Source organism: Pseudomonas ulcerans, assembly GCF_036324125.1.
Classification (GTDB): Bacteria; Pseudomonadota; Gammaproteobacteria; order Pseudomonadales; family Pseudomonadaceae; genus Aquipseudomonas; species Aquipseudomonas ulcerans.
The window spans coordinates 1-55468 of record NZ_JAZDQN010000043.1 but is presented as its reverse complement, the minus strand read 5'-3'; the positions used below and the strand labels follow the sequence as shown (position 1 = coordinate 55468).

The window sequence follows — 55468 nt, the reverse complement described above, 5'->3', positions numbered from 1 at the left end:
CCCCCGCCCTTGGCCCCGCCCGGCCGTTAACTCTCCCCCCAGTTGGGGGGGGGGGCCCCCCGCCCTGGCGCCGGGTGATCCCACCGCCGTCATCGCGGGTGACCCCGCTCCTACAAGGTCCGTGCAAAGCCTTAGCGGATCAGTCCACCCAGCCCATCCAGAAGCCGCTGCAAAGCCCCCTGATTGGCCCGCATCACCGCCACCCCCGCCTCACCCATCCGCCGCGCATCCTGCGGCAACTCGATCAGCCGTCTCACCTCGGTCGCCAGCCCCTCGGCATCATCGACCTGCTCCAACGCCCCCGCCTCCCGCAGCATCGCGCTGATTTCCAGGAAGTTGAACACATGCGGTCCCATGATCACCGGCAAGGCCAGTGCCGCCGGCTCCAGCGGATTGTGCCCGCCGGTGGGCACCAGGCTGCCGCCGACGAAAGCGATATCCGCCAGGGCATAGAGGAACAGCAACTCGCCCATGGTGTCGCCGAGCAGCACGCGGGTCTGCCCATCCAGCGCCGCGCCGGACGAGCGCCGCACCGTGACGAACTGCTCGCTGCACAGCGCATGCACCGCGTCGAAACGCTCGGGATGACGCGGGACCAGGATCAGCAAGGCATCGCCATGGATCGCCAGCAATTGCTTGTGCGCAGCAAGGATCAGGGCGTCCTCGCCGTCATGGGTGCTGGCGGCGATCCATACCGGACGCTGCGTCGCGCCCCATTGCCCACGCAGCTCGCGGGCGCGGGGCAGCAGGTGCTCGTCCACCTTCAGGTCGAACTTGATCGAGCCGGTTACCTGCACACACTGAGGACGCGCGCCCAACTGGCGGAAGCGCTCGGCTTCGGTCTCGGTCTGCACCGCGAACAGGCTCATTTCCTCCAGCATCGGCCGGGTCAGGCCGGCAAAGCGCGCGTAGCCGCGAGCCGAGCGCGCGGACAGCCGGGCATTGGCCAGGGCCACCGGGATCCCGCGTTTCGCACACTGATGGATGTGGTTCGGCCACAGCTCGGTTTCCATGATGATCGCCAGCTTCGGCTGGGCGCGATCAAGGAAACGCGACGCCGCCCAAGGCAGGTCGTAGGGCAGGTAGCAGTGCTGGATGCGCGGCTCGTTGGCGAACATCGCGCGGATCCGCTCCGAACCGGTGGGGGTCATGCAGGTGACGGTGATCGGCAGCTGTGGATAACGTTGCAGCAGCGCGCGGATCATCGGCGCTGCGGCGATGCTCTCGCCCACCGACACCGCGTGCACCCAGATGCCGCCCGGGTCCAGCGGCGGCAGGCCGAAGGCGAAGCGCTCGCCGATGCGCTGGCGATACGCCGGCGCCTTGCGCCCGCGCAGGAACAGGCGTAGCGCGACCAGCGGCAGGCCCAGGTGGAATAGCAGGGTATAGAGGGTTCTGTTCATGGCGCGGGAGTTTACCCCATCTCCCGCAGGTGCACGGCAAAGCGCTCCGCCAGCCATTGCGCCGCCGGCCCCAGCGGCTCATCCCGGCGCCAGGCAAGCTCCACCACCAGCGCCGGGGGGCGCCATTCACAGTCCAGCTCGACCATGTGCTGCTGGTAGGTCGGGTACTGCACCACATGGCGCGGCAACCATGCCCAGCCCAGCCCGCGCTGCAACAGCTCGGCCATCACATAGAAGCTGTCCGCCCGCCACACCAGCGGGCTGGCCGGCTCGCCTCCGGCATAACCACTGTCCCGAGGATTGACCAGCAACTGCCGGTGTCGCGCCAGATCCTCGCAACTGACCCGCTCCAGCGCCGCCAGCGGATGCCCGGGCGGACACACCGTGACCATCTCGATGCTCCCCAGGACCCGGCGCTCCAGCGCATCCGGCACACGCTCGTGGTGAAACATCAGGCCCAGGTCCGCACGCCGCTCCACCAGTTGCCGCGCGACATCACCCTGGGCGCTGCTGGCCAGTTGCACTTCGAGCAACGGAAAGCGCTGCGACAGCTCGTCCAGGCTCTCGATCACCGGCGGATAGGGCATCGCCTCGTCCTGCGCCAAGCGCAGCCGCGGCTCCTGCCCGCGCATCAAGGCCGAGGCCCGGCCGTCGAGGCGTTCGCACTGGCGCAGTAACTCCCGGGCGTCTTCCAGCAGCGCCGTCCCCGCCTCGGTCAACTGCGGCTGCCGCCCGCTGCTGCGCTCGAACAGGGTCAGGCCCAGGTCGGTTTCCAGCAAGGCGATGGCATTGCTCACCGCCGACTGCGCACGCCCCTCGGCCCGTGCCACGGCAGAAAACGAGCGCCGTTCGGCCACTTCGACGAACAGGCGGACCTGCTCCAGACTCCATTGCGGTTGGACCATCGAACCTATCTCCCCAGCAGATAGGAAATGACTTTACCGCATCCGGCCAAGACCTAGAATGCGCGAGCCACCAGAGGAGTCCGAACCATGAATGCCTACGCCTATCTCACCATCGCCATCTGCGCCGAAGTCATCGCCACCGCCTCGATGAAAGCGGTCAAGGGCCTGAGCACACCGCTGCCGCTGGCCTTGATGATCTGCGGCTATGCTGTGGCCTTCTGGATGCTGACCCTGGTAGTGCGCAGCATTCCGGTGGGCATTGCCTACGCCATCTGGTCCGGACTGGGCATCGTGCTGATCAGCGTCGCGGCACTGGTCATCTACGACCAGAAGCTGGATGTGCCGGCCATGCTCGGCATGGCGATGATCGTCGGCGGGGTGGTGGTGATCCAGCTGTTCTCGAAAACCGCCGGGCATTGACGAGCTGTAACAGGCGTATACTTGCCCGCCTGTCCAGCTTGTCGAGGTAACTGCATGTCAACGGTCATTTCCACCGACGTCCTGATCGTCGGCGCGGGGGTCGCGGGTCTTTGGCTCAACGCCCGCCTGCGGCGCCTGGGTTATTCGACGGTCCTGGTGGAACGCGCCAGCGTCGGTGGCGGGCAGACCCTCAAGTCCCAGGGCATCATCCACGGCGGCGCCAAGTACGCGCTGCACGGTGCCCTGACCGGTGCCTCGGAAGCCATCGCCGACATGCCACGACGCTGGCGCGAGGCCCTGGCAGGCAGCGGCGAGCTGGACCTGTCCGGCGTGCGCCTGCTGTCCGAGGCCCACTATCTCTGGTCCCCCGGCACCCTCGCCGGCAACCTCACCAGCTTCTTCGCCAGCAAGGCCGTGCGCGGCCGCGTCGACCAGGTCAAGGGCGACCAGTTGCCGCCGGCCCTGCAGGACCGCGGCTTCAAGGGCAAGGTCTATCGCCTGGCTGAATTGGTGGTCGACGTGCCGAGCCTGCTGCAACGCCTGGCCGAACTGGGCGGTGACAGCCTGCTCGCCGGCGAGAAGATCGAACCGCTGCGCGAGGACGACGACCTCGTCGGCCTGCGCGTCGACGGCCGCGAGATCCGCGCCCAGCGCGTGGTGCTCAGTGCCGGTGCCGGCACCGCCGACCTGCTCGCCGACCTTGGCCTGAACCAGCCGGCCATGCAGCGCCGGCCGTTGCACATGGTCCTGGCCAAGGGGCCGAGCCTGAAACCGCTGTACGCCCACTGCCTGGGTGGCGGACCGAAACCGCGCATCACCGTGACCACCCACCCGGCCGCCGACGGCCAGTGGGTCTGGTACCTCGGCGGAGACATCGCCGAGGCCGATGGCGTCGCACGTGAGCCAGATGCGCAGATCGCCGCGGCTAAGAAGGAAGTCGCTAGCCTGCTGCCGTGGGTGGACCTTAGCCAGGTGCAATGGGCAACGCTGCGGGTCGACCGTGCGGAGCCGGCGCAATCCGGCCTGGTCCGCCCGGACAACGCCTTCCTCGCCGATCAGCAGCGCCTGCTGGTGGGCTGGCCGACCAAGCTGGCCCTGGCGCCGGACTTCGCCGACCGCGTGCTGCACGCCCTCGACCGCGACGGCATCAAGCCGGGCAACTGCCCCGCCCTGCCCGACCTGCCGAAACCACCACTGGCCCAACCGGAATGGGAGCGCCTGCTGCCATGACCCTGCCAACCCTGCACGACCTGCATCGCCCGCTGGGCAGCACCGGCCTGGTTGTTTCGCCGCTGGGCCTGGGCACCGTCAAGCTGGGCCGCGACCAAGGGGTGAAGTACCCCAACGGCTTCACCATCCCCGACGATGACGCCGCCCGCCTGCTGCTGGCCCAGGCCCGCGAGCTGGGCATCAACCTGATCGACACCGCCCCGGCCTACGGTCGCAGCGAAGAACGCCTCGGCCCGCTGCTGCGCGGCCAGCGCGAGCATTGGGTGATCGTCAGCAAGGTTGGCGAGGAATTCGATGACGGCCAGTCGCGCTTCGATTTCAGCGCCGCTCATACCCGTGCCTCGGTGGAGCGCAGCCTGAAACGCCTGGAAACAGATTGCATCGACCTGGTCCTGGTCCACTCCAATGGCGACGACCTGCGCATCCTTGAGCAGGAGGAGGTCTACCAGACCCTCGCCCTGCTCAAGCAGGAAGGCAAGATCCGCGGCTTCGGCTTCTCCGGCAAGACCGCCGAGGGCGGCCTGAAAGCCCTGGAACAGGGCGACTGCGCCATGGTCACCTACAATCTCGACGAGCAGGCCGAGCGCCCTGTCCTCGACTACGCCGCTGCCCACGGCAAGGCGATCCTGGTGAAGAAGGCCCTGGCCAGCGGCCATGTCTGCCTGAGCCCGGGCGTGGATCCGGTGAAGGCCAGCTTCGAGCTGCTGTTTGGCCATCCCGGGGTGAGCAGTGCTATTGTCGGGACCATCAACCCGCTGCACCTGGCCCACAACGTGGCGACCGTCGCCCGGGTGTTGCGCCAGCACTGAGCCGCCGCCGCGGCCGACCCCAACGCAAGAAGGAGCCGACATGCCGCGAACGCTGATCCGCAAGAACCCCAGCAACTTCAAGACCCTGCCCCTCCATGTCGAAGCCGGCCCGGAGGGCTTGAGCTACCAGAGCATCGGCCGGCCGCTGAACTTCGCCCAGACCCTGCAACGGCGCAAGGCCATCCAGTTGCCGGACAGCGAGCGCTTCGCCGTCGAGCTGGCCAACCTGGGCGTCTCGGTGCGCCTGACCCTGTGCTGGCAGCACCGCGACTATTGGGTGCTGGTGCGCCAGCGCCGACAGGACCGCGGCGACGTGGTGCTCAAGCTGATCTCCGGCTACGTGCCTGCCCAGGAGCTCAACCTGCCGCTGCACACGGCGGTGCAGGAAGTCGCCGAGGAATGCCTGCTGGAAACCCCGGAAGGCTGGCTCGGCGGACGCTTCAACGACACCTGGCTGCCGGCCCCCTATGCCGCCGCCCTGCACTACCGGGAAGCCCTGCCCTTCATCCTCACGCCGCATACCGGTGCGGCGCGTCCGGTGCGTTGTGGCAACCAGCAACTGATCGAGCGGCCGCGGGCCTATGTGCATCTGCCCACGGCCTCGCTGCAACTGATCTACGACCTGCGCCTGCAGGTGCCGAAGGAAGCCAAGTCGCTGAGCCTGTTCCATGTCGACGAGCGCCTCGAAGGCGACCAACTGGTGGCCCGGCTCAATCGCGCGCGGCCCGACCTGTACCTGATGCCGCTGGAGGATGGCCAGCCGTTACCCGAGCTGTACCAACTGAAGAAGGATCGCTTGGTGCCGGCCGGCACCCGTGGCCTGTACCTGGCCGAGAGCTTCGCCCGGCAGGAAGGCTGGGTGGTGAAGGACGAGCGGATTCGCTGGAAGGACTGGCTGCGCCAGCAGGGGTTGACGCCGAAGAAGCCGGACAGCGGCTTGCAGCGGTTGACGGGGAAAGCGAAGGAGTTGTTGCAGATGGCGCGGGGCGGGTTGAGCAAGTGAACCCTGTGGGCGCTGGCATGCCAGCACCCACAGGAGATATCAGTTCTTGCGGATCTTCTCGACGATCGCCGTGGTCGAGCTGTTTTCCACCAGACCCAGCACCTTCACCGTCCCGCCGTAGGCCTTGACGATATCGGCACCCACCACCTGGTCGATACCATAATCCCCGCCCTTGACCAGCACATCCGGCTTCAACTGGCTCAGCAGGTTTTCCGGGGTGCCCTCGGGGAAGCTGATCACCCAGTCCACCGCACCCAGACCGGCCAGTACCGCCATGCGCCGGTCGACGCTGTTGATCGGGCGGCCCGGGCCTTTCAGGCGGCTCACCGAGGCGTCGTCGTTCACCGCGACGATCAGGCGATCGCCCTGGGCCCGCGCCTGCTCCAGGTAGGTCACGTGACCGGCATGGAGAATGTCGAAGCAACCATTGGTGAAGACGATCTTTTCCTTGTGCGCGCGGGCATCGTCGATGGCCAGCAGCAACTGGTCGAGGCTGAGCACGCCGCGCTCGGAACCTTCCTCGCGCTGGATCGCCCGGCGTAGTTCCGGAGCGCTGATCGCCGCGGTACCCAGCTTGCCAACGACGATGCCGGCAGCCAGGTTGGCCAGGCCGACCGCGTGCGGCAGGTCCTCGCCGGCGGCGATGGCCGCTGCCAGGGTGGAAATCACCGTGTCGCCGGCACCGGTCACGTCGAACACTTCACGGGCACGGGCCGGCAGGTGCAGGGCCGGATGATCCGGACGCAGCAGGGTCATGCCGTGCTCGCCACGAGTGACCAGCAAAGCGCCCAGCTCCAGTTCACGCATCAGCTGGCCGCCCTTGGCCACCAGCTCGGCCTCGTCGGCGCAGCGGCCGACGATGGTCTCGAACTCGCTGAGGTTCGGGGTGATCAGGCTGGCGCCGCGGTAGATGGAGAAATCCTTGCCCTTGGGATCGGCCAGCACCGGGATGCCGCGCTCGCGAGCGGCCTGGATCAGGCTCTGGTGGTTGCGCAGCGCGCCCTTGCCGTAATCGGACAGGACCAGCACCTTGACCCCGTCCAGCAGGGTGTCGACTTCCGCGCCGAGGGACAGCGGGTCGGTGGCAAAGGGTTCTTCGAAATCGATGCGCAGCAGTTGCTGGTGACGGCTCATGACCCGCAGCTTGACGATGGTCGGCTGGTGCGCGATGCGCTGGAACACCGAGCGCACGCCCGCCGCCTGCAGGCTGTTGGCCAGGCTCTCTGCCGCTTCGTCCTGGCCGGTGACGCCGACCAGCGCGGCCGGCGCGCCCAGCGCGGCGATGTTCAAGGCCACGTTGGCCGCGCCGCCGGGACGGTCTTCGATCTGCTCGACCTTGACCACCGGCACCGGGGCCTCGGGCGAGATCCTGGAAGTACCGCCATGCCAGTAGCGGTCGAGCATGACATCGCCGACCACCAGTACCGGGGCTTGATCGAAACGCGGCATGGACAACTTCATGGAGAACCCATCAGACAGAATGAACAGGGGCGGGATATTAGCACAGGCGACGCATGTGCCAGATTACAGCGGAAAAGTCCGGGGACGCGAAGTCCCCGGACAGATGTATCAGGTGATGTCGGCCTTGCTTGGCTCGTCCAGGCCCATGGCGTGGAGCCGGGCGTAGTAGCCGTTGGCAGCGAGCAACTGGGCGTGGCTGCCACGCTCGACGATGCGCCCCTGATCCATCACCAGGATCAGGTCGGCCTTCTCGATGGTCGACAAGCGGTGAGCGATGACCAGGGTGGTACGACCCTTCATCACCTGGTCGAGGGCCGCCTGGATGTGTCGCTCGGACTCGGTGTCCAGTGCCGAGGTGGCCTCGTCGAGGATCAGCAGCGGCGCGTTCTTCAACAACGCACGGGCGATCGCCAGGCGCTGGCGCTGGCCACCGGACAACAGCACGCCATTCTCGCCGACCTCGGTATCGAAGCCCTGCGGCAGTTGCTCGATGAACTCCTTGGCGTAGGCATCGGCGGCCGCGGCCTCGATGTGCTCCCGCGGTGCGCCGGCCAGGTCGCCGTAGGCAATGTTGTTGGCCACGGTGTCGTTGAACAGGGTGACATGCTGGGTCACCTGGGCGATGTGCTTGCGCAGGTTGCGCAGGCGGTAATCCTCTACCTCGACACCATCCAGCAGGATCTCGCCTTGCTCGTGCTGGTAGAAACGCGGGATCAGGCCGGCCAGGGTCGACTTGCCGCTGCCGGAGCGACCGACCAGGGCAATCATCTGACCCGGCTCGGCGGTGAAGTTGATATCGCTGAGGACCGGGCGCTCGCTGCCCGGGTAGGTGAAGTTCAGGTTGCGCACTTCAAGGCGACCGTTGACGCGATCACGCTCGACGGTGCCGCTATCGACTTCGGGCTCGACGTCCAGTTGCTCGAAAATGCTTTCCGCGCCAGCCACGCCGCGCTGGATGGTCGAACTGACCTCGGAGAGCTGGCGAATCGGCTTGGGCAGCAGGCCCGCTGCGGTGATGTAGGCGACCAGGTCACCGGCAGTGGCCTCGCCACGCAGGAACAGGACGAGGAACATCAGCACCGCCATGGCGGTGTAGATCACCAGTTGCAGCATCGGGGTGTATACGGCCCCGGTCTTGGTCATGCGCAACTGCTTGTCGGTATTGCTCTGGCTGGCGTTGGCGAAACGCTCCTGCTCGTAGCGTTCGCCGCCGAAGCTGCGCACCACGCGGTAGCCCTGGATGGTCTCGGAGGCGACATGGGTCACGTCGCCCATCGCCACCTGGATCTTCTTGCTCTGCTTGCGGAATTTCTTGCTGGCGCTGCTCACCATGATCGCGATCAGCGGCAGGATCGCCAGCATTACCAAGGTCAGCTTCCAGTTCATCCACAGCAGGTAGACGAACAGGAACACCACGGTCAGGCCTTCGCGGATCACCACCTTGATGGCATCGGTGGCCGCGCCGGTGACCATAGTCACGTTGAACGTGATACGGGAGATCAGGTGGCCGGAGTTGTGATTGTCGAAGTAGCGGTTGGGCAGGACCAGCAGCTTGTTGAACAGCTCGACCCGCAGGTCGTGCACCAGGCCCAGGGAAACCTTGGCCAGGAAATAGTTGCCCAGATAGGAGCCGAGCCCCTGCCAGGCGGCGATCAGCACGATCAGCAGCGGCACGGCCTGGAGCAGTTGCAGGTCTTTCAGGTACGGCACTGTGGGGAACAGCACCGCTTCGGGATTGCTCAATCCATCGACGAAATACTTGAGGATGCCGGCCAGCATGGGCTGGGTAGAAGCGAAGATGACGAAGCCGACGATACTGACCAGGAAAGTGCCCAGGTAGGGCTTCACATAGCTCAGCAGACGGAAGTAGATCTTCAGGCTCGAAGGGCCGGACGAATCGGGAGCAGTCATGAGAGTCCGTCGTATGAAAAAGAGGCGGGATTGTAGCACAAGCGGTTTTTGCCACTTCGTGCTGGGGTAATATAGCCGGCTGGCTTTACACAGGAGTTTCGATGCAAGCGCTCGACCATGCCCGCTACCTCGCCCTGCGCGAAGGAGCGCACGTTCTGGAAGCCGATGGCACCGGCGACAAGGTGTTGCGCCTGCGCGACGGCTCGATGCTGAAACTGTTCCGGCGCAAGCGCCTGATCAGTTCCGCGGCCTGGTACCCCTATGCCCGGCGCTTCGCTGACAACTGCCGGACCCTCGCCGAGCGCGCCATTCCGTGCCCTAAGGTGCGCGAGGTCTATCGCATCGCCGAGATCGCCCGTGACGCGGTGCATTACGACCCGCTGCCCGGCAAGACCCTGCGCCAGTTGCTGGACGATCCACGCAGCGACGACTCGCTACGGCAACGCCTGGGCACCTTCATCGCTGAACTGCACGAGAAAGGCATCTACTTCCGCTCAGCCCACCTGGGCAACGTGGTCCTGACCCCGGAAGGCGAACTCGGACTGATCGACATCGCCGACATGCGCACCTACCACCGCCCGCTGCGCAAGACCCAGCGCCTGCGCAACTTCAAGCACATGCTGCGCTACAAGGAAGACCGGGCCTGGCTGCTCGGCCAGGGCAACGACGTGTTCGCCCGGGCATACCAGGCCGCCCAGACGCGCTGCACTGCCGCAGACCTCGCGACGGTCCTGGGCAAGGGCTGAAACGGAACGACCACCCGAAGGTGGTCGTCAGTTGCATCAGATCAGGGAGCGTCGCTTTTCCTGCACGACCCATCCCATCACCACGGCTGCGGGCAGCAGCACCAATGGCCAGAGCTCATCGGGGTTGCCCACCAGCTTGCTGCCATCGAAGTTGAGCATCACCAGGGCAGCTGCCAGGAACAGACCCCAAGGATCGCGATTGCGCCAGGCCATCAACAGCGTGGACGCCATCAGCACGAGGAACAGCACCAGCGAGACACCACCGGTATACAACCCCAGCGCCACGAACATATTGTGCGGATGCTGGATGGGCATGAAGCCCCCTAGCAACTGGGTGGTCTTGAATTCGACACCACAGCCCAGCAGCCAGCCGCAGTTGCGCCATTCGCCGGTCATGATCTGGAACAGCTCTACCCGGAACGAATCTCCGCGCGCCATCAGCCCAACGAACCAGGCCTGATCATGGATGATCCACAACGTCAGCCCTGCCCCGACGATGCCGACAGCCAGTCCGGCCAACCCGAGCTTCGGGAACTTCCAGATGGCGTGGAGCGCCCAAAGCCCGAACAGGAAGACCGCGCCGACCAGGGCGGTACGGGTCTGCAGGACGAAGGCAATGGCGAAAAGGCTCAACAGAACGGCTGCGGCGGCCTCAAGATAGCGGCGCTCCTTGAGCCACAGCGGGAACGCCAGAGCCAGCGCGCAGAGCAGCCAGATGCTGGTATAGATCACGTTCTGCAGCCGTGAGGGCAACAAAGCAACCCGCTCGCCGAGACCATACACTCCGGTCAGGTAGGCATAGGCTGCAAACCCGTAGATGTATACACACAGTATCCAGAACATCCCCCGGACGAACAGTCCGTTGCGCATCAGCTCCGGCTCGACCAGCGCCGCAACGACGAACACGAACAGAGCGACGTAGAGAATGTGCTTGTAGAACTGGCCGTCTCCGGCGATTGCCGCCGGCACCAGGAACCACGCAATGAATACCAGCCACGCCCAGGCCAGCGGCTGCTTGAGCAGGCCCGCACCACGCTCCTTGAGCAGGAACACCAGGCCCGGCAGCGCGATGAATGCATAGAAGATGTTGTTCGTCCATTTCGACGAATTCATCAGGATGTAGCTCAATAGAAATACGATCGTCGCCACGGCGAAGTAACGACGACTGGTTCTGCTTCCCACGATTGGCCTCACAAGAAAGTGCTGATCAAAAATCCAATGACGATGCCGACAGCAACGCTTCCCATGAGCTTGAAGCGATCCCTGCGTTTACGTCGAATCTTGTTGACGCGTTCCTGCGGCAACTCGACATGTTCACCGAAGCCGGTATGCAGCACGGCATCGTTTTCCAGAATGAGTGCGTAGCGATTTTCCGCCGCATAGGCCCGCGACAGGCTCTTCTCGCCAGAGTGCGCGGCATAGGGTGCATGCTGCTGGTAGTCCGCGAGGCGACGCAGTCCAGGGTTGAGGGAGAACCCCTGCCAGTCGGCCTTGTGCGAGCCCAGTTGATGGAACGCAATGCCCTGGAGCACTTGCCGCTCGTTGAGAAACACATACGGACTGTGTACCTGCAGATCATGGTTGAAGCTTCGCAGCCAGACCTGCAGCGCCTGCGGGTCGGCTTCGAGCAGGACCTGGGAGTCCTCGATGAAGCCAGGGCGATAGAACGCCCAGTCGTCTTCGCAGTGGAAAACCCAGGACGTCTTGATCTGCCCGTAGGCCGCATCGATGGAGCGCATCTGGCCCAGCTTGGGGTTGTTGACGATGAAGGTTGTGTGCTCGCGCCATGCGGCCGGGATGCAATCACGCACCGCCTCGTCGCCGGAATCTTCCGTGATGAAGACTTCACGGATCGGCGCAGTGTTGAAGCGATCGAAACTCTCGAGCGTGCGCTTCAACAGGTCGAACCGGCCACAGCTGGTCACCATCAAGGTGATCTGACTGTTTTCGCTGAAGACCATGGTTATCTTTCCTCGGTAAAAAACGATGAAGCGGCCTTACAGGCCTACCGCGCTGCGCAACCTTGCCCACCAGCCCGGCACGACATGCGGACGCAACGAGGGACGCATGGCCTCGACGATCGCGCGACCCAGGGCATCGAAGGTGAAATGCTGCTCCGCCAACTGCTGGCCATTGCGCGCGATGCTGTCGGCCAGTTCGGGCTGCTCGCGCAACTGCTGCAGTTTCCCGCGCAGTTCATCGATGTCGCGGTACAGCACGATGTTGTTCAGGTCTACGAAGCCCAGCGCGCGATTCTCTTCCTCGCCCTGGTCGTACGCCAGCAGCACGCAACCGCAGGCCATGGCCTCGAAGTTCTTGATCATGTATTCGCCCATGCCCACGTCGGCACTGACGAAGAAACGGATCCGGCTCAGGGTGGCGCGGTATTCCTCGCCGGACTTGGTGCGGGTGATCACCAGGTTTTCGACCTTGGCCAGGGATTCGAGCATTGCCTTGCGCCCCGAATAGGCGACGCTGCGCAAGCTGCCGACGAACGCCAGTTCGATGTCGCGCTCACTGCCCTCGTTGCTCAACAGAGCCTGGTCATAGCCCTTGGGTATGAACACCGCGTCGAAGCCCTCGTCACGCAGATGCCGGGTGACGACCGCGCCAGAGGTGATGACCCTCGCCCAGGGCAGCTTGCCGTAGTGCTCGCTGAACTTGCCGGTGTACTTGCACGGGATGTAGTTCTGGTACGCGTCATGTTCCAGGATCACCAGGTTCGGCAAGGTGCGGATGAAGCTGACCTGGCGTATTTCCTTCTTGAAGCGCAGGAAGAACAGGATGCGGTCGTACTGCTCGACCTTGACGTGCTCGCGGAAATAACCACGCAGGTTGTCCTGTTCGGCATCACTCAGCCAGCGGATGTCGCAGTCGCACCCAGCCGCGATACCGTCATAGAGACGGTCCAGGATTGCACGTTGGTCTTTCTGAACCAGAAAAAGGACTTTCACCGTTGCTCTCTCTTGTCGGCACACGTTTCTACCCAGAAGAGTTCGTGCCGACGAACTGCCTTGCGGAAAAATTCGTTCTCACCAAAGGCCGGCCATTTCCGGCCCGCCAGGTAACGCTGCAGCACTCGTCGCAGACGCCGCTTGAACGGCAGGCGAGGCTGCAGGTCGTGCATCATGCCCAACGACATGGCCTTTTGCCACTGAGTTTGTGTGGAGACTGTCCGCGCCCAGGGGCGCATCGCCGCGTCCCTGTCGAAATATGGCGGAAGCGCCACCCCGTTGCCGGCATCGCCCATTGGCCAGCGGTCGTTGTCATGCAGGTGATTGGCGTAGTGCAGGAGCACCTCAGGCTGCCACCGGGTCTGCGCCAGCGCCTCGATCACCGCGTCGCGGGCACAGACATGATCGGGATGCGGATCGAGCGTCGGCTCGGGCAACACGATGCTCGCCGGACGGATGCGCTCGATCAGCTCGCACAGGTCCTGGATCAGGTTATGCCATGACGGAGCACCATTGGCGTCGCTCGCCAGCACCACATTGTTGAAACGACGAAACGGGCGGGTATCCAGCAGGTCCGCTTCGCGGGAGCCGACGGCCTGATCCGGCTGCGCTTTCATCGCCGGCAATTGCAAGCAGAAATAGCCGAGTTGCACACAGCGCTCCTGTGGAACGCCAGCCCAGAGTGGCACGCTGAGGCTGTCCCAGGCACGCAACTGGCCCTTGAGACGAGCGGCGGAAACCGGGTCCAGGCCCATATCACGGTAGTGCTCGGCCTCGATTTCACCTGCGGTCAGGGTCACGATCCAGCTTTCCCGCGCTTCGGCATAGGTGGCAAAAGCGGCCAGCTCGGCATCGTCGGCATGTGGTGCTATCACCAGCAGCGGCCCGGCCAGATAGTCGGGATGGCGGCAGACGAACAGCTCGGCGTCGTGGTCCAGGCGGCAGAACTGCCCGGCCAGGCGCAGTCGCCCTTCACCCAAGGCCTGGGAATGACCAGTCAGGTTCAGGTAGCGAACGCCTGCCACGCCACGCTCGAAAGCCTGGCAATCGGCCTCGTCACCATGGATCTTCACGGCCGGGTCGAAAAAACGGCCCAGCCAGCCAGCGCGCAGGCGAATCTTGAGGATCAGGGTATCTTGCGCCTGTAGCCGACAGGTCCCAGGCACACTCACGCAGCCGTCGCGCAGCACCACGGCATGGCACTCATCGGCATCGAGCTGGTAGTCGTAGTCACTGGCCGGAGCGTAGAACAGGTGGTCGGCGAACCAGGCCTCATGCGCCGCCCAGGCTACGACAGCCAGTACCAGCGGTAACCACCAGGCCACCAGCACGCCAACCACAACCAGCAGCACCAGGCCGAACAACAGCCCGAGGCGCTTGTTGCGCCGATGGCGCTTGAGCAACTGCTGCTTGCGGTTCAAGACTGGAAGACCGGCACGGGGTGGCACCATCGATCCTTGTACTCGCGATCCGAACGGCCAAAGGAGAAACGCAATGTCTTGTTGCGCGCGCGGGCGTCTTCCCAGGCGCTCTGGGTGTTGAGGAAGCTGAGCACGCTGCCGGGGCTGAATTCACGGGTCTCGGGATCCACGCCGCCGTTGACGTACTCGACACTGATCCAGTCTGGCGCCTCGACCCTGTACACCAGTTGAATGGCAATCGGCGCGCCGTTGAGCAATATCACCGAACCGATCAACAGCGAACGCAGGCGCTCGATGACCTCGGCCATGCGCTCGGCACCCGTGGCGGCGAAACCCCAGCGACGCTGGAACAGATCGCAGTACATCGCGGCGATCTCGACGCTGGTGAAATCGGTGATCGGCCGCACCACCCCGCCCGCCTCTTCCAGCAGGCGCAGCTCACGCCGCTGGTTGTAGCGGAATTTCTTCGACAGGTCTTCAGGCTGGCGGGCCATGGCCAGCGACTCGGCCTGGGCCTTCAAGCCACTGAAGCGCCCCTGGTTGAGTTCGGACAGGTAGCGTGCGGCATGGCGCAATGGCGCCTGGGCACCGGCGGCGGCCGGCAGGATGATCTCGGCATTACCGAGGTCGAACAGGCCTTTCTTGCCCTTGCGCTTGAGCACATCCTTGGACAGGGCCAGGTAGCGCCCCCAGGTCGGGATCGCCGCCTTGATCTCGCCATCCTGTTGCCAGGCCAGGTAGCGCACGGGAATGTCAGCCATCTCCGCCAGTTGCGCGACCACCAGCGGGTGACTGGCGACGCTGCCACCAAAGCGCGCCCAGGCCTGTTCGTAGGTACGTGCGTCGATGACGGCCCAGCCTCGCTCGCGCCAGCCTTGGATAAGGTTGAGCATCAGGCCCCCGAGGTAAGCGCGACGACGTGGGGCAGGCGCCAGAACACCTCGCGCACCGCCTCGTCGGAAAAGCGCTGGCGCAAGCGTTCGAGCATGCGTGAGCGGCATTCTTCGAGCTGCGCTTCATCCATGCCAGCGAGCACTTGCAATGACTGCGCGAGTCCGACGGGATCCGCCAGCGGGAACAGCACGCCGACGCCTTCCACCACCTCAGGAGCGCCGCCACAGGCGGTCGCGGCGACAGGCACGCCAGCCACCATCGCCTCCAGCAGGACCATGCCGAACGGCTCGTGGTCCGAGCTCAGGGCGAAGGCGTCGAATGCAGTGAAATAACGACGGGCATCGGGCACCTGGCCGAGGAAGTCGACCTGCCCGGCAATGCCCAGCTCGGCCGCCAGGGCCTTGAGCGAAGGCCCCAGGCGGCCCTTGCCGAGAATCGCCAGGCGAGCGCCCGCCGGCAGGTTCGGCAACGCCTGGGCGAAACCGCGCAGCAGGGTGGCCTGGTCCTTGTCCGGATGCAGGCGACCGACGTTGCCGACGATCCACGCCTGCGGGTCCAGCTTCAGCGCAGCACGAGCCTCGCTGGCGGGCACCAGCTGGCCTTGCAGCGCTTCGATATCGATGCGGTTGTACAGTGTCTGGATACGCTCGGCCGGCCATTTCTTCAACGAGCGGCGCATATCGTCGCGTACCGCGTCGGACACGCCCAGCAGGCTCAGGCGTTTGCTGAAAAGATTCGCCAGCAGTTGGCGACTGCCGCGCTTGTAGTCATCGAACGCATGGTGCACGCCGATAACCGGCAGGCGCGTGCCCAGCAAGGCGATATAGACAGGCTTGAAACGATGAGCGATGCAGAAACTGAAGTCGCGCGCCGCAGCGATCTTGCGCAGCGCCCGGATCGCACCCAGCTTCAGGCCACGAATGGCACTGGAGCTGAATTCGAGGAACAGCACCTCGTCGCTGGCGCAGCCCTGCGCCACGCGCGGATCGGCCTTGCCAGTGAGGAATACCGTGGTGACCTGGTAGCCGCTGCCGGCGAACAGGCTGGCGTACTGACGGGCGCAGTCGAGAAAGGGCCCGTCATAGCCATGGCAGAACTGCAGGACGCGCTTGTCAGTCGAGCGTGTCATAGGCTTTCGCGCCGTCCTTCACCACCAGGATATCTTCCATGATCAGGTACTGGAGGTCGGAGCCGAAGAACATGTTCAGCGCATCGGTCGGCGAGCAGATCATCGGTTCGCCACGACGGTTCAGCGAGGTGTTCAGCGACACGCCGTTGCCGGTCAGGGCCTCCAGGGCCTTCATCATGTCGTAGTAGCGCGGGTTGTACTCGCGCTTGAGCACCTGGGCACGGGAGGTACCGTCCTCGTGGACCACTTCCGGCACGCGGGTCTTCCACTCTTCCGCCACTTCGAAGGTGAAGGTCATGAACGGCGCCGGGTGATCGACCTTGATCATCTGTGGGCCGACGGTGTCCAGCATGGACGGGCAGAAAGGCCTCCAGCGCTCGCGGAACTTGATCTGCTCGTTGATGCGGTTGGCCACGCCCGGCACGCTCGGGCAGCCGATGATGGAACGACCACCGAGGGCGCGCGGGCCGAACTCCATGCGGCCCTGGAACCAGGCCACCGGGTTGCCGTCGACCATGATCTGCGCGATGCGCTCAGGCATGTCGTCGATCTTGCGCCATGCAGGCTTGCTCGGATGGCGGGCGCAGGCGGCGATCACGTCTTCGTTGGAGTAGGACGGGCCGAGGTAGACGTGCTCCATCTTCTCCACCGGCACGCCGCGGGCGTGGGAGACGTAGGCCGCGGCACCGACCGCGGTACCCGCGTCGCCGGAGGCTGGCTGGACGAACAGCTCCTTCAGGTCCGGACGGGCGATGATCTTCTGGTTCAGCTTGACGTTCAGCGCACAGCCACCGGCGAAGGCCAGCTTGCCGGTCTCCTTGAGGACGTCGCCCAGGTAGTGGTCGATCATCTGCAGCGCCAGCTTCTCGAACAGCGCCTGCATGCTCGCGGCGTAGTGGATGTACGGCTCGTCGGCGATATCGCCTTCGCGCTTCGGACCCAGCCACTCGATCAGCTTCGGCGAGAAGTAGAAGCCCTTGCCCTTCTCTTTATAGCGACGCAGGCCGATGACGTTGGCGTACTCGGTGTTGATCACCAGTTCGCCGTTTTCGAAGCTGGCCAGGCGCGAGAAGTCGTACTTGCTGGCGTCGCCGTACGGCGCCATGCCCATGACCTTGAACTCGCCATCGAGCATCTCGAAGCCGAGGAACTCGGTGATCGCACCGTACAGGCCACCCAGCGAATCCGGATCGAAGAATTCCTTGATCTTGTGAATCTTGCCGTTCTCGCCGTAGCCGAAGAAGGTAGTGGCGTACTCGCCCTTGCCGTCGATCCCGAGGATCGCGGTCTTCTCCTTGAAGCCCGAGCAGTGGTAGGCACTGGAGGCGTGGGCCAGGTGGTGCTCGACCGGTTCGATCTTGATCTTCTTCGGATCGAAGCCCAGTTGCTCCAGGCACCAGACGATCTTCTTGCGGTAGCGCTTGTAGCGGCGGTTACCCATCAGGATCGCGTCGAGGGCGCGGTCCGGGGCATACCAGTAACGCTTGGCATAGTGCCAGCGGGCCTTGCCGAACAGGCTGATGGGGGCGAACGGGATCGCGACTACGTCGACATCGGATGGCTTGATGCCAGCCTGTTCGAGGCAGAACTTCGCCGATTCGTAGGGCATGCGGTTCTTTGCATGTTTGTCGCGCACGAAGCGCTCTTCTTCAGCGGCGGCGATCAGCTTGCCGTCGATGTACAGGGCCGCGGAAGGATCATGGCTAAGGGCGCCGGACAGGCCAAGAATCGTCAATGCCAAGGGTCGAGCCTCTTCATTCGGTAAAAATGCGCCCCGGCCTCATGGGCGGGCGGCGGCGAAAGGGCGGGATTATAACGCAAAGCGGGGGGGCATTTGGAGGGGCGGCATTGTGACCGATCTGCAGGGCCTCATCGCTGGCAAACCAGCTCCCACAGGGTCGGTGCGTGCAGTACCTGTGGGAGCTGGCTTGCCAGCGATGAGGCCCTCAAAGGCAGTAAAAAAGCCAGGTTCTACTCAGCGATCAACCAGTCCATCCGCCAGCTGCCGCCCGTCTGCCCCAGGCACTCGGCCAGCCACGGCAGGAACGCCCGCAGTTCCTCTTCCAGCCCCCACGGCGGGTTGGCGATGGCCAGGCCGGAGCCGTTCAGGCAATCCGGCGTGTCCTGCGGGTGTACATAGAGCTCTACCCGCAGCAGCTTCGGCGCGCCAGTGCTGGTCAGGTCCTGATAGAAACGCACCAGTTGGCGCTGGTCCTTGATCGGGTACCAGATCGCCGCGACGGTCTGGCGCATGCGACCGATCGCCTCCTTCATCGCGGTGGTGCAGCGCTTCAGTTCGTCGGGCTTTTCGAACGGCGGGTCGATCAGCATCACCGCACGCTTCTCCTGCACCGGCAACAGCGCCCGCGGCACGTGCCAGCCCTCGCCCAGGTGCACGGCGACCCGTGGATCCTTCTTCATGTTGTCCTTGAGCAGGCGCCCGTCCTCCGGGTGCTTCTCGTTGAGCAGCACGCGGTCCTGCTGGCGCGCCATGCGCCGTGCCAGCTCCGGCGAGCCCGGGTAGTAGCGCAGTTCGCCATCGGCATTCAGGCGCCGCACGATGCGCAGGTAGTCCGCAGTGATCTCCGGCAGGTCGTCGCGCCCCCAGAGCCGGCCGATGCCTTCGATCCACTCGCCGGTACGGGTCGCCTGGTCGCCCTGCAGGTCATACAGGCCGAGGCCGGCATGGGTGTCGATATAGGCGAACGGCTGCTCCTTGCGCGACATCAGCGCAATGAGGCGGGTCAGCACGATGTGCTTGAAGACGTCGGCATGGTTGCCGGCGTGGAAGGCGTGACGATAGTTCATGGCAACTCCTGAGCGGGCGGGAAGTTTACCCGTTCGGGCGGGCGACGTCAGGTTGCGCCCGCCGAAACGACAACGGCCCGCCTCTCGAAAAGAGGCGGGCCGCTTCAGGCGACGCTAACAGCCATTACTTGTTGGCGTGGTAGTCCGCGTCGGCTTTCTCGAAGCGCGCGACCATGCTGGACGACACGCGACCGGCCTTGCTCACCAGCACGATGGCGATGGTGGCGAAGATAAAGCCCGGGATGATCTCGTACAGGCTGGTGCCCGAGTAGTTCTTCCACAGGATCACGGTCAGGGCGCCGACCACGATACCGGCCAGCGCGCCATTGCGGGTCATGCCTTTCCACAGCACGGACAGCAGGACCACCGGACCGAAGGCGGCACCGAAGCCTGCCCAGGCGTAGGCCACCAGGCCCAGCACGCGGTTTTCCGGGTTGGCGGCCAGGGCGATGGCGATCAGGGCAACGGCCAGGACCATCAGGCGGCCGACCCACACCAGCTCACCCTGGGAGGCGTTCTTGCGCAGGAAGGTCTTGTAGAAGTCTTCGGTCAGGGCACTGGAGCAGACCAGCAGCTGGCAGCTCAGGGTGCTCATCACCGCAGCCAGGATGGCCGACAGCAGGACACCGGCGATCCACGGGTTGAAGAGGATCTTCGCCAGCTCGATGAACACGCGCTCGTGGTTCTCGGTCACGGGACCTGCCACTTCAGGGTGTGCCGAGAAGTAGGCGATGCCGAAGAAGCCCACGGCACAGGTACCGGCCAGGCACAGGATCATCCAGGTCATGGAGATGCGACGGGCCTTGGCGATCGACTTCACCGAATCGGCGGCCATGAAGCGCGCCAGGATGTGCGGCTGGCCGAAGTAGCCCAGGCCCCAGCCCATCAGCGAGATGATGCCGATGAAGCTGGCATTGCGGAACATGTTGAAGTTTTCGGGGTTCTGCGCCTCGATGGCGAGGAAGGTGGTGTCCACGCCACCGGTGGCCAGCAGCACGAAGATCGGCGTCAGCAGCAGGGCGAAGATCATCAGGCCGGCCTGCACGGTGTCGGTCCAGCTCACGGCCAGGAACCCGCCGACGAAGGTGTAGGCGATGGTCGCGGCAGCACCGGCCCACAGCGCGGTCTCGTAGGACATGCCGAAGGTGCTTTCGAACAGGCGGGCACCGGCGACGATGCCGGAAGCGCAATAGATGGTGAAGAACACCAGAATCACCACGGCGGAGATGATCCGCAGCAGGCCGCTCTGGTCTTCGAAGCGACTGGCGAAGTAATCCGGCAGGGTCAGTGCATCGCCGTTGTGCTCGGTCTGCACCCGCAGGCGTCCGGCAACGAACAGCCAGTTCAGGTAGGCACCGACGGTCAGGCCGATGGCGATCCAGGCTTCCGACAGACCGGACATGTAGATGGCGCCCGGCAGGCCCATCAGCAGCCAGCCGCTCATGTCGGAGGCACCGGCGGACAGTGCGGTTACCACGCTGCCGAGGCTGCGACCGCCAAGGATGTAGTCGGAAAGGTTCTTGGTGGAGCGATAGGCCATGAAGCCGATCAGCACCATTACGGCGATGTAGATCACGAAGGTGATCGTGATGGGATTGCTAGTCATGTATTGCGCCCTGGCGTTTGTTTTTATGTAGCGACAGCCTCAGACGAGGTTGCACCCAGGCGGCGGATGCTATGCAACAACGCAAACGGGGTGCAACCCTTTTTACAAAAGTAGTTGCACCTCGTCGGAAAAATTTCGTTCTAACGGCTTTTTGCTCCTTTTTGGCACAAGAACAGCGCTTTACAGAAGAAAAAGCACCATAAAAAGCCGTTTCCGTCGTGAGGCTTTTGTCATCCGGACGAGTTGCACCTCCGCCTGGAAAATTTTGGGTTGCACTAGGTTGCACCCGAAAACGCGCACAGCTAATCTTGGCGCCAGCTTAGCCACGGCCCAGTGGCAATAAAGAGGATAAGAAATGGCGACGACCACCCTTGGGGTCAAACTCGACGACCCGACCCGTGAGCGACTCAAAGCAGCTGCGCAGTCCATCGACCGCACGCCGCACTGGTTGATCAAGCAAGCGATCTTCAATTACCTGGAGAAGCTGGAGGGTGGCGCCACCCTGACCGAACTCAACGGTCAGCCCGGCAACCTGGCCGATGACGCGGGCGACGTGCAGCCCGACCACAGCCATCAATGCTTCCTCGAATTCGCCGAAAGCATCCTTCCACAGTCGGTCCTGCGCGCCGCCATCACCGCCGCCTATCGCCGCCCCGAGCAGGAAGTGGTGCCGATGCTGCTGGAGCAGGCGCGCCTGCCGGCCGCCCAGGCCGAAGCCACCAACAAGCTGGCCGCCGGCATCGCGGAAAAACTGCGCAACCAGAAGAGCGCCGGCGGTCGTGCCGGCATCGTCCAGGGCCTGCTGCAGGAATTCTCCCTGTCGTCCCAGGAAGGCGTGGCCCTTATGTGCCTGGCCGAAGCCCTGCTGCGCATCCCCGACAAGGGCACCCGCGACGCCCTGATCCGCGACAAGATCAGCACCGGCAACTGGCAGCCGCACCTGGGCAACAGCCCGTCGCTGTTCGTCAACGCCGCCACCTGGGGCCTCCTGTTGACCGGCAAGCTGGTCTCCACCCATAACGAATCCGGCCTCACCTCGTCCCTCAGCCGGATCATCGGCAAGAGTGGCGAGCCGATGATCCGCAAGGGCGTCGACATGGCCATGCGCCTGATGGGCGAGCAGTTCGTCACCGGCGAGACCATCGCCGAGGCCCTGGCCAACGCGAGCAAGTTCGAAGCCAAGGGCTTCCGCTATTCCTACGACATGCTCGGCGAAGCCGCGCTGACCGAGCACGACGCGCAGAAATACCTGGCGTCCTACGAGCAGGCCATCCACTCCATCGGCAAGGCCTCCCATGGCCGCGGCATCTATGAAGGCCCGGGCATCTCGATCAAGCTCTCCGCCCTGCACCCGCGCTACAGCCGCGCCCAGTACGAGCGCGTGATGGACGAGCTGTACCCGCGCCTGCTGTCGCTGACCCTGCTGGCCAAGCAGTACGACATCGGCCTGAACATCGACGCCGAGGAAGCCGACCGCCTGGAGCTGTCCCTCGACCTGCTCGAACGCCTGTGCTTCGAACCGCAACTGACCGGCTGGAACGGTATCGGCTTCGTCATCCAGGCCTACCAGAAGCGCTGCCCGCATGTGATCGACTACGTCATCGACCTGGCCCGCCGCAGCCGTCACCGCCTGATGATCCGCCTGGTGAAGGGCGCCTACTGGGACAGCGAGATCAAGCGCGCCCAGATCGAGGGCCTGGAAGGCTATCCGGTGTACACCCGCAAGGTGTACACCGACGTTTCCTACATCGCCTGCGCCCGCAAGCTGCTGTCGGTGCCGGAAGTCATCTACCCGCAGTTCGCCACCCACAACGCCCACACCCTGTCGGCCATCTACCAGATCGCCGGTCAGAACTATTACCCGGGCCAGTACGAATTCCAGTGCCTGCACGGCATGGGCGAGCCGCTGTACGAACAAGTCGTAGGCAAGGTCGCCGATGGCAAGCTGAACCGTCCGTGCCGCGTGTACGCCCCGGTCGGTACCCACGAGACCCTGCTGGCTTATCTGGTTCGCCGCCTGCTGGAAAACGGCGCGAACACCTCGTTCGTCAACCGCATCGCCGACCACTCGATCTCGATCCAAGAACTGGTCGCCGACCCGGTCGCCACCATCGAGCGCATGGCCACCCAGGAAGGCAGCGTCGGCCTGCCACACCCGCGCATCCCGATGCCGCGTGACCTGTATGGCAGCGAGCGGGCCAACTCGGCCGGCATCGACATGGCCAACGAACACCGCCTGGCCTCGCTGTCCTGCGCCCTGCTGGCCACCGCGCACACCGACTGGAAAGCCGCGCCGCTGCTCGGTTGCGCCGCCAGCCAGGAAGCCGCCGTGCCAGTCCTCAACCCGGCAGACCACCGCGATGTGGTCGGTCACGTCCAGGAAGCCACCGTCGGCGACGTCGACAACGCCATCCAGTGCGCGCTGAATGCCGCACCAATCTGGCAGGCCACCCCACCGGCCGAGCGCGCCGCGATCCTCGAACGCGCCGCCGACCTGATGGAAGCCGAGATCCAGCCGCTGATGGGCCTGCTGGTCCGCGAAGCGGGCAAGACCTACGCCAACGCCATCGCCGAGGTCCGCGAAGCCGTCGACTTCCTGCGCTACTACGCAGTGCAGGCACGCAACGACTTCAGCAACGACGCTCACCGCCCGCTGGGCCCGGTGGTGTGCATCAGCCCGTGGAACTTCCCGCTGGCGATCTTCAGCGGCCAGGTGGCTGCTGCCCTCGCCGCCGGCAACCCGGTACTGGCCAAGCCAGCCGAACAGACCCCGCTGGTCGCCGCCCAGGCCGTACGCCTGCTGCTCGAAGCCGGCATTCCGGAAGGCGTGGTGCAACTGCTGCCGGGCCGCGGTGAAACCGTCGGTGCCCGCCTGGTGGGCGACGAACGCGTCAAGGGCGTGATGTTCACCGGTTCCACCGAGGTCGCGCGCCTGCTGCAACGCAACATCGCCGGCCGCCTGGATGCCCAGGGCCGTCCGATCCCGCTGATCGCCGAAACCGGCGGCCAGAACGCCATGATCGTCGACTCCTCGGCGCTGACCGAACAGGTGGTGATCGACGTGGTGTCCTCCGCGTTCGACAGTGCCGGCCAGCGTTGCTCGGCCCTGCGCGTGCTGTGCCTGCAGGAAGACTCCGCCGACCGCGTCATCGAAATGCTCAAGGGGGCCATGGCCGAAAGCCGCCTGGGCAACCCGGAGCGCCTGTCCGTGGACATCGGCCCGGTGATCGACGCCGAAGCCAAGGCCGGCATCGAGAAACACATCCAGGGCATGCGCGAGAAAGGTCGCACGGTCTACCAGGTGGCCCTGGCCAACGGCGACGAGTGCAAGCGCGGCACCTTCGTCATGCCGACCCTGATCGAACTGGAAAGCTTCGACGAACTGAAGCGCGAGATCTTCGGCCCGGTACTCCACGTGGTGCGCTACAACCGCAAGGACCTGGACCAGTTGATCGAACAGATCAACGCCTCCGGCTATGGCCTGACCCTCGGCGTGCACACCCGCATCGACGAGACCATTGCCAAGGTCATCGACAATGCCCATGCCGGTAACGTCTACGTCAACCGCAACATCGTCGGTGCCGTGGTCGGCGTGCAGCCGTTCGGCGGCGAAGGCCTGTCCGGCACCGGGCCGAAGGCCGGCGGCCCGCTGTACCTGTACCGCCTGCTGTCGACCCGCCCGGCCGATGCCATCGAGCAATCGTTCCAGCGCAGCGACGCCGGCAGCGCCCCGGACAGCCGCCTGCGCGAAGCCCTGCTCAAGCCGCTGGAAGCCTTCAAGACCTGGGCCGCCAGCGCGCAGAACAACGAGCTGGTGCAGACCTGCGAACAGTTCGCCCGCCAGTCGCAGAGCGGTATCACCCGCCTGCTGGCCGGCCCGACCGGCGAGCGCAATAGCTACACCATCCTGCCGCGCGAGCACGTGCTGTGCCTGGCCGACAGCGAAGCCGACCTGCTCACCCAACTGGCTGCGGTCCTGGCCGTAGGCAGCTCGGCAGTGGTGCTGGACGGCGAGCCGGGCAAATCGGTGCGTTCGCGCCTGCCGAAGGAAGTACAGGCGCGGATCAAGCTGGTCAGCGACTGGAACAAGGAAGACGTGGCGTTCGACGCGGTCCTGCACCACGGCGACTCCGACCAGTTGCGCGGCATCTGCGAGCAGATCGCCAAGCGTCCGGGCGCGATCGTGGGTGTTCACGGCCTGTCCTCGGGTGAAACCGCGGTGGCGCTGGAGCGACTGGTGATCGAGCGAGCTCTGAGTGTGAACACAGCGGCAGCCGGTGGTAACGCGAGCCTGATGACTATCGGCTGATAGTCGGAAGGAAAAGAGGCGGGGCGGGTTTTGCGCACTCCAGATGGAGTGACGCGAAACCCGCCCCGTTTTTTTGCCGATCAAGCGCTGGCAATCAATACCGTTTTCAGTAAGCGAGCGACAACAACATCGCAACCAATACGAAGTACACCAGCCAGATGACAATACCCAGCCCCATCCAGCCTTTGTTGGCTCCGTTGAAATGCGCGTTCGTCTCTCCTTCCGGGTCCCCCTCGACTACGTTTACGGCACGTTGAATCTTGCACATGACCCAAAGCAGGGCGACCAGTTGCGCTATCGCCAGGATCATGCTTTGCAGATTCGTGAGGGCAATATCCTTCAACTCCATAGGCACGGGCATCAACATTGACGCACCGAAACTGGCAAGCAGAATGAGCCACATGGCCATAGCCAGGGATTTCGGTGACCACTCGTACTGGCTACCTGAGCCTTTCATGCCTTGGTCGATGCGACGGAGCAGCGGATACAGGAAAATGACGGGAATGATGCTGCGAAGTAACGGAATCATATGTTCTCCGGTGGCATCCCTGTAGGTAGCCCAATTCCGATAGAACCAATAAAAACCGTAGAGTCCCGTGGTCAGAATCGTCATATAGATCAGTTTGTTTACCGAAACCACATAGAACATTGGTTTGCGCAGTTCTTTTTGGTCGATGGCGGGGGTAATTGTGTCACTGGACATAAAGAGCTCCTAAAGTTAAAGGCCGCCATCAAACACCCACCGCCAAACAATTGATGTAAGAAAAGTCCCAGCCTAAAAGGGGATTCTTCGAATAGTTCCTAACATGCTCTATCAGAACTCAAGGCAATGCTCCCAGTACCAGCCACCCCAAGGTAATGAGCGATATCCATAGCCAGTTCCCCAGCGTGAGCCGCGCATTGCCCGCCCCTTCCGGGTCGCCTTCGCAAAAGTTGATGGCGCGTTGAATCCTGCCTTGAAACACATGAAACATCACGAGCGTTGCCAATACTGAAGGTGCGAACTCGGGAAGAGGCAGCATTACGATCCAGAGAAAATGCCCGGATATCATCATCAACAGCACCCCGAACGCCAACCACCACGGCGACCATCCATAGCTGCGCCCCGATGTACGGATTCGCCGGTCCACCCGATGCAACAACGAGTAGAGGAAAAGCTCGGGAACCACTATCCGAGGCAACAACATAATCTTTGCGCCGCAGGCATCGCGATAGAGATCCCAGTTACGAAAAGACCAGAAAAACCAGTAAAGGCCGGAGGTCAGCAGCGTCATGACGATCAACTTGGGCACCGCAACCACGAAGAACGCAGGCTGCGCCGAACGACAGGAGGAAGGATTACTTGTGGACATGATCTGGACCGCCGTGCTGGAGAGTCCCCATCAAACCGCACCCACAAGATTCAAGGCTGCCGGCTCACTCCCGACGCATAGCGCGAAAGATCCGACAACAGAGCAGAACCAGACTACAAAGCTGAACGAGCTTGAGACCTGATCCAATAGCCACCCTAAACTCCCTGCCCCACCCTTCTACCCCACCATCACCCAAACCTATTTCCCTGTGCACCCTCCCCCCGGCTGCCTAGACTCGCCCCATCCCGAATCAAAGGACCGCCGCCATGACCGAGACCCTGCTCAGCGCCCGCAACCTGGCGTTCGAACTCTATGAAGTGCTGGATGCCGAAGCCCTGACCCGCCGCGAGCGCTTTGCCGAGCACAGCCGCGAGACCTTCGACGCGGCGCTGTCCACCGCGCGCAGCATCGCCGAGAAGTACTTCGCCCCGCACAACCGCAAGGGCGACGAGAACGAACCGCGCTACGAGAATGGCGCGGCGGTCCTGATTCCCGAAGTGAAGCCCGCCGTGGACGCTTTCCTCGAAGCCGGCTTCCTCAACGCCAACCGCGATTTCGACGTCGGCGGCATGCAACTCCCGACCCTGCTGTCGCAAGCCTGCTTCGCCCACTTCCAGGCAGCCAACGCCGGCACCACGGCCTACCCGTTCCTGACTATGGGCGCGGCCAACCTGATCGAGAGTTTCGGCACCGAGGAACAGAAGCGCCTGTTCCTTCAGCCGATGATCGACGGCCGCTTCTTCGGCACCATGGCCCTGACCGAGCCCCACGCCGGCTCGTCCCTGGCGGATATCCGCACCCGCGCCGAACCCGCCGCCGACGGCAGCTACCGCCTGCGCGGGAACAAGATCTTCATTTCCGGCGGTGACCATCCGCTCTCGGAAAACATCGTGCACATGGTCCTGGCCAAGCTGCCGGACGCGCCGCCCGGGGTGAAGGGCATTTCCCTGTTCATCGTGCCCAAGGTCCTGGTCAATGCGGACGGCAGCCTGGGCGAGCGCAACGACGTGACCCTCGCCGGCCTGTTCCACAAGATGGGCTGGCGCGGCACCACCTCGACCGCGTTGAACTTCGGCGACAACGGCCATTGCGTCGGCTACCTGGTGGGCAAGCCGCACCAGGGCCTGGCGTGCATGTTCCAGATGATGAACGAGGCCCGCATCGGCGTCGGCATGGGCGCGGTGATGCTCGGCTACGCCGGCTACCTGTACTCCCTCGACTACGCCCGCCAGCGCCCGCAAGGTCGCCTGCCGGACAACAAGGATCCGTCCACCGCCGCCGTGCCGATCATTGCCCACAGCGATGTGAAGCGCATGCTCCTGGCGCAGAAAGCCTATGTCGAAGGCGCCTTCGACCTCGGCCTGTACGCCGCGCGCCTGGTCGACGACACCCAGACCGCCGAGCCCCCGGAAACCCGCCAGCAGGCCCACGAACTGCTCGACCTGCTCACCCCCATCGTCAAGTCCTGGCCTTCGGAGTTCTGCCTCAAGGCCAACGAGCTGGCGATCCAGATCCTTGGCGGCCACGGCTACACCCGCGAGTACCCGGTGGAGCAGTACTACCGCGACAACCGCCTGAACCCGATCCACGAAGGCACCCACGGCATCCAGTCCCTCGATCTGCTCGGGCGCAAGCTGGCGCAGAACGGCGGTGCCGGGCTCAAGCAACTGGTGCGCCTGATCGCCGGCACCTGCGAGCGGGCGCATCGGTTCTCCAGCCTGGACAACCTGCGCCAGCCACTGGAACAACTGCTGACCCGCCTGCAAGCCGTGACCCTCGGCCTGCTGGGCGACATGGCGAGCGGCAAGGTCAACGCCACCCTGGCCAACTCGGCGCTGTACATGAAAGCCTTCGGTCACTGCGTGATCGGCTGGCGCTGGCTGGAACAGGCGATCCGTGCGGAAGAAGGTCTGGCCCGCGCCAGCGAGGCAGATCGCGACTTCTATCGCGGCAAGCTGCAGGCGGCGAGATTCTTCCTCACCTGGGAAGTACCGGCCTGCCATAATGACATCACCTTGCTCGAAGCACGCGACGACACCTGCCCGGGCATGCACGAGGAGTGGTTCTGAACCAGGGCCACCGTCACCGGAGGCCCGTCCATGTTCGATTCCACCGCGTCGCTGCGCCAACGCTTCCAAGGCTTGCGCAGCGGCGGCGAGTTCTTCTCCCTGCGCCATGTGCGCCAGTCCCACCAGCACCTGTCGGTGCGCAAGAACATCGCCACGCCACCCAGCCTGGGCCGGGACGAAGGCGCCATGCTCACGGTACGGGTCAGCGGCGTCGAGGCCTATGCAGCCACCGCCGACCTGTCCGAGGCCGGCCTGCAACGCGCGCTGGACCGCGCCGAAGCCCTGGCCCGGCAGGTCGCCGCCTGTTCGCTGCTGGACCTGCGCGACCAGCCTATCGCCACCGCCCGCGCCGACTACTGCTCGCCCGATCTCGACCAGGCCTTTCCCTCCCTCGCCGACTGCTACGCGCTGCTCCAGCAGGAATCGGCCTCGGTGCCGCAGGATGAACGCCTGGTCAACTGGCAGGTCGACCTCGGCCTGCGCGAGGTCGAGCAGATCTACTTCAACAGCGCCGGCGCCGAGCTGCGCCGGGCCCAGCGCTTCGTCTTCCCCGGCCTGACCGTTACCGCCTTCGACAACGGCGACAGCCAGACCCGCACCTTCGGCAACGACAACTTCGGTCGCCAGGGTGGCCCCGGACTTATCCACAGCTGCGGGCTGGTCGGTGCCGGCCAGCGCATTGCCGACGAGGCCCTGCAACTGCTGCTGGCGCCCAATACCCCAAGCGGCGCACGCGACCTGCTGCTGATGCCGGACCAGATGATCCTGCAGATCCACGAATCCATCGGCCACCCGCTGGAAATGGACCGCATCCTCGGCGACGAGCGCAATTTCGCCGGCACCAGCTTCGTCAAGGCAGAGGATTTTGGCCATCTGCAATACGGCTCGAAGCTGCTCAACGTGACCTTCGACCCGACCATCCGCGAAGAACTGGCCAGCTACGGCCACGACGACGACGGCACCCCGGCGACCAAGCAGTTCCTGATCCGCGACGGCCTGCTGGAGCGCCCGCTGGGTGGCGCGCTGTCGCAGTTCCGCTCGGGCCTCGACGGGGTCGCCAACAGTCGCGCCTGCAGCTGGAACCGCGCGCCCATCGACCGCATGGCCAACCTCAACGTGGAGCCGGGCAACCAGTCGCTGGAACAACTGGTCGGCGGTATCGAGCACGGCATCCTCATGCGCACCAACCGCTCCTGGTCCATCGACGACGCACGCAACAAGTTCCAGTTCGGCTGCGAATGGGGCCAGCTGATCGAAGACGGTGAACTCAAGGGCGTGGTGAAGAACCCCAACTACCGCGGCATCTCCGCCAGTTTCTGGCGCAGCCTTAGCGCCGTCGGCGATGCCAGCACCTTCCAGGTCCTCGGCACGCCGAATTGCGGCAAGGGCGAACCGAACCAGGTGGTCCGCGTCGGGCATGCCTCGCCAGCCTGCGTGTTCAGCCAGATCGACGTATTCGGAGGAGATGCCTGATGGCCGCCGATTTCCTGCCCGGCTTCCAGGCCCTGGTCGCCTGGCTGCGCACCCACGTACGGGCGCCGGAACACTTCACCCTGAGCTTCGCCGGGGAAGACTCGCAGTTCGTTCGCTTCAATCACGCCAAGGTGCGTCAGGCCGGGGAGGTCCGGCAGTCCAGCGTCACCCTGCGCCTGATCGCCGACGGCCGCCAGGCCGACCTGAGCCTGACCCTGAGCAACGATGCCGCCACCGACCGGCAACGCCTGGGCGAAGCACTGGAGCAGTTGCGCCAGACCTTGCCGCTGATCCCTGCCGATCCCTACCTGCTGCTCAATGACAGCGTCTGGACCAGCGAGCGTCGCCAGGACCAGCCCTTGCCGGACTTCGCCCGGGTGCTGGAGCAGATCGAGGCAGGCGCTGGCGACCTGGACCTGGTCGGCTTCTATGTCGCCGGCCCCGTATGCCGGGGCTTCGCCAGTTCCTTCGGTGCGTTTGGCTGGCACCACGCGAACAGCTTCGGCTTCGACTGGAGCCTGTTCCACGCCAACGGCCAGGCGGTGAAGACCAACTACGGCGGCCAGGTGTGGGACGACCGGCAGTTCGCCGCGCGCCTGGCCCAGGCCCGCGAACAGCTCGGCTACCTCGGGCGGCCGCTCAAGGTCCTGGCGCCCGGTCAGTACCGCGCCTACATCGCCCCGGGAGCGATGGACGAGATCGTCGACCTGCTCGGCTGGGGTGGTTTCTCGACCCAGGCCATCGCCAACAAGCACAGCCCGCTGCAGCGCCTGCATGCCGGCGAAGCGACGCTGAGCCCGCTGGTGAGCTTCAGCGAACAGGTCAGCGGCTCGATCTGCCCGGCGTTTTCCGGCGAGGGTTATCCCCGGGACGATGTCACCCTGATCGAGGCGGGTGCGCTCCGGGACAGCCTGACCAGCGCGCGCAGCGCCGCAGAGTTCCAGTGCCAGGCCAACGGTGCCGAATCCTGGGAGGCGCCCACCGCGCTGAGCATGGCCGGCGGCGACCTGGAGCTGGACCAGGTGCTGGCGCGGCTGGGTACCGGCCTGTACATCAGCAACCTCTGGTACCTGAACTACTCCGACCAGCCCGCGGCGCGGATGACCGGGCTGACCCGCTTCGCCACCTTCTGGGTAGAAGACGGCAAGATCCAGGCACCGGTGAGCACCATGCGCTTCGATGACAGCCTGTACAGCCTGCTGGGGTCGAACCTGGAAGCGCTGACGCGGGAGCGCGAGCTGGTGCTCTCGACCCGCACCTATGGCTTGCGCCAGACCGGGTCGAATCATTTGCCGGGGGCGCTGGTCAAACGGCTGACCCTCACATTGTGATTGATGCACCACGGCCCCTGTGGGGGCGGGTTCACCCGCGATAGCGATGGTGGGTTCACCACCGTGATCGCGGGTAAACCCGCTCCCCCAGGGTTCGGCGCCAGTTGTTGAAAGGATTTCCAATGCCAGACCGCACACCCCTGGACCCCACCACCGCCCGCTGGATCCCCTGGGTCGTGGCCATCGCCTTCTTCATGCAGTCCCTCGATGGCACCATCCTCAACACCGCCCTGCCGGCCATGGCCCGCGACCTGGCCGAAGACCCGCTGCGCATGCAGTCGGTGATCATCGCCTACATGCTCACCGTAGCTTTGCTGATCCCCGCCTCGGGCTGGATCGCCGACCGTTTCGGCACCAAGCGCATCTTTTTCGGCGCGATCCTGCTGTTCAGCCTCGGCTCGCTGCTCTGCGCGCTGGCCGGCAGCCTCGGCATGCTGGTGGCGGCGCGGATCATCCAGGGCCTCGGCGGCGCACTGATGCTGCCGGTGGGACGCCTGGTGGTGCTGCGCGCCTACCCGCGCTCGGAGCTGGTGCGGATCATGAGCTTCATCACCATCCCCGGCCTGCTCGGCCCCCTGCTCGGCCCGACCATGGGCGGCTGGCTGGTGGAGATCCTCAGCTGGCACTGGATCTTCCTGCTCAACCTGCCGGTCGGCGTGATCGGCTGCTACGCGGTGTGGAAGTTCATCCCCGACCTGCGCGGCTCGTCCCGCACCCGCTTCGACGGCATCGGCTTCATCCTGTTCGGCGCGGCGATGGTATTGATCACCATCGCCATGGAAGGGCTGGGCGAGCTGCACCTGCCGCACCTGCGGGTGATGCTCCTGCTGTTCGCCGGCATGGCCTGCCTGGCCGCCTACTGGCTGCGCGCCGGGAGCATCGACGAGCCGCTGTTCTCGCCGAAGCTGTTCCGCGTGCGTACCTTCTCGGTGGGCATCCTCGGCAACCTGTTCGCCCGCCTGGGCAGCGGCGCCTTGCCCTTCCTCGTGCCGCTGCTGCTGCAGGTGGCGCTGGGTTACTCGCCGGCCGAAGCGGGGATGAGCATGATCCCGCTGGCGGCCGCGGCGATGCTCGCCAAGTCCATCGCCCGTCCGCTGATCGAGCGCTTCGGCTACCGCAACATCCTCACCGGCAACACCCTGCTGCTGGGGATCATGCTGGCCAGCCTCGGCCTGGTGGACGAAAGCACGCCGCACGCGGTGCTGCTGGTGCAACTGGGAATGCTCGGGGCGATCAACTCGATGCAGTTCACCGCGATGAACACCGTGACCCTGATCGACCTCGACGATGCCAGCGCCAGCAGCGGCAACAGCCTGTTGTCGGTGGTCGCGCAACTGTCCCTGAGCCTGGGCGTGGCCTGTGCCGGCGCCCTGCTCGGCGGCTTCACCGCAGCAGGCAGCGCCGAGGGCGTGGAAAGCACCCTCGGCGCCTTCCAGCTGACCTTCGTCACCATCGGCCTGATGGCGATGCTGGCGGCCGCCATCTTCATGCAACTGGCAAAGACAGACGGACGACGCGCCCCTCGTCAGGAAGCGGAGATCGAGCCGTAGGGCGAATGGCCATGAGGCTGGTACACTGCGCGACATTTTGTTTTGCAGGCCCGCCTCGTGACCACCAACGCCACCGCTTTCGCCACCTTGCCGCTGTCCGCCGCCATGCTGGCCAACCTGGACGCCCTCGGCTACTCCGAGATGACTCCGATCCAGGCACAGAGCCTGCCGGTCATCCTCAAGGGCCAGGACCTGATCGCCCAGGCCAAGACCGGCAGCGGCAAGACCGCCGCCTTCGGCATCGGCCTGCTCAACCCGATCAACCCGCGCTACTTCGGCTGCCAGGCGCTGGTGCTGTGCCCGACCCGCGAGCTGGCCGACCAGGTCGCCAAGGAACTGCGCCGCCTGGCCCGCGCCGAGGACAACATCAAGATCCTCACCCTCTGCGGCGGCGTGTCCCTGGGCCCGCAGATCGCCTCGCTGGAGCATGGCGCGCACATCATCGTCGGTACCCCGGGCCGGGTGCAGCAGCACCTGAGCAAGGGCACCCTGGTGCTGGACGGGCTCAACACCCTGGTCCTCGATGAAGCCGACCGCATGCTCGACATGGGCTTCTTCGACGCCATCGCCGATATCGTCGGGCAAACCCCGAAGCGCCGGCAGAGCCTGCTGTTCTCCGCCACCTACCCGGCCGGAATCAAGCAACTGGCCGCGTCGATCATGCGCGACCCGCAGCAGGTCAAGGTCGAGGCGCTGCACAGCGACAGCCAGATCGAGCAGCATTTCTACGAGATCGACGCCGAAGACCGCCTGAGTGCCGTGACCCGTGTGCTCGGGCACTTCCGTCCACAGTCCTGCGTGGCGTTCTGCTTCACCAAGCAGCAGTGCCAGGAGCTGGTGGACCACCTAAAGGCCAAAGGCATCGCCGCCGAGGCGCTGCACGGCGATCTTGAGCAGCGTGACCGCGACCAGGTCCTGACCGTATTCGCCAACCGCAGCACCTCGGTGCTGGTGGCCACCGACGTGGCCGCCCGCGGCCTGGACATCGATGCCCTGGACATGGTGATCAACGTCGAGCTGGCGCGGGATGCGGAGATTCACGTGCACCGCGTCGGGCGTACCGGTCGCGCCGGCGAGAAGGGCCTGGCGGTGAGCCTGGTGGCCCCGGCCGAGGGACATCGAGCCCAGGCCATCGAGGCGCTGCAGAAGAGCCCGCTGCGCTGGGAACAGCTGGACAGCCTGAAGAGCAAGGGCGGCGAGCCGCTGGTGCCGCCGATGTCGACCCTGTGCATCGCCGCCGGGCGCAAGGACAAGCTGCGTCCGGGAGACATCCTCGGTGCGCTGACCGGCGATGCCGGGATCGATGGCAAGAAAGTGGGCAAGATCGCCATCTTCGATTTCCAGGCCTTCGTGGCGGTGGAGCGTGACGTGGCCAAGCAGGCCATGCAGCGGCTCAACAGCGGCAAGATCAAGGGGCGCTCGCTCAAGGTCCGGATCATCTAAGAGCGACGCGTACCCTGTAGGAGCGGGTTCACCCGCGATGACGGCGGTGGGATCACTACCGCAATCGCGGGTAAACCCGCTCCTACAGGAGGTCCCGGTAAACCATAGAGAAAAATCATGCACCACACCGATGTCATCATCATCGGCGCCGGCGCCGCCGGCCTGATGTGCGCCCGCACCGCCGCCCTGCGCGGCCGCCGGGTCGTGCTGCTGGACCACGCCAACAAACCGGGCAAGAAGATCCTCATGTCCGGCGGCGGCCGCTGCAACTTCACCAACATGTACACCGAGCCGGGCAATTTCCTCTCGCAGAACCCGCATTTCTGCAAATCCGCACTGGCCCGCTACACCCAGTGGGACTTCATTGAGATGGTCGCCAAGCACGGCGTGCCGTACCACGAGAAGAAGCTCGGCCAGCTGTTCTGCGACAACAAGTCCAGCGACATCCTGCAGATGCTCCTCGACGAGTGCTACAGCGCCGGCGCCACGCTGCGCATGGATACCCGCATCGAACACATCGAGAAGCTCGAACACGGCTACCTGCTGAACACCAGCGCCGGCCCGTTCCAGTGCCAGTCGCTGGTGATCGCCACCGGCGGCCTGTCGATCCCGACCCTGGGCGCCACCGGCTTCGGCTACCAGGTCGCCCGCCAGTTCGGCCACAACCTGCTGCCGACCCGCGCAGGCCTGGTGCCGTTCACCATCACCGACCAGCTCAAGGCCCTGTGCACCGAGCTGTCCGGCACCTCGGTGGACTGCGTCGCCAGCTGCAACGGCAAGAGCTTCCGGGAAAACCTGCTGTTCACCCATCGCGGCCTCAGCGGCCCGGCAATCCTGCAGATTTCCTCGTTGTGGGAAGCCGGCGACACCGTGGAAATCAACCTGCTGCCGGACCACGACGCCCTCACCTGGTTGCAACAGCAGCAGGCCGAGCGCCCCAACAGCGAGCTGAAGACCCTGCTGGGCGAGGTCTTCACCAAGAAGATGGCCAACCTGCTGGCCGATACCTGGTTCGTCTCCAGGCCGATGAAGCAGTACACCCCGGCGGAACTGGCCCAGGTCGCCGACAAGCTGGGCAACTGGCAACTGGTGCCGGCCGGCACCGAGGGCTATCGCACCGCCGAGGTGACCCTGGGAGGCGTCGATACCCGCGAGGTGTCGTCCAAGACCATGGAGTCGCTGAAGAGCCCCGGCCTGTACTTCATCGGCGAAGTGCTGGACGTCAGTGGCCATCTTGGCGGCTTCAATTTCCAGTGGGCCTGGGCCTCGGCTTACGCGGCGGCGCAGTTCGTCTAGAATCAGCGTCCATCACGGAACGCATTTTGCTGGTACGTGACACCGCGACGGTTTGACGTCGCGGTGACCGCTCACTCAGCCCCCCGCCCAGCAGGCCTGCCCGCCACCATGTCGTCTTCTTCTTTCAGCCAATCGTTGCGTCGTCTGTGGGCGCTGGACAAGTTCAGCTACAGCATCCGGGTGTTGATCGCCCTCACCGGCAGCATGGCGCTGTGCTGGTACCAGGACCAGATGAACCTGCTGATCCCGCTGTTCCTCGGCATCATCGCCAGCGCCCTGGCCGAGACCGACGACAGCTGGCAGGGCCGTCTCAACGCCCTCGCGGTCACCCTGGTGTGCTTCACCGTGGCCGCGCTGGCGGTAGAACTGCTGTTCCCCTACCCGTGGATCTTCGTCACCGCCATGGCCCTGGCAGCGTTCTGCCTGACCATGCTCGGTGCCCTCGGCGAGCGCTACGGGGCGATCGCCCAGGCCACGCTGATCCTCTCGGTGTACACCATGATCGGCGTGGACCAGCGCGGCGGCGAAGTGACCGACTTCTGGCACGAACCCTTGCTGCTGGTGGCCGGCGCGGCCTGGTACGGCCTGCTCTCGGTACTGTGGCAGGCACTGTTTTCCAACCAGCCGGTGCAGCAGGCGCTGGCCCGGCTGTTCCGCGAACTGGGCATCTACCTGAAGCTGAAGTCCAACCTGTTCGAGCCGATCCGCGGCCTGGACGTGGAAGCCCGGCGTCTGGAACTGGCGCAGCAGAACGGCAAGGTGGTGGCGGCGCTGAATACCGCCAAGGAAATCATCCTGCACCGGGTCGGCGGTGGCCGGCCCAGCTCCAAGGTCAGTCGCTACCTGAAGCTGTACTTCCTCGCCCAGGACATCCACGAGCGCGCCAGTTCCTCGCACTACCCGTACAACGCCCTGACCGAGGCGTTCTTCCACAGCGACGTGCTGTTCCGCTGCCAGCGCCTGCTGCGCCAGCAGGGCAAGGCGTGCCATGAACTGTCGGCGTCCATCCAGCTGCGCCAGCCGTTCGTCTACAACACCGGTTTCGCCGAGGCCCTGGAAGACCTGCACGCCTCGCTGGAACACCTGCGCATCCAGAGCAACCCGGCCTGGCGCGGCCTGCTCCGCTCGCTGCGCGCCCTGGCCGCCAACCTGGCGACCCTCGACCGCCTGCTCAGCGACGCCAGCAACCCCGACAGCCTGGCCGACAACACCGACCCGAGCCTGCTCGACCGTTCACCGCGCAGCATGGCGGACGTCTGGAGCCGCCTGCGCCAGCAACTGACGCCGACCTCGCTGATCTTCCGCCACGCCCTGCGCCTGCCCCTGGCGCTGGCCGTCGGCTACGGCATGGTGCACCTGATCCACCCGACCCAGGGCTACTGGATCATCCTCACCACCCTGTTCGTCTGCCAGCCCAACTACGGTGCGACGCGGCGCAAACTGGTGCAGCGGATCATCGGTACCGCCATCGGCCTGACCGTCGGCTGGGCGCTGTTCGACCTGTTCCCCAATGCGCTCATCCAGTCGCTGTTCGCGGTGGCCGCCGGGGTGGTGTTCTTCGTCAACCGCACCACCCGATACACCCTGGCGACGGCGGCGATCACCCTGATGGTGCTGTTCTGCTTCAACCAGATCGGCGACGGCTACGGCCTGTTCCTGCCGCGCCTGTTCGATACCCTGGTGGGCAGCCTGATCGCCATTTCGGCGGTGTTCCTGTTCCTGCCGGACTGGCAGGGCCGGCGCCTGAACAAGGTGCTGGCCAACACCCTCACCTGCAACAGCGTTTACCTGCGCCAGATCATGCAGCAGTACGCCCAGGGCAAGCGCGACGACCTCGCCTACCGTCTGGCCCGGCGCAATGCGCACAACGCCGACGCGGCGCTGTCCACTACCCTGGCCAACATGCTCATGGAGCCGGGGCATTTCCGTAAGGAAGCGGACGTCGGCTTCCGTTTCCTGGTGCTCTCCCACACCCTGCTCAGCTACCTGTCGGCCCTCGGCGCGCATCGCGAAAGCACCCTGCCCGCCGAAGCCCGCGAGCAGCTGATCGACGACGCCGGGGCGAAACTGGCGCAGAGCCTGGATGAAATCGCCAGCGGCCTGGCCGGCAAGCAGCCAGTGGCGATCCACAGCGACAGCGAGGAAGCCCTGGCGGGCGAGCTGGAGCAGATGCCCGAGGAAATGGACGAGAACCTGCGGACGGTACAGACCCAACTCGCCCTGATCGCCCGTCACCTCGGCCCGCTGCGCACCCTCGCCGCGCACCTGATCAAGGGGACGCCGCCGGCCTGAGGCCGTAGCTGTCGACGATCCGTGCGTAGCTGCCGTCGGCCTTCATCGCGGCGATGGCGTTGTCGAAATCGGCGACGATCTGCTCGTGCCGGGGGTGCTTCAGGCTGACCAGGATATGCAGGTCGTTCTCGCTGACCGGCTTGCCGAAGAACTCCACCATGTCCTTGGCAGTGTTGTGCTCGCGCTGGAGAAACCAGCTGGCGACATACTCGTCTTCCACCGCCAGGCTCACCCGCCCGGCGGCAAGCATGCCGATGGCCACGGAAAAGCTGCGCACCGGCACTTTCTGCAGGCGCACATCGTTGTCGAAGTCGTTGGAATAGGCGTAGTCACGGACCACGGCGATGGAGTGCGGATAGAGATCGGCGAGCCGTTCGAAGCGGATCACGTCGCTCTTGCGCTTGAGCAGGCGGATGCGATTGGTGAGGTAGCCGCCGGAGAACTGGCCGATGCGCGTGCGCGAGTCGTTGTACCAGGCGTTGACCAGCACGTCGTAACGGCCGTCGTTGATGCCCATCAACGCCCGCGCCCAGGGCACCTGCTCGAACTCGCTGACATAGCCCGCGCGCTTGAGCGCCGCCTTGACGATGGCAGTGGCCAGCCCGCCCTCTTCCAGGCTGGCGTCGGTGAAGGGCGGCCAGGCATCGGCGACCAGGCGCAGGGTTTCGGCGTGAACCGGGGTAACTGACAACATTCCAAGCAAACACAAGACTCGGAGCAAATGCATGCTCAAATCCTATAGCGGAGATGTTCCGCGCTCTGGTTTGACCGCTGGGAATTTCAGTGCCAACAAATTCAATCGCGATGGCCAGATTACACAAACATCCGTCCGCGTGGCATCAGCAGATAATAGCCATATGCCTCTATTCTTGCCGGTTTTGCGGGCACTTTGACTTTCGACAGGAAGTTGCGCCGGGCTATGCTCGGCATCGAAGCCCTCAAGAGATTTCCCCATGTCCGTCGACTGGATTTGCAAACATCACACCGACCTTGGCAAAGAGCAGCTGTATGCCGTGCTGGAACTGCGCAACCAGGTATTCGTCCTGGAACAGAAGTGCCCGTACCAGGACCTGGACGGGCAGGATCTTTCCGGGGACACTTGCCACCTGATGGCCTGGCAGGATGACAAGCTGGTGGCATACCTGCGCTTGCTGGACCCGTTGTCCCAAGGGGGTGACGTGGTGATTGGCCGGGTGGTGATCGCCGAGGCCGGGCGCGGCCAGGGGCTCGGGCACGAGCTGATGGTGCAGGGGCTCAGGCAAGCCGCGGAGCTGTGGCCGGAGACGCCGGTGTACCTCTCGGCCCAGGCGCATTTGCAGGGGTATTACCGCAAGCATGGGTTCGAGGTGGTGGGTGAGGCGTATCTGGAGGACGGGATTCCGCATATCGGGATGCGGCGGGGATAAGGCATTCCGAAAACACCACTGCACCTTGTGGGAGCGGGTTTACCCGCGATTACTGTAGTGAACTCACCATCGCAATCGCGGGTAAACCCGCTCCCACAAGGTCTGCGTCGCTCTTGGACCTGTTCTCTGCTCGATAGCACAGCCAGAAAGGCTGGGCAGATGCCCACAGGGCTCATTGCAAACCAGAGCCTCGCGCTGTGTCAGGGATAGCCCAGCACTTCGCGGATCGTGCGCAGGTGCTGGATGATCCAGCCCTTGTCGATCGCTCCCCAGTCGCGAATCCGGTAGTGCCCGGCGTGATTGCGTGCCCCCGCCTGCTGCTCGAACTCGCAGACGATATCCAGGTCCGCCAGCGCCGCGATGGTGTCCTGCGCGGTGCGCCGGGGCATGCCGGTGGCGGCCATCAGGGCCGGTACGCTGCTGGCGGTCTGGCTGTCGATCAGCCAGGCGACGTACAGGCGACGGTAGAAACTGCTCTTGGTCTTGCTCACTTCCATGCGAAAGGTTCCTTGACTCACTGGGTGCCCGGCAGGTCGCGCCAGGTCAGGTAGACACGCAGGTCGAACTCCAGCTGGTGATAGCCAGGCTGCATGTATTCACAAAGTTGGTAGAAAGCCTTGTTGTGATCGGCTTCCTTGAGGTGCGCCAGCTCGTGCACCACGATCATCCGCAGGAACTCCGGCGCCGCTTCGCGAAACAGCGAGGCAATGCGGATCTCCTTCTTCGCCTTGAGCTTGCCGCCCTGCACCCGCGACACCGCAGTATGCAGGCCGAGGGCGCGGTGGGTCAGGTCGAGGCGGTTGTCGAACAGCACCTTGTCCAGGTTCGGCGCATTGCGCAGGTGTTCCTGCTTCAGGCCCTGGGCGTAGGTGTACAGCGCCTTGTCGCTCTGCACGTCATGCCGGCCCGGGTAGCGCTTTTGCAGGTAATCCCCCAGCTGACCACGGGCGATCAACTGGCGCACCTGGTCTTGCAGGGCAGGCGGATAGGCTTGCAGGTACTTGAGGGCGGTCATGGCGGCTACGGCGGGCGACTGGGCAAAGGCGGCAGTTTACCCAACTACAACGCCTGCCAGTCAAAAAACGCCGGGAAGCGCCCTGCCTCGTCGGCAGTGATCGGCCGCGCCACCAGGAAACCCTGGACGTACTGGCAACCATGCTCGCGCAGCCACTCGGCCTGGGCCGGGGTTTCCACGCCTTCGGCGATGATGCTGATGTTGTACTGCTGACACAGCTCGATGACGCAACGCACCAAAGCGACGTTGGCCTGCGACTCCGGCAGCAACGCCACCAGGTGCCGGTCGAGCTTGAGGGTATCGATGGGCAGGTCGCGCAGCAGGCGCAGCGAGCAATCGCCGGCACCGAAATCGTCCAGCGCCACCCGCACGCCCAGTTCGCGCAGCTTGTGCAACTGGCGCAGGGCGGCGTCGAGGTTGTCGGTCAGCGAGGTCTCGGCGATCTCCACCTCCAGCTGGCTGGCGGACAGCCCGGCACTGGCGATGACCTGGCCCAGTTCGTCGACCAGGTTGGGCATGGCGAACTGCACCTTGCTCAGGCTGATGCCGAGGGTGATCTCGTCGGGGAAATGCCCGCACCAACGCCGCCGCTGTTCAGCGCCCTGGGTGTAGATCCAGCTGGCCAGGCGGTTGATCAGCCGCGCCTCTTCCAGCAGCGGCAGGAACAGCCCCGGCGGTACGTCGCCGACGCTGGGGTGCCGCCAGCGCAGCAGCGCCTCGAAGCCGCGCAGGCGACCGTCGCTGAATGCCACCTGGGGCTGGAACACCAAGGTGAAATCCTGGTTATCCACAGCCGCACGCACGCTGTCTTCCAGCATCAGCCGCGAGCGGGCACGGCCGTTGAGGTCCTGGTCGTAATAGCGGTATTGCTGGCGTCCGGCCTGCTTGGCCGCGTACATCGCGGTGTCGGCGGCGCGCAGCAGGTTGTCGAGGTTGGCGCCGCAGTCGGGGTAGATGGCGATGCCGATGCTGACCCCGAGGATCACCTCCAGCCCGTCGATATGCTGGCGGATGGACATGCGCTCGATGCATTTCTCGGCGAAGCGCGCAGCCTGTTCCGGGTAGTCGAGGTCGTCGAGCAGCGCGGTGAATTCGTCGCCGCCCATGCGCGCGAGGATGCCGTGGCCACCCAGGCAGTCCTTCAACTGCTCTGCGACCCAGTGCAGCACCTGGTCGCCGGTCTCGTGGCCGAGGGAGTCGTTGACCCGCTTGAAGCCGTCGAGGTCGAGGTACATCAAGGCGTGATGCTTCTCGGAATGCTCGCTGCGCACCAGCGCGCTTTCCGCCGCCTGGTAGAAGCCGCGGCGATTGAGCAGGCCGGTGAGCGGATCGGTGACCGCCTGCTGCTCCAGTTGCTGGTGCAGGCTGCGCACCACCGACATGTCCAGCACGGTCACCACCATGGCCCGCTGCTCGCCGGGCAGCGCCGCGCAGGACAGCGCCACCGACAGGGCCTGGCCGTTGCTGGTGCGCAGCACCGCATCGTGCAGGCGGTAGATGTCGCGTTCCAGATAGGCCTGGTAGAACGCCGACTCACGCCAGTGCGTGGCGGCCGGCGACAGCACGAACTCCAGCAGGCAGGCGCCCTGCAGCTGGTCCACGGAGGCGGTGAGCAGGCGGGAAATGGCCGGGTTGGCGAAGCGGATGACCCCGTCCTCGGCCACCACCAGGATGCCTTCGGCGGCGTTTTCCAGGACCGAGGCGTTGAAGGCGCGGGCCGCCTCCAGGTCGCGGGTCAGGCGCTGCAAGGCACGGCGGTTGCGCTGCTGGTCGAGCAGGGCCTGCACCTTGGGCTTGAGGATCTGCGGATCGAAGGGTTTGAACAGGTAGTCCACGGCGCCGCTGGCGTAGCCCTTGAGCACGGCCGCCTGGCTCTGCTCGTTGGCGGTGAGGAAGATGATCGGCGTCAGCCGCGTGCGCTGGCTGCCGCGCATCAGGCGGGCGACCTCGAAGCCGTCCATCTCCGGCATCTGCACATCCAGCAGGACCAGATCCACCTCATGCGCAAGCAAGGTGCTCAGGGCTTCGATGCCGGAGCTTGCGGTCAATACCTGCCAGTCCTGGCGCGCCAACAGCGCCCGCATGCTGATCAGGTTCTCCGGGTAGTCATCAACCACCAGTAGCGTTGAGCCACCCTCATGTACGGGGGTTTGAGCGCATTCCATGCTGCTTCTCTTTTGGCAACCGCGTCAGTTGTCCGAATGAAAATCTGCCGGTTTTCACTCTAGACCCGAGTGTTACAAATCTAAAGCTGGCAAAAGGCCAATAGATCGTTCGCCGACTAACGGTCCAGGCCAGGGGCGAACCTGAATCTGACCAAACGGATGTGATGGAGTTCACAAAACCCGGTGAGCGTAGTCGGGCAAATCCGTTGCTGCCAACACGCACCCAAAAAAAAGGGACCGCCGCAGCGATCCCCCCTTTTTCAAGCAACCAGGACTCAGTTGACTTTGGCGGCCAGCTCGCCCTTGGCGTAGCGCAGGTACATCTCGTCCAGCGACACCGGCTTGATCTTCGAAGCGTTGCCGGCGGTGCCGAAGGCTTCGTAGCGGGCGATGCAGATGTCACGCATGGCTTCGACGGTCTTGGCGAAGTATTTGCGTGGGTCGAACTCGGACTTGTTCTGCTCCAGGAAGCGACGGATGGCACCGGTGGAGGCCAGGCGCAGGTCGGTGTCGATGTTGACCTTGCGTACGCCGTGCTTGATGCCTTCGACGATTTCCTCGACCGGCACGCCGTAGGTCTCTTTGATGTCGCCGCCGAACTCGTTGATGATCGCCAGCCAGTCCTGTGGAACCGAGGACGAACCGTGCATCACCAGGTGGGTGTTCGGAATGCGCTGGTGGATCGCCTTGATGCGGTCGATTGCCAGGATGTCGCCGGTAGGCGGCTTGGTGAACTTGTAGGCACCGTGGCTGGTACCGATGGCGATTGCCAGGGCGTCGACCTGGGTCTTCTTGACGAAGTCCGCGGCTTCTTCCGGGTCGGTCAGCATCTGGCTGTGGTCGAGGATGCCCTCGGCGCCAACGCCATCTTCTTCACCGGCCTGGCCGGTTTCCAGGCTGCCCAGGCAACCCAGTTCGCCTTCCACGGAAACGCCACAGGCGTGGGCGAATGCCACGGTCTGCTGGGTCACGCGGACGTTGTATTCGTAGTCGGAAGGGGTCTTGCCGTCTTCACGCAGCGAGCCGTCCATCATCACCGAGCTGAAGCCCAGCTGGATCGAGCGCTGGCAGACGTCAGGGCTGGTGCCGTGGTCCTGGTGCATGCACACCGGGATGTGCGGGAATTCTTCGATGGCGGCCAGGATCAGGTGGCGCAGGAACGGCGCGCCGGCGTATTTGCGGGCACCGGCCGAAGCCTGGACGATCACCGGGGAGTCGGTCTTGTCGGCCGCTTCCATGATGGCGCGCATCTGTTCGAGGTTGTTGACGTTGAAAGCCGGAACGCCGTAACCGAATTCGGCGGCGTGGTCCAGCATCTGGCGCATGCTAATGAGTGCCATTGTGTATCTCTCTCCCGACAAGCGTCGTTATTACGTGCAAGCCTGCCGCAACGGCGGATTGCTGTTCAAGTTGTGTGGGCCGCCCTGCAGGGCCGGCCCGGCCAGTCACGGTGCCTTGCAGCCCCGCCCTATCAGATCGTTGGTCGCCACCCAGTACACCAGGCCCTCATCGCCCTGGGTGTGCAGGGCCAGCACGCCATCGCTGTACAGTGCCCCGGAACCCGCCGGCTCGGGCTTGAGCCGGTAGACCTGGTCGCCGCCGCCAAGGCGCACGTCCATGTCGTTGCCGGCCTGGCGCCAGAGCACCTGGGCCTTGCTGTCGCAGACCCAGGTGGTCCAGTTGTCGGCTACCGGCGGCTCGGACTTCAAGCTTGCGCATCCTGCGAGCACTACCATGGCCATCACGGCCAGAACGCCTTTCATCCAATCCCTCCAGCAGACCACAAAGCGGGTGACAGGTTGTCGCGAACCGATCAAGGGCATCCCTTGGCCCGGCGCTGGTGTTCGTCGTCGTACTTTTCCAGGCCGTCCGGACCGAGGCGCTTGTTGATCACCGGCGCGGTCTCGGCCTGCCATTCGGACTGGTAGCAGCCGCCCTTCTCGACGGCGGGCTGGTCGGAAGCGGACTCCGGCGCGCTGGAGCAGGCCCCCAGCGCAGCGGTCATGACCATCAGTGACAGTCGCTTGATCATCGGCTCGCTCCCTTTCCCTGGTGCCGGACGCTTCAGGCCTTGGCCCGCTGTTCCAGCACTTCGACCGCCGGCAGGACCTTGCCCTCGACGAATTCGAGGAAGGCGCCACCACCGGTAGAAATGTAGGAGATATCAGCTGCCACGCCATATTTGTCGATGGCCGCCAGAGTGTCGCCACCGCCGGCGATGGAGAACGCGGCGCTGTCGGCGATGGCCTTGGCCAGGGTCTTGGTGCCGTTGCCGAACTGGTCGAACTCGAACACGCCGACCGGACCGTTCCACAGGATGGTCTGCGACGACTTCAGCAACTCGGCGAACTGCTCGGCGGTTTTCGGGCCGATGTCGAGGATCATGTCGTCGTCAGCCACGTCGGCGACCGACTTGACGGTCGCTTCGGCGTCTTCGGCGAAGGCCTTGGCCACCACCACGTCGACCGGCAGCGGCACGTTGACCTTGGCCGCGATGGCCTTGGCGGTGTCGACCAGGTCGGCTTCGTACAGCGACTTGCCGACCTTGTGGCCGGCAGCGGCGAGGAAGGTGTTGGCGATGCCGCCGCCGACGATCAGCAGGTCGCAGATCTGGCTCAGGCTGTTCAGCACGTCCAGCTTGGTGGAAACCTTGGAGCCGGCGACGATGGCCGCCATCGGCTTGGCCGGGGCCTTCAGGGCCTTGCCCAGGGCGTCCAGCTCGGCAGCCAGCAGCGGGCCGGCAGCGGCGACCTTGGCGAACTTGGCCACGCCATGGGTGGAACCCTCGGCACGGTGCGCGGTGCCGAAGGCGTCCATGACGAACACGTCGCACAGCGCGGCGTATTTCTGCGCCAGCTCGTCAGCGTTCTTCTTCTCGCCCTTGTTGAAGCGCACGTTCTCGAACAGGACGATGTCGCCGGCCTTCAGCTCGACGCCATCCAGGTAGTCGGCGACCAGCGGCACTTCACGACCGAGGGCCTTGCTCAGGTAGTCGGCGACCGGCTTCAGGCTGTTCTCGGCGGAGAACTCGCCTTCGGTCGGACGACCCAGGTGCGAGCAGACCATCACCGCCGCGCCCTTCTCCAGGGCCAGCTTGATGGTCGGCAGCGAAGCGAGGATGCGCGCGTCGCTGGCAACCACACCGTCCTTCACAGGGACGTTGAGGTCTTCGCGAATCAGTACGCGCTTACCTTGCAGGTCGAGGTCGGTCATCTTCAAAACGGTCATGAATGCAGTCCTTCAGGGCTGTTTGCTGGTGGTGCGGTGGGTGTCAACGACGCGCAGATAGTGATCGGCAACGTCGAGCATACGGTTGGCGAACCCCCATTCGTTGTCGAACCAGGCCAGCAGGTTCACCAGGCGCGGGCCGGAAACACGGGTCTGGCTGGCATCGACGATGGCCGAATGCGGGTCATGGTTGAAATCGCAACTGGCATGGGGCAGCTCGGTGTAGGCCAGCAATCCCCGCAGCGGGCCGCTGGTGGCGGCATCGCGCAATACCTGGTTGACCTCGGCGGCCGTGGTATCGCGCCGCACCTGCAGGGTGATGTCCAGGCACGACACGTTGACCGTCGGCACCCGCACGGCTTTGGCCTGGATTCGCCCGACAAGTTCCGGAAGCAGGCGCTCGATGCCGCGGGCAAGACCGGTGGACACCGGGATCACCGACTGGAAGGCCGAGCGGGTGCGGCGCAGGTCTTCGTGGTGATAGGCGTCGATCACCGGCTGGTCGTTCATCGCCGAGTGGATGGTGGTGATCGACACGTAGTCGATGCCGAACGCCTGGTCCAGCACGCGCAGCAGCGGCACGCCGCAGTTGGTGGTGCAGGAGGCGTTGGAGACCAGGGTCTCGGCGCCGGTCAGGCAGTCCTGGTTGATGCCGTAGACCACGGTGGCGTCGACATCGCCTTCGCTGGCCATGGGTTGCGAGAACAGCACCCGCGGCGCGCCGGCGTCGAGGAAACGCTGGCCGTCGGCACGGGTGTTGTAGGCCCCGGAGCACTCCAGCACCAGGTCGACGTCCAGCGCCGCCCAGTCGATGCCCTCGGGGGTGGCGCTGCGCAGAACCTTCACGCAGTCGCCATTGATATGCAGACAGTCGCCATCGACCTTCACCTCGCCGGGGAAACGCCCGTGGGTGGAGTCGAAGCGTGTCAGGTATTCGAGACTGGCCTGGTCGGCCAGATCGTTCAGCGCGACGATCTCGAAGCCCGCCTTTGCCCCGCGTTCGACCAGTGCGCGCAGGACACAACGACCGATACGGCCGTAACCATTGAGTGCAACTTTGTAGGGACGCGGTTGAGGCATGTGGGGCTCACGGACAGATCTATCGGTACAACCTGCAGAATTCGGGGTTCCATTCGCGGGCAAGCCCGCTCCATGGGAGCGGGCTTGTCGGGACGAGCGGACTGCAGGTCCTTACATCAGTCTTCCAGCAGTTCTTCGGCGGTGCCCAGGATGTTTTCCAGGGTGAAACCGAATTCCTCGAACAGTGCGCCGGCCGGAGCCGATTCACCGTAGGTGGTCATGCCGATGATGCGACCTTCCAGGCCGACGTACTTGTACCAGAAGTCGGCATGGGCGGCTTCGATGGCGATACGCGCGCCAACCTGCACCGGCAGTACCGATTGCTTGTACGCAGCGTCCTGGGTATCGAACACGCTGGTGCTCGGCATCGACACGACGCGGACCTTGCGGCCCTGCTCGCTCAGCTTGTCGAACGCCTGGACGGCCAGGCCCACTTCGGAACCGGTGGCGATCAGGATCAGCTCAGGCTCGCCGGCGCAGTCCTTCAGGACGTAGCCACCACGGGCGATATCGGCGATCTGCTGGGCGTCGCGGTCCTGGTGCTGCAGGTTCTGGCGCGAGAAGATCAGCGCCGAAGGGCCGTCCTTGCGTTCCAGGGCGAACTTCCAGGACACCGCCGATTCGACGGCGTCGGCCGGACGCCAGGTGTCCAGGTTCGGCGTGCTGCGCAGGCTGCTCAGTTGCTCGATTGGCTGGTGGGTCGGACCGTCTTCGCCCAGGCCGATGGAGTCGTGGGTGTAGACGTGGATCACGCGCTGTTTCATCAGGGCCGACATGCGCACCGCGTTGCGGGCATATTCCATGAACATCAGGAAAGTCGCGCCGTAAGGCACCAGGCCGCCGTGCAGGGCAACGCCGTTCATGATCGCGGTCATGCCGAACTCGCGTACGCCGTAGTACATGTAGTTGCCGTTGGCATCTTCATGGCTGACGCCCTTGCAGCCTTTCCACAGGGTCAGGTTGGAACCGGCCAGGTCGGCGGAGCCGCCCAACAGTTCCGGGAGCAGCGGGCCGAAGGCGTTCAGGGTGTTCTGGCTGGCCTTGCGGCTGGCGATGGTCTCGCCCTTGGCAGCGACTTCCTGGATGTAGGCGGCGGCCTTCTCGGCGAAGTCGGCCGGCAGCTCGCCGTTCAGGCGACGCTTCAGCTCGCTGGCAAGCGTAGGGAAAGCAGCAGCGTAGGCGTCGAAGCGCTGGTTCCACTCGGCTTCGAGCTTGGCACCGGCTTCCTTGGCGTTCCACTCGGCGTAGATGTCGGCAGGAATCTCGAACGGACCGTGGTTCCAGTTCAGTTCCTTGCGCGCCAGGGCGATTTCGTCGTTGCCCAGCGGAGCGCCGTGGCAGTCTTCCTTGCCCTGCTTGTTCGGCGAACCGAAGCCGATGATGGTCTTGCAGCAGATCAGGGTCGGCTGCGCGCTCTTGCGTGCAGTCTCGATGGCGGTCTTGATCTCGTCGGCGTCGTGGCCGTTGACGTTGCGGATCACCTGCCAGTTGTAGGCTTCGAAACGCTTCGGCGTGTCGTCGGTGAACCAGCCCTCGACTTCGCCGTCGATGGAGATGCCGTTGTCGTCGTAGAAGGCGATCAGCTTGCCCAGGCCCAGGGTGCCGGCCAGCGAAGCGACTTCGTGGGAGATGCCTTCCATCATGCAGCCGTCGCCGAGGAACACGTAGGTGTTGTGGTCGACGACGTTGTGGCCTTCACGGTTGAACTGGGCGCCCAGCACCTTCTCGGCGATGGCGAAGCCCACGGCGTTGGCCAGGCCCTGGCCCAGCGGGCCGGTGGTGGTCTCGACGCCCGGGGTGTAGCCGAACTCCGGGTGACCCGGGGTGCGGCTGTGCAGCTGGCGGAAGCTCTTCAGGTCGTCGATCGACAGGTCGTAGCCGGTCAGGTGCAGCAGCGAATAGATCAGCATGGAACCGTGGCCGTTCGACAGGACGAAACGGTCGCGGTCGGCGAAGGCCGGGTTGCTCGGGTTGTGCTTCAGAAAGTCACGCCACAGGACCTCGGCGATATCCGCCATGCCCATGGGGGCACCGGGATGGCCGCTGTTGGCTTTCTGCACGGCATCCATGCTGAGGGCACGAATGGCGTTGGCACGCTCACGACGGCTGGGCATCGCTTGTCTCCTGGAAAACTGAAAAGGGAGTGACGGAAAAAAGGCGGCCATTTTCGCCCAGGCACACCTCCCGGGGCAATCACGGATGGTCGAACTGGAACGATTTTCCTGCGATTGCACGGCGATTCCGTGGTTTGACCGACGAAACAGCCGAAAATGCCTGCCACGTCGGCAGTTTTCGCTCCGCCCATCGCGCAATATCAAAACTTTTTGATATTGGTCTTGCGACGCCGGTTGGCCCTGACTAGACTGCCGGCCCATGAACATTCGCGTACCCGTTCCCGAGCAGCAGCAAAGCGAACGCCTGGCGGCCCTGTGCAAGGCCGGCGGCGATCCCCTGCGCCTGAACGTGTTGCGCGCCCTGGCCAACGATTCTTTCGGCGTGCTGGAACTGGCGCAGATCTTCGCCGTCGGCCAGTCCGGCATGAGCCACCACCTCAAGGTGCTGGCCCAGGCCGAGCTGGTGGCGACCCGCCGCGAAGGCAACGCGATCTTCTACCGCCGCGCCCTGCCCGACGGTCTCAGCCTCGGCGGCAAGCTGCACGCAGCGCTGCTCGAAGAGGTCGACGGCCTGGCCCTGCCCGCTGACATGCAGGCGCGTATCGGCCAGGTCCAGCAACGCCGCGCCGCCACCAGCCAGGACTTCTTCCTGCGCGTGGAAGAGAAATTCCGCGCCCAGCAGGACCTGATCGCCGGCCTCGCCCAGTACCGCGAAAGCCTTCTCGCCCTGCTCGACAAGCTGAGCTTCGAACCCGGCGCCACGGCGCTGGAAGTCGGCCCGGGCGACGGCGAATTCCTTCCCGAACTGGCCCGCCGCTTCGCCCAGGTCACCGCGCTGGACAACAGCCCGACCATGCTTGAGCTGGCGCGCCAGGTCTGCCAGCGCGAACGCCTGGCTAACGTAAACCTGCAACTTGCCGATGCCCTCAGTACGACTGACGCCCAGGCCGATTGCGTGGTGCTGAACATGGTCCTGCACCACTTCAGCGATCCGGCCGCCGCCCTGGCGCAGCTGGCCGGACGAGTCAAACCAGGCGGCAGCCTGTTGCTTACCGAGTTGTGCAGCCACGACCAGGGTTGGGCCCGCGAAGCCTGCGGCGATCTCTGGCTGGGCTTTGAACAGGACGACCTGCTTCGTTGGGCATGCGCTGCGGGACTGACTCCCGCAGACAGCCTCTATGTTGGCTTACGTAATGGTTTCCAGCTCCAGGTCCGCCATTTCCAGCGGCCGACTGGCAACAATCACCCTTTTTAAATTCAGGAACCCGTCGAGATGAGCGAATACTCCCTTTTCACCTCCGAGTCCGTATCTGAAGGTCACCCGGACAAGATCGCCGACCAGATTTCCGACGCGGTGCTGGACGCCATCATCGCGCAAGACAAATACGCCCGCGTGGCCTGCGAGACCCTGGTGAAGACCGGTGTCGCCATCATCGCCGGCGAAGTCACCACCTCGGCCTGGGTCGACCTGGAAGACATCGTCCGCAACGTCATCACCGACATCGGCTACAACAGCTCCGACGTCGGCTTCGACGGCGCCACCTGCGCGGTGATGAACATCATCGGCAAGCAGTCCGTGGACATCGCCCAGGGCGTCGACCGCAGCAAGCCGGAAGACCAGGGCGCCGGCGACCAGGGCCTGATGTTCGGCTACGCCAGCAACGAGACCGACGTGCTGATGCCGGCCCCGATCTGCTTCTCCCACCGTCTGGTCGAGCGCCAGGCCGAAGCGCGCAAGTCCGGCCTGCTGCCGTGGCTGCGTCCGGACGCCAAGTCCCAGGTCACCTGCCGTTACGAAGGCGGCAAGGTGGTCGGTATCGACGCCGTGGTGCTGTCGACCCAGCACAATCCCGAGGTCTCGCAGAAAGACCTGCAGGAAGCGGTGATGGAGCTGATCGTCAAGCACACCCTGCCGGCCGAGCTGCTGCACAAGGGCACCCAGTTCCACATCAACCCGACCGGCCAGTTCATCATCGGCGGCCCGGTGGGTGACTGCGGCCTGACCGGTCGCAAGATCATCGTCGACAGCTACGGCGGCATGGCCCGTCACGGCGGCGGCGCGTTCTCCGGCAAGGACCCGTCCAAGGTCGACCGTTCGGCGGCCTACGCCGGTCGCTACGTGGCCAAGAACATCGTCGCCGCCGGCCTGGCCGAGCGTTGCGAAATCCAGGTTTCCTACGCCATCGGCGTGGCCCAGCCGACCTCGATCTCGCTGAATACCTTCGGCACCGGCAAGATTTCCGACGACAAGATCGTCCAGCTGGTGCGCGAGTGCTTCGACCTGCGTCCGTACGCCATCACCACCATGCTCGACCTGCTCCACCCGATGTACCAGGAAACCGCTGCCTACGGTCACTTCGGCCGTACCCCGCAGCAGAAGACCGTGGGTGACGACACCTTCACCACCTTCACCTGGGAACGCACCGACCGCGTCGACGCCCTGCGCGCCGCTGCCGGCCTGTAACACCCGGCAATCGCTGTCGAGAAAGCCCCGGCCAGTGCTCTGGCCGGGGCTTTTTTCTGCCCGGGAAAAATGTCCTGACAAAGCTGAACGAGCAGTTTGCGCAGTCCTCCCTAGGCTGGGGTTGTCTTCCCCGGAGCAAGGACGCTCGCCATGCCACGCCTCATCGCCCTCCTGCTGTTCTGCCTCGCCCTGCCCGCCTTCGCCGGCGGCTGTCCCGACTGGTCGCAAGAGACGGCCGCCACGCGGATCGGCGACCTGCAGTCGCGCATCGACCAGTGGGACACCTACTACCACAGCCTCGGCCAGTCGCCGATCAGCGACGAACTCTACGACCAATACCGCGCCCGCCTGGAGCGGCTGCGCGCCTGCTTCCCCGGCAGCGGAGCGGACGCCGGCAACCCGCTGGCCAGCGCCGCCGGCCCCGTGCGCCACCCGGTGCCCCATACCGGCCTGGACAAGCTCGCCGACGAAGAGGCGGTCGCGGCCTGGCTGAACGGCCGCGAGCAGCTGTGGATACAGCCTAAAGTGGATGGCGTAGCGGCCACCCTGGTGTATCGCGGCGGCCGGCTGGTGCAGGTGATCAGCCGCGGCGATGGGGTCCAAGGCCATGACTGGAGCCGGCATATCCCGGCGCTGCCCGTCGCCCTGCGCGAACTGGCCCAGGCTAGCGACCTGACCTTGCAGGGCGAACTGTTCTGGCGCCTGGATGGCCATGTCCAGGCCCAGTCCGGAAGCCTCAACATGCGCAGCCAGGTCGCCGGGCTGATGGCGCGGCAGTCCATCCGCGCCGAAGACGCGGCGGCACTGGACCTGTTCGTCTGGGCCTGGCCCGACGGCCCAAAGGATCCGGGCCAGCGCTTCGCCCGGCTGACGGCCCTCGGCCTGCCCAACACCGAGCGTTTCAGCCAGCCGGTGGCCAGCCTCGAAGACGCCGCCCGCTGGCGCCAGCACTGGTACCGTTCACCCCTGCCGTTCGCCAGCGACGGCGTCGTCCTGCAGCAAGCCCGGCGGCCGCCGGCGGAGCGCTGGCAGGCCGGCTCGTCGCACTGGAGCGCGGCCTGGAAATATCCGTTTGCCAAGGCCCTGGCACAGGTGCGCGGGGTGGACTTCCGGGTCGGCCGGACCGGGCGGATCACCCCGCTGGTCCGCGTCGAGCCGGTCCGCCTCGATGACCGGCTGGTGCGCCGGGTCAGCGTCGGCTCGCTGCAACGCTGGGAGGCACTGGATATCCAGCCGGGCGACCAGATCCTCATCAGCCTGGCAGGGTTGACCATTCCCCAGGTCGACGAGGTGCTGCAGCGCGGTGCACGCGACGAGCCGGTCACGCCACCGCAAGCGAGCGACTACCACGCCCTCAGTTGCTGGCAGCCGACCCTGGGTTGCCAGGAACAGTTCATCGCCCGCCTGGAATGGCTGGCGGGCAAGCAGGGCCTGAACATGCCAGGAGTCGGTGCAGGTACCTGGCGCAAGCTGCTGGAGGCCGGGCGCCTGGACAGCCTGGATGGCTGGGTCGGGCTACAGGTGGATGAGCTGTCGAGTATCGATGGCATCTCCGAGCGCAGCAGCCAGCAACTGCACGGTGCATTCCAGGAGACCCGGAGGCAGCCCTTCTCGCGCTGGGCGCGGGCATTGGGGGTACCGGCGCCGAAGCAGCTGCCGCTGGGGGATTCCTGGGCGGAACTGGCCGGACGCAGCGCGCAGCGATGGCAGGAAGAACCGGGCGTGGGCCCGTTGCGGGCACGGCAACTGGTGGCGTTTTTCGAGCATCCGCAGGTCCGGAGTCTTGCCGTTCGTCTGGCCGAACAGGCAATCGAGGGTTTCTAAATCCCGTGGATCAGGGCAGCATCACAGGTTCTGCCTGCCCGATGACGGAGCCTCAAATGAAATCGACTTCCCTGTTTGCCCTGTTCAGCGCCTGCGCCCTGCTGGCCGCGCCTGCCTTCGCGGTCGAGGAACAGCCCGGCCTGACCGGCTGCGCCGCCAAGCAGCAGAGCATCAGCGCACAGATCGAGCAGGCCCGCAGCCATGGCAATGCCGAGCAACAGGCCGGCCTGGAAAAGGCCCTGAGCGAAGTGCAGGCACACTGCACCGACGCCGGGCTGCGCAAGGAGCGTGAACAGAAGGTGCTGGATGCCCGCCACGAAGTGGCGCAGCGCAAGAAGGACCTGGACAAGGCCATGAAGAAAGGCGACGCCGAGAAGATCAACAAGCGCAAGGACAAGCTGGCGGAAGCCAACAAGGAATTGCAGTCGGCGTTGCAGGAACTGGACCGGTAAGCTCGATCCGACGCTTTCGCGGGCAAGGCCCGCGAAAGGCGGTCCTTAAACATCAATGGTTACGAAATTCCGTATGACAGGCTTTGCACGCCGCCTCGACCTTGTCCATCGGCCCCTGCACCGTTTCGGCCTTTAATGGCTGGACCTTACTGGCAATCACCAGCTCCCCGGTCGCGCCTTCCAGTTGCCGTGCCAGCTCCTGGAAGCGAGCCTGTTTCTCCCAGACATCCGCCCGCGCGCTGGTATCATCCGTCTCCTTGACCTGCGGGAAGTGTTTCCATGGTTCGTGGGAAAGCGCATCAAGCTTCACCGCACCCTCGGCGAACTTCTGCCCGTCGAACGCCAGGCGCCCGCGCAGCATGCCACCCATGTCTTCGCTGGTCTTGAGCATCTGCTTGAAGATCGCCTTGCGCTGGCCCAGCGGCGAATTCGGATCGACGCCGCCACAGGCGGTCAGGGTCAGGCAGGCCAGCAGTACGACGGAACAACGTTTGAGCATCATGGTCATCGGCTCACGGAAAAAAGGCGGCCAGTATCCTCGCCTGACCAGCAAAGACCAATACCCCCATGAAAAACATGGATTGCGCGCGGGCCTGTCGGCGGCGCCGGTCCCCAAGGAAATACCTGCATGAACATCCCTCTGCGCCGCCTCGGCTGGACCCTTTCCCTGTTCGCCCTGCTCGCCGGCTGCAACGGCGGCGCCCCGGAGAAATCCAAGCCGCACCCGATCGCCACCTACACCCATGCCACCTGGAAAGACCTGCCGACGGTCGCCGACAGCGACCTGGTAGCCGGCTTCGAGGCCTGGCGCAGCGCCTGCCAGCGTCTGAAGAACGATGCGGTCTGGGGCCCGACCTGCGCCGCTGCGGCCAGCGTGCCGGCGGATGCGCGCAAGATCGGCGAATTCCTCGGTGCCCAGCTGGAGGTCTACAGCCTGCGCTCGGCGGAAAACAGCGCCAACGGCCTGATCACCGGCTACTACGAGCCGGTCTACCCCGGCAGTGCAACCCGTACCGAACAGGCCCATGTGCCGGTCTACGGGATTCCCGACGACCTGATCGTGGTGTCCCTGGACGAGGTCTATCCCGAGCTGAAGGGCAAACGCCTGCGCGGCCGCCTGGAAGGCCGGGTGCTCAAGCCCTACGACACCGCCGAGGTGATCCAGCGCCAGGGCGCCAAGGCGCCGGTACTGGCCTGGCTGACCGATCCAATGGACCTGCAGTTCCTGCAGATCCAGGGTTCCGGCCGGATCCAGCTGGAGAACGGCCGGCAACTGCGCCTGGGCTATGCCGACCAGAACGGCCACCCCTATCGTCCGGTGGGGCGCTGGCTGGTGGAACAGGGCCAGCTGAAGAAGGAAGAGGTGACCATGGGCGCCATCCATGCCTGGGCCCAGGCCAATCCGGCGCGGGTGCCGGAGTTGCTGGCGAGCAACCCCAGCTATGTATTCTTCAGCACCCGGCCGGACAGCAATGAAGGTCCACGCGGATCCCTGAACGTGCCGCTGACCGCCGGCTACAGCGTGGCGATCGACCGCAAGGTGATTCCGCTGGGCAGCCTGTTGTGGCTGTCCACCACCCGTCCGGATGGCAGCCCGGTGGTACGCCCGGTGGCGGCGCAAGACACCGGTGGCGCAATTACCGGCGAGGTGCGCGCGGACCTGTTCTGGGGCACGGGTGACGCGGCAGGGAAACTGGCCGGGGACATGAAGCAGCAGGGGCAGATCTGGATGCTGTGGCCGAAAGGGATGGCGTTGCCTGAAGTGCCGCAGACCGAAAGCAAATAAGACGGCTTGCCGCAGTACCTTGTGGGAGCGGGTTCACCCGCGATTACGATGGTGTGTTGAACACCGCAAAAACCGGGGTGCCCCCCCCCCCCCCGGCCGGGCTGTCCGGCGCGGGGGCC

The 55468-nt window shown here is 64.9% G+C and carries 46 protein-coding genes; 20 read left to right on the top strand and 26 right to left on the bottom strand.

The genetic code is table 11. The features are described 5' to 3' along the window. Nucleotides 1–131: 131 nt before the first annotated feature. Nucleotides 132–1403 carry a lipid IV(A) 3-deoxy-D-manno-octulosonic acid transferase gene (gene waaA / locus V0R59_RS26515; RefSeq protein WP_330077564.1) on the bottom strand — a complete coding sequence of 424 codons (1272 nt, stop codon included), beginning with the start codon at nucleotides 1401–1403 and terminating at the stop codon, nucleotides 132–134. A gap of 11 nt (nucleotides 1404–1414) precedes the next feature. Beyond that, nucleotides 1415–2308: a LysR family transcriptional regulator gene (locus tag V0R59_RS26510; protein WP_330077563.1), complete on the bottom strand. Its 894-nt coding sequence runs from the start codon at nucleotides 2306–2308 to the stop codon at nucleotides 1415–1417. Between the two features lie 87 nt (nucleotides 2309–2395). Between V0R59_RS26510 and V0R59_RS26505 the strand changes: the two genes are divergently transcribed. The 4 genes from V0R59_RS26505 to V0R59_RS26490 are packed head-to-tail and all read left to right on the top strand — an operon-like array spanning nucleotide 2396 to nucleotide 5770. Next, on the top strand, nucleotides 2396–2728 hold the full coding sequence (locus V0R59_RS26505; protein WP_330077562.1) for a DMT family transporter: 333 nt from the start codon (nucleotides 2396–2398) through the stop codon (nucleotides 2726–2728). A 54-nt stretch (nucleotides 2729–2782) separates the two neighbouring features. After that, nucleotides 2783–3958, top strand: a complete 1176-nt coding sequence (locus V0R59_RS26500) for an NAD(P)/FAD-dependent oxidoreductase (protein ID WP_330077561.1) — start codon at nucleotides 2783–2785, stop codon at nucleotides 3956–3958. Beyond that, nucleotides 3955–4767 (top strand): aldo/keto reductase, encoded by an 813-nt coding sequence (locus V0R59_RS26495; RefSeq protein WP_330077560.1) that lies wholly within the window; start codon nucleotides 3955–3957, stop codon nucleotides 4765–4767. Before V0R59_RS26500 ends, V0R59_RS26495 begins: the two co-directional genes overlap by 4 nt. A 40-nt stretch (nucleotides 4768–4807) precedes the next feature. Further along, nucleotides 4808–5770: a metal ABC transporter ATPase gene (locus V0R59_RS26490; RefSeq protein ID WP_330077559.1), complete on the top strand. Its 963-nt coding sequence runs from the start codon at nucleotides 4808–4810 to the stop codon at nucleotides 5768–5770. A gap of 39 nt (nucleotides 5771–5809) precedes the next feature. Here V0R59_RS26490 and hldE read toward each other — a convergent pair whose 3' ends face one another. Together hldE and msbA are read right to left on the bottom strand one after the other, a co-directional pair. Next, nucleotides 5810–7231, bottom strand: coding sequence for a bifunctional D-glycero-beta-D-manno-heptose-7-phosphate kinase/D-glycero-beta-D-manno-heptose 1-phosphate adenylyltransferase HldE (gene hldE / locus V0R59_RS26485; RefSeq protein WP_330077558.1), 1422 nt, complete (start codon nucleotides 7229–7231; stop codon nucleotides 5810–5812). 108 nt (nucleotides 7232–7339) lie between these two features. Continuing rightward, nucleotides 7340–9142 carry a lipid A export permease/ATP-binding protein MsbA gene (gene msbA, locus V0R59_RS26480; protein ID WP_330077557.1) on the bottom strand — a complete coding sequence of 601 codons (1803 nt, stop codon included), beginning with the start codon at nucleotides 9140–9142 and terminating at the stop codon, nucleotides 7340–7342. 101 nt (nucleotides 9143–9243) lie between these two features. On the opposite strand from msbA, the gene V0R59_RS26475 reads away from it, so the two are divergent. Further along, on the top strand, nucleotides 9244–9888 hold the full coding sequence (locus V0R59_RS26475; RefSeq protein WP_330077556.1) for a BUD32 family EKC/KEOPS complex subunit: 645 nt from the start codon (nucleotides 9244–9246) through the stop codon (nucleotides 9886–9888). Between the two features lie 36 nt (nucleotides 9889–9924). On the opposite strand, the gene V0R59_RS26470 is transcribed toward V0R59_RS26475, so the two are convergent. The 9 genes from V0R59_RS26470 to putP form a co-directional block, all read right to left on the bottom strand. Continuing rightward, nucleotides 9925–11016 carry an O-antigen ligase domain-containing protein gene (locus V0R59_RS26470; protein WP_375547414.1) on the bottom strand — a complete coding sequence of 364 codons (1092 nt, stop codon included), beginning with the start codon at nucleotides 11014–11016 and terminating at the stop codon, nucleotides 9925–9927. A gap of 62 nt (nucleotides 11017–11078) precedes the next feature. Continuing rightward, nucleotides 11079–11849 carry a glycosyltransferase family 2 protein gene (locus V0R59_RS26465; protein WP_330077555.1) on the bottom strand — a complete coding sequence of 257 codons (771 nt, stop codon included), beginning with the start codon at nucleotides 11847–11849 and terminating at the stop codon, nucleotides 11079–11081. A gap of 36 nt (nucleotides 11850–11885) precedes the next feature. After that, nucleotides 11886–12842 carry a glycosyltransferase family protein gene (locus V0R59_RS26460; protein ID WP_330077554.1) on the bottom strand — a complete coding sequence of 319 codons (957 nt, stop codon included), beginning with the start codon at nucleotides 12840–12842 and terminating at the stop codon, nucleotides 11886–11888. Beyond that, nucleotides 12839–14263: a PIG-L deacetylase family protein gene (locus V0R59_RS26455; protein ID WP_330077553.1), complete on the bottom strand. Its 1425-nt coding sequence runs from the start codon at nucleotides 14261–14263 to the stop codon at nucleotides 12839–12841. Before V0R59_RS26455 ends, V0R59_RS26460 begins: the two co-directional genes overlap by 4 nt. Continuing rightward, complete coding sequence (locus V0R59_RS26450) at nucleotides 14260–15156, bottom strand: antimicrobial resistance protein Mig-14 (protein WP_330077552.1); 897 nt, start codon at nucleotides 15154–15156, stop codon at nucleotides 14260–14262. The genes V0R59_RS26455 and V0R59_RS26450 overlap by 4 nt, the downstream gene beginning before the upstream one ends. Further along, complete coding sequence (locus V0R59_RS26445) at nucleotides 15156–16286, bottom strand: glycosyltransferase (protein ID WP_330077551.1); 1131 nt, start codon at nucleotides 16284–16286, stop codon at nucleotides 15156–15158. The genes V0R59_RS26450 and V0R59_RS26445 overlap by 1 nt, the downstream gene beginning before the upstream one ends. Beyond that, entirely contained in the window at nucleotides 16270–18027 is a 1758-nt protein-coding gene (locus V0R59_RS26440; protein ID WP_330077550.1) for a carbamoyltransferase family protein, read from the bottom strand. Before V0R59_RS26440 ends, V0R59_RS26445 begins: the two co-directional genes overlap by 17 nt. Nucleotides 18028–18257: 230 nt before the next feature. After that, the gene (locus tag V0R59_RS26435) at nucleotides 18258–19094 is read right to left on the bottom strand and encodes a 23S rRNA (adenine(2030)-N(6))-methyltransferase RlmJ (RefSeq protein ID WP_316921027.1); all 837 of its coding nucleotides are present in this window, start codon (nucleotides 19092–19094) and stop codon (nucleotides 18258–18260) included. 124 nt (nucleotides 19095–19218) lie between these two features. Then, complete coding sequence (putP, locus tag V0R59_RS26430) at nucleotides 19219–20700, bottom strand: sodium/proline symporter PutP (RefSeq protein WP_330077549.1); 1482 nt, start codon at nucleotides 20698–20700, stop codon at nucleotides 19219–19221. A gap of 355 nt (nucleotides 20701–21055) precedes the next feature. Between putP and putA the strand changes: the two genes are divergently transcribed. Continuing rightward, complete coding sequence (gene putA / locus V0R59_RS26425; protein WP_330077548.1) at nucleotides 21056–25009, top strand: trifunctional transcriptional regulator/proline dehydrogenase/L-glutamate gamma-semialdehyde dehydrogenase; 3954 nt, start codon at nucleotides 21056–21058, stop codon at nucleotides 25007–25009. A gap of 106 nt (nucleotides 25010–25115) precedes the next feature. On the opposite strand, the gene V0R59_RS26420 is transcribed toward putA, so the two are convergent. Further along, nucleotides 25116–25712, bottom strand: a complete 597-nt coding sequence (locus tag V0R59_RS26420; RefSeq protein WP_330077547.1) for a hypothetical protein — start codon at nucleotides 25710–25712, stop codon at nucleotides 25116–25118. Nucleotides 25713–25830: 118 nt separating this feature from the next. Next, a complete protein-coding gene (locus V0R59_RS26415; RefSeq protein ID WP_330105847.1) occupies nucleotides 25831–26361 on the bottom strand; it encodes a hypothetical protein in 531 nt (176 codons plus the stop codon). A 266-nt stretch (nucleotides 26362–26627) separates the two neighbouring features. Between V0R59_RS26415 and V0R59_RS26410 the strand changes: the two genes are divergently transcribed. From V0R59_RS26410 to yccS, 7 genes are all read left to right on the top strand, one after another. Continuing rightward, nucleotides 26628–28430: an acyl-CoA dehydrogenase gene (locus V0R59_RS26410; RefSeq protein WP_330077544.1), complete on the top strand. Its 1803-nt coding sequence runs from the start codon at nucleotides 26628–26630 to the stop codon at nucleotides 28428–28430. Nucleotides 28431–28460: 30 nt separating this feature from the next. Beyond that, nucleotides 28461–29903 carry a TldD/PmbA family protein gene (locus V0R59_RS26405; protein WP_330077543.1) on the top strand — a complete coding sequence of 481 codons (1443 nt, stop codon included), beginning with the start codon at nucleotides 28461–28463 and terminating at the stop codon, nucleotides 29901–29903. Continuing rightward, the gene (locus V0R59_RS26400; protein ID WP_330077542.1) at nucleotides 29903–31234 is read left to right on the top strand and encodes a TldD/PmbA family protein; all 1332 of its coding nucleotides are present in this window, start codon (nucleotides 29903–29905) and stop codon (nucleotides 31232–31234) included. Before V0R59_RS26405 ends, V0R59_RS26400 begins: the two co-directional genes overlap by 1 nt. Before the next feature lie 122 nt (nucleotides 31235–31356). Beyond that, the gene (mdtD, locus tag V0R59_RS26395; RefSeq protein WP_330077541.1) at nucleotides 31357–32784 is read left to right on the top strand and encodes a multidrug transporter subunit MdtD; all 1428 of its coding nucleotides are present in this window, start codon (nucleotides 31357–31359) and stop codon (nucleotides 32782–32784) included. A 105-nt stretch (nucleotides 32785–32889) separates the two neighbouring features. Beyond that, entirely contained in the window at nucleotides 32890–34227 is a 1338-nt protein-coding gene (gene dbpA / locus V0R59_RS26390; protein WP_330077565.1) for an ATP-dependent RNA helicase DbpA, read from the top strand. Between the two features lie 117 nt (nucleotides 34228–34344). Further along, nucleotides 34345–35523: a BaiN/RdsA family NAD(P)/FAD-dependent oxidoreductase gene (locus V0R59_RS26385; protein WP_330077540.1), complete on the top strand. Its 1179-nt coding sequence runs from the start codon at nucleotides 34345–34347 to the stop codon at nucleotides 35521–35523. A 108-nt stretch (nucleotides 35524–35631) separates the two neighbouring features. Further along, complete coding sequence (yccS, locus tag V0R59_RS26380; RefSeq protein WP_330077539.1) at nucleotides 35632–37815, top strand: YccS family putative transporter; 2184 nt, start codon at nucleotides 35632–35634, stop codon at nucleotides 37813–37815. Here yccS and V0R59_RS26375 read toward each other — a convergent pair. After that, nucleotides 37793–38509: a substrate-binding periplasmic protein gene (locus tag V0R59_RS26375; RefSeq protein ID WP_330077538.1), complete on the bottom strand. Its 717-nt coding sequence runs from the start codon at nucleotides 38507–38509 to the stop codon at nucleotides 37793–37795. The genes yccS and V0R59_RS26375 overlap by 23 nt on opposite strands. Before the next feature lie 259 nt (nucleotides 38510–38768). On the opposite strand from V0R59_RS26375, the gene V0R59_RS26370 reads away from it, so the two are divergent. Next, the gene (locus V0R59_RS26370; protein ID WP_330077537.1) at nucleotides 38769–39221 is read left to right on the top strand and encodes a GNAT family N-acetyltransferase; all 453 of its coding nucleotides are present in this window, start codon (nucleotides 38769–38771) and stop codon (nucleotides 39219–39221) included. Between the two features lie 200 nt (nucleotides 39222–39421). Here the strand turns inward: V0R59_RS26370 and V0R59_RS26365 are convergent, their stop codons facing one another. The 9 genes from V0R59_RS26365 to tkt form a co-directional block, all read right to left on the bottom strand. Further along, on the bottom strand, nucleotides 39422–39718 hold the full coding sequence (locus V0R59_RS26365; RefSeq protein WP_330077536.1) for a winged helix-turn-helix domain-containing protein: 297 nt from the start codon (nucleotides 39716–39718) through the stop codon (nucleotides 39422–39424). A 17-nt stretch (nucleotides 39719–39735) separates the two neighbouring features. Next, complete coding sequence (locus tag V0R59_RS26360; protein ID WP_330077535.1) at nucleotides 39736–40236, bottom strand: M48 metallopeptidase family protein; 501 nt, start codon at nucleotides 40234–40236, stop codon at nucleotides 39736–39738. Nucleotides 40237–40280: 44 nt separating this feature from the next. Further along, nucleotides 40281–42401: a putative bifunctional diguanylate cyclase/phosphodiesterase gene (locus V0R59_RS26355; protein ID WP_330077534.1), complete on the bottom strand. Its 2121-nt coding sequence runs from the start codon at nucleotides 42399–42401 to the stop codon at nucleotides 40281–40283. A gap of 275 nt (nucleotides 42402–42676) precedes the next feature. Beyond that, nucleotides 42677–43741, bottom strand: coding sequence for a class II fructose-bisphosphate aldolase (gene fba / locus V0R59_RS26350; protein WP_009399343.1), 1065 nt, complete (start codon nucleotides 43739–43741; stop codon nucleotides 42677–42679). Between the two features lie 105 nt (nucleotides 43742–43846). Then, nucleotides 43847–44164: an MliC family protein gene (locus tag V0R59_RS26345; RefSeq protein WP_330077533.1), complete on the bottom strand. Its 318-nt coding sequence runs from the start codon at nucleotides 44162–44164 to the stop codon at nucleotides 43847–43849. A gap of 50 nt (nucleotides 44165–44214) precedes the next feature. After that, on the bottom strand, nucleotides 44215–44433 hold the full coding sequence (locus V0R59_RS26340) for a hypothetical protein (protein ID WP_330077532.1): 219 nt from the start codon (nucleotides 44431–44433) through the stop codon (nucleotides 44215–44217). A gap of 32 nt (nucleotides 44434–44465) precedes the next feature. Next, the gene (locus tag V0R59_RS26335) at nucleotides 44466–45629 is read right to left on the bottom strand and encodes a phosphoglycerate kinase (protein ID WP_330077531.1); all 1164 of its coding nucleotides are present in this window, start codon (nucleotides 45627–45629) and stop codon (nucleotides 44466–44468) included. A 12-nt stretch (nucleotides 45630–45641) separates the two neighbouring features. Beyond that, a complete protein-coding gene (gene epd / locus V0R59_RS26330) occupies nucleotides 45642–46709 on the bottom strand; it encodes an erythrose-4-phosphate dehydrogenase (protein ID WP_330077530.1) in 1068 nt (355 codons plus the stop codon). Nucleotides 46710–46825: 116 nt separating this feature from the next. Beyond that, entirely contained in the window at nucleotides 46826–48823 is a 1998-nt protein-coding gene (tkt, locus tag V0R59_RS26325) for a transketolase (protein ID WP_330077529.1), read from the bottom strand. A 259-nt stretch (nucleotides 48824–49082) separates the two neighbouring features. Between tkt and V0R59_RS26320 the strand changes: the two genes are divergently transcribed. The 4 genes from V0R59_RS26320 to V0R59_RS26305 all read left to right on the top strand — a co-directional run bounded on the left by V0R59_RS26320 (nucleotide 49083) and on the right by V0R59_RS26305 (nucleotide 53563). Continuing rightward, nucleotides 49083–50078 (top strand): ArsR/SmtB family transcription factor, encoded by a 996-nt coding sequence (locus V0R59_RS26320; protein WP_330077528.1) that lies wholly within the window; start codon nucleotides 49083–49085, stop codon nucleotides 50076–50078. Nucleotides 50079–50096: 18 nt separating this feature from the next. Beyond that, on the top strand, nucleotides 50097–51287 hold the full coding sequence (gene metK / locus V0R59_RS26315) for a methionine adenosyltransferase (RefSeq protein WP_330077527.1): 1191 nt from the start codon (nucleotides 50097–50099) through the stop codon (nucleotides 51285–51287). 150 nt (nucleotides 51288–51437) lie between these two features. After that, on the top strand, nucleotides 51438–53111 hold the full coding sequence (ligB, locus tag V0R59_RS26310) for an NAD-dependent DNA ligase LigB (protein ID WP_330077526.1): 1674 nt from the start codon (nucleotides 51438–51440) through the stop codon (nucleotides 53109–53111). A 56-nt stretch (nucleotides 53112–53167) separates the two neighbouring features. Continuing rightward, nucleotides 53168–53563: a DUF1090 domain-containing protein gene (locus V0R59_RS26305; protein WP_330077525.1), complete on the top strand. Its 396-nt coding sequence runs from the start codon at nucleotides 53168–53170 to the stop codon at nucleotides 53561–53563. A gap of 52 nt (nucleotides 53564–53615) precedes the next feature. Here V0R59_RS26305 and V0R59_RS26300 read toward each other — a convergent pair whose 3' ends face one another. Beyond that, a complete protein-coding gene (locus V0R59_RS26300) occupies nucleotides 53616–54065 on the bottom strand; it encodes a c-type cytochrome (protein ID WP_330077524.1) in 450 nt (149 codons plus the stop codon). Between V0R59_RS26300 and V0R59_RS26295 the strand changes: the two genes are divergently transcribed. Continuing rightward, nucleotides 54055–54195, top strand: coding sequence for a hypothetical protein (locus tag V0R59_RS26295; RefSeq protein ID WP_330077523.1), 141 nt, complete (start codon nucleotides 54055–54057; stop codon nucleotides 54193–54195). The genes V0R59_RS26300 and V0R59_RS26295 overlap by 11 nt on opposite strands. Continuing rightward, nucleotides 54192–55349 carry a murein transglycosylase A gene (mltA, locus tag V0R59_RS26290; protein ID WP_330077522.1) on the top strand — a complete coding sequence of 386 codons (1158 nt, stop codon included), beginning with the start codon at nucleotides 54192–54194 and terminating at the stop codon, nucleotides 55347–55349. The genes V0R59_RS26295 and mltA overlap by 4 nt, the downstream gene beginning before the upstream one ends. Nucleotides 55350–55468 lie beyond the last annotated feature (119 nt).

Bases quoted from the DNA above. Each gene is read 5' to 3' on its own strand.
- waaA (WP_330077564.1), bottom strand. From the start codon at position 1,403: ATGAACAGAACCCTCTATACCCTGCTATTCCACCTGGGCCTGCCGCTG.
- V0R59_RS26510 (WP_330077563.1), bottom strand. From the start codon at position 2,308: ATGGTCCAACCGCAATGGAGTCTGGAGCAGGTCCGCCTGTTCGTCGAA.
- V0R59_RS26505 (WP_330077562.1), top strand. From the start codon at position 2,396: ATGAATGCCTACGCCTATCTCACCATCGCCATCTGCGCCGAAGTCATC.
- V0R59_RS26500 (WP_330077561.1), top strand. From the start codon at position 2,783: ATGTCAACGGTCATTTCCACCGACGTCCTGATCGTCGGCGCGGGGGTC.
- V0R59_RS26495 (WP_330077560.1), top strand. From the start codon at position 3,955: ATGACCCTGCCAACCCTGCACGACCTGCATCGCCCGCTGGGCAGCACC.
- V0R59_RS26490 (WP_330077559.1), top strand. From the start codon at position 4,808: ATGCCGCGAACGCTGATCCGCAAGAACCCCAGCAACTTCAAGACCCTG.
- hldE (WP_330077558.1), bottom strand. From the start codon at position 7,231: ATGAAGTTGTCCATGCCGCGTTTCGATCAAGCCCCGGTACTGGTGGTC.
- msbA (WP_330077557.1), bottom strand. From the start codon at position 9,142: ATGACTGCTCCCGATTCGTCCGGCCCTTCGAGCCTGAAGATCTACTTC.
- V0R59_RS26475 (WP_330077556.1), top strand. From the start codon at position 9,244: ATGCAAGCGCTCGACCATGCCCGCTACCTCGCCCTGCGCGAAGGAGCG.
- V0R59_RS26465 (WP_330077555.1), bottom strand. From the start codon at position 11,849: ATGGTCTTCAGCGAAAACAGTCAGATCACCTTGATGGTGACCAGCTGT.
- V0R59_RS26450 (WP_330077552.1), bottom strand. From the start codon at position 15,156: ATGCTCAACCTTATCCAAGGCTGGCGCGAGCGAGGCTGGGCCGTCATC.
- V0R59_RS26445 (WP_330077551.1), bottom strand. From the start codon at position 16,286: ATGACACGCTCGACTGACAAGCGCGTCCTGCAGTTCTGCCATGGCTAT.
- V0R59_RS26435 (WP_316921027.1), bottom strand. From the start codon at position 19,094: ATGAACTATCGTCACGCCTTCCACGCCGGCAACCATGCCGACGTCTTC.
- putP (WP_330077549.1), bottom strand. From the start codon at position 20,700: ATGACTAGCAATCCCATCACGATCACCTTCGTGATCTACATCGCCGTA.
- putA (WP_330077548.1), top strand. From the start codon at position 21,056: ATGGCGACGACCACCCTTGGGGTCAAACTCGACGACCCGACCCGTGAG.
- V0R59_RS26420 (WP_330077547.1), bottom strand. From the start codon at position 25,712: ATGTCCAGTGACACAATTACCCCCGCCATCGACCAAAAAGAACTGCGC.
- V0R59_RS26415 (WP_330105847.1), bottom strand. From the start codon at position 26,361: ATGTCCACAAGTAATCCTTCCTCCTGTCGTTCGGCGCAGCCTGCGTTC.
- V0R59_RS26410 (WP_330077544.1), top strand. From the start codon at position 26,628: ATGACCGAGACCCTGCTCAGCGCCCGCAACCTGGCGTTCGAACTCTAT.
- V0R59_RS26405 (WP_330077543.1), top strand. From the start codon at position 28,461: ATGTTCGATTCCACCGCGTCGCTGCGCCAACGCTTCCAAGGCTTGCGC.
- V0R59_RS26400 (WP_330077542.1), top strand. From the start codon at position 29,903: ATGGCCGCCGATTTCCTGCCCGGCTTCCAGGCCCTGGTCGCCTGGCTG.
- mdtD (WP_330077541.1), top strand. From the start codon at position 31,357: ATGCCAGACCGCACACCCCTGGACCCCACCACCGCCCGCTGGATCCCC.
- dbpA (WP_330077565.1), top strand. From the start codon at position 32,890: ATGCTGGCCAACCTGGACGCCCTCGGCTACTCCGAGATGACTCCGATC.
- V0R59_RS26385 (WP_330077540.1), top strand. From the start codon at position 34,345: ATGCACCACACCGATGTCATCATCATCGGCGCCGGCGCCGCCGGCCTG.
- yccS (WP_330077539.1), top strand. From the start codon at position 35,632: ATGTCGTCTTCTTCTTTCAGCCAATCGTTGCGTCGTCTGTGGGCGCTG.
- V0R59_RS26375 (WP_330077538.1), bottom strand. From the start codon at position 38,509: ATGTTGTCAGTTACCCCGGTTCACGCCGAAACCCTGCGCCTGGTCGCC.
- V0R59_RS26370 (WP_330077537.1), top strand. From the start codon at position 38,769: ATGTCCGTCGACTGGATTTGCAAACATCACACCGACCTTGGCAAAGAG.
- V0R59_RS26365 (WP_330077536.1), bottom strand. From the start codon at position 39,718: ATGGAAGTGAGCAAGACCAAGAGCAGTTTCTACCGTCGCCTGTACGTC.
- V0R59_RS26360 (WP_330077535.1), bottom strand. From the start codon at position 40,236: ATGACCGCCCTCAAGTACCTGCAAGCCTATCCGCCTGCCCTGCAAGAC.
- V0R59_RS26355 (WP_330077534.1), bottom strand. From the start codon at position 42,401: ATGGAATGCGCTCAAACCCCCGTACATGAGGGTGGCTCAACGCTACTG.
- fba (WP_009399343.1), bottom strand. From the start codon at position 43,741: ATGGCACTCATTAGCATGCGCCAGATGCTGGACCACGCCGCCGAATTC.
- V0R59_RS26345 (WP_330077533.1), bottom strand. From the start codon at position 44,164: ATGAAAGGCGTTCTGGCCGTGATGGCCATGGTAGTGCTCGCAGGATGC.
- V0R59_RS26340 (WP_330077532.1), bottom strand. From the start codon at position 44,433: ATGATCAAGCGACTGTCACTGATGGTCATGACCGCTGCGCTGGGGGCC.
- V0R59_RS26335 (WP_330077531.1), bottom strand. From the start codon at position 45,629: ATGACCGTTTTGAAGATGACCGACCTCGACCTGCAAGGTAAGCGCGTA.
- epd (WP_330077530.1), bottom strand. From the start codon at position 46,709: ATGCCTCAACCGCGTCCCTACAAAGTTGCACTCAATGGTTACGGCCGT.
- tkt (WP_330077529.1), bottom strand. From the start codon at position 48,823: ATGCCCAGCCGTCGTGAGCGTGCCAACGCCATTCGTGCCCTCAGCATG.
- V0R59_RS26320 (WP_330077528.1), top strand. From the start codon at position 49,083: ATGAACATTCGCGTACCCGTTCCCGAGCAGCAGCAAAGCGAACGCCTG.
- metK (WP_330077527.1), top strand. From the start codon at position 50,097: ATGAGCGAATACTCCCTTTTCACCTCCGAGTCCGTATCTGAAGGTCAC.
- ligB (WP_330077526.1), top strand. From the start codon at position 51,438: ATGCCACGCCTCATCGCCCTCCTGCTGTTCTGCCTCGCCCTGCCCGCC.
- V0R59_RS26305 (WP_330077525.1), top strand. From the start codon at position 53,168: ATGAAATCGACTTCCCTGTTTGCCCTGTTCAGCGCCTGCGCCCTGCTG.
- V0R59_RS26300 (WP_330077524.1), bottom strand. From the start codon at position 54,065: ATGATGCTCAAACGTTGTTCCGTCGTACTGCTGGCCTGCCTGACCCTG.
- mltA (WP_330077522.1), top strand. From the start codon at position 54,192: ATGAACATCCCTCTGCGCCGCCTCGGCTGGACCCTTTCCCTGTTCGCC.